Source organism: Micromonospora sp. WMMD1102, from assembly GCF_029626265.1.
Classification (GTDB): Bacteria; Actinomycetota; Actinomycetes; order Mycobacteriales; family Micromonosporaceae; genus Plantactinospora.
This window is the reverse complement of the sequence record NZ_JARUBN010000001.1, coordinates 4,749,191-4,806,861: the sequence shown is the minus strand read 5'-3', so window position 1 is coordinate 4,806,861 and position 57,671 is coordinate 4,749,191. Positions and strand designations below refer to the sequence as shown.

Annotated in this window: 51 protein-coding genes (2 of these 51 running past the window's edge); 36 read left to right on the top strand and 15 right to left on the bottom strand. The window is 71.5% G+C overall.

Annotated features, from left to right (window positions below):
• Positions 1-400 carry the 3' portion of an HAD-IIA family hydrolase gene (locus O7626_RS21485; protein WP_278062930.1) on the top strand. It extends 380 nt beyond the left edge of the window, so only the last 400 of its 780 coding nucleotides appear in the window; its start codon lies beyond the left edge, outside the window; its stop codon occupies positions 398-400.
• 68 nt (positions 401-468) lie between these two features.
• Here the strand turns inward: O7626_RS21485 and O7626_RS21480 are convergent, their stop codons facing one another.
• Both O7626_RS21480 and O7626_RS21475 read right to left on the bottom strand, forming a co-directional pair.
• Positions 469-1,899 carry a hypothetical protein gene (locus O7626_RS21480; protein ID WP_278062929.1) on the bottom strand — a complete coding sequence of 477 codons (1,431 nt, stop codon included), beginning with the start codon at positions 1,897-1,899 and terminating at the stop codon, positions 469-471.
• Positions 1,900-2,117: 218 nt separating this feature from the next.
• A complete protein-coding gene (locus tag O7626_RS21475; RefSeq protein WP_278062928.1) occupies positions 2,118-2,909 on the bottom strand; it encodes a hypothetical protein in 792 nt (263 codons plus the stop codon).
• A gap of 99 nt (positions 2,910-3,008) precedes the next feature.
• On the opposite strand from O7626_RS21475, the gene O7626_RS21470 reads away from it, so the two are divergent.
• On the top strand, positions 3,009-3,827 hold the full coding sequence (locus O7626_RS21470; RefSeq protein ID WP_278062927.1) for a DUF3097 domain-containing protein: 819 nt from the start codon (positions 3,009-3,011) through the stop codon (positions 3,825-3,827).
• A gap of 97 nt (positions 3,828-3,924) precedes the next feature.
• Here the strand turns inward: O7626_RS21470 and O7626_RS21465 are convergent, their stop codons facing one another.
• Entirely contained in the window at positions 3,925-5,292 is a 1,368-nt protein-coding gene (locus tag O7626_RS21465; protein ID WP_278062926.1) for a serine hydrolase domain-containing protein, read from the bottom strand.
• 262 nt (positions 5,293-5,554) lie between these two features.
• Between O7626_RS21465 and O7626_RS21460 the strand changes: the two genes are divergently transcribed.
• From O7626_RS21460 to O7626_RS21450, 3 genes are all read left to right on the top strand, one after another.
• Positions 5,555-6,043 carry an NfeD family protein gene (locus O7626_RS21460; protein ID WP_278062925.1) on the top strand — a complete coding sequence of 163 codons (489 nt, stop codon included), beginning with the start codon at positions 5,555-5,557 and terminating at the stop codon, positions 6,041-6,043.
• A 7-nt stretch (positions 6,044-6,050) separates the two neighbouring features.
• On the top strand, positions 6,051-7,163 hold the full coding sequence (locus O7626_RS21455) for an SPFH domain-containing protein (protein ID WP_278062924.1): 1,113 nt from the start codon (positions 6,051-6,053) through the stop codon (positions 7,161-7,163).
• A gap of 254 nt (positions 7,164-7,417) precedes the next feature.
• Positions 7,418-8,278 (top strand): hypothetical protein, encoded by an 861-nt coding sequence (locus tag O7626_RS21450; protein WP_278062923.1) that lies wholly within the window; start codon positions 7,418-7,420, stop codon positions 8,276-8,278.
• Between the two features lie 51 nt (positions 8,279-8,329).
• Here O7626_RS21450 and O7626_RS21445 read toward each other — a convergent pair whose 3' ends face one another.
• Positions 8,330-8,584, bottom strand: coding sequence for a flavin reductase (locus tag O7626_RS21445; RefSeq protein WP_278066248.1), 255 nt, complete (start codon positions 8,582-8,584; stop codon positions 8,330-8,332).
• 244 nt (positions 8,585-8,828) lie between these two features.
• Here O7626_RS21445 and O7626_RS21440 point away from each other — a divergent pair, with 244 nt between their 5' ends.
• From O7626_RS21440 to O7626_RS21410, 7 genes are all read left to right on the top strand, one after another.
• Entirely contained in the window at positions 8,829-9,629 is an 801-nt protein-coding gene (locus O7626_RS21440; RefSeq protein WP_278062922.1) for a helix-turn-helix transcriptional regulator, read from the top strand.
• Positions 9,620-9,808 carry a DUF397 domain-containing protein gene (locus O7626_RS21435; RefSeq protein WP_278062921.1) on the top strand — a complete coding sequence of 63 codons (189 nt, stop codon included), beginning with the start codon at positions 9,620-9,622 and terminating at the stop codon, positions 9,806-9,808. The genes O7626_RS21440 and O7626_RS21435 overlap by 10 nt, the downstream gene beginning before the upstream one ends.
• Before the next feature lie 93 nt (positions 9,809-9,901).
• Complete coding sequence (locus tag O7626_RS21430) at positions 9,902-10,183, top strand: hypothetical protein (protein WP_278062920.1); 282 nt, start codon at positions 9,902-9,904, stop codon at positions 10,181-10,183.
• Positions 10,180-10,536 (top strand): ribbon-helix-helix protein, CopG family, encoded by a 357-nt coding sequence (locus O7626_RS21425; RefSeq protein WP_278062919.1) that lies wholly within the window; start codon positions 10,180-10,182, stop codon positions 10,534-10,536. The genes O7626_RS21430 and O7626_RS21425 overlap by 4 nt, the downstream gene beginning before the upstream one ends.
• Positions 10,537-10,645: 109 nt before the next feature.
• Positions 10,646-11,476: an RNA methyltransferase gene (locus O7626_RS21420; RefSeq protein ID WP_278062918.1), complete on the top strand. Its 831-nt coding sequence runs from the start codon at positions 10,646-10,648 to the stop codon at positions 11,474-11,476.
• Between the two features lie 51 nt (positions 11,477-11,527).
• Positions 11,528-12,979: an argininosuccinate synthase gene (gene argG / locus O7626_RS21415; RefSeq protein ID WP_278062917.1), complete on the top strand. Its 1,452-nt coding sequence runs from the start codon at positions 11,528-11,530 to the stop codon at positions 12,977-12,979.
• Positions 12,980-13,082: 103 nt separating this feature from the next.
• Entirely contained in the window at positions 13,083-14,765 is a 1,683-nt protein-coding gene (locus O7626_RS21410) for a PucR family transcriptional regulator ligand-binding domain-containing protein (RefSeq protein ID WP_278062916.1), read from the top strand.
• Between the two features lie 86 nt (positions 14,766-14,851).
• Here the strand turns inward: O7626_RS21410 and O7626_RS21405 are convergent, their stop codons facing one another.
• Positions 14,852-16,201 (bottom strand): hypothetical protein, encoded by a 1,350-nt coding sequence (locus O7626_RS21405; protein ID WP_278066247.1) that lies wholly within the window; start codon positions 16,199-16,201, stop codon positions 14,852-14,854.
• Positions 16,202-16,273: 72 nt separating this feature from the next.
• Positions 16,274-17,626: an acyltransferase gene (locus O7626_RS21400; RefSeq protein WP_278062915.1), complete on the bottom strand. Its 1,353-nt coding sequence runs from the start codon at positions 17,624-17,626 to the stop codon at positions 16,274-16,276.
• 256 nt (positions 17,627-17,882) lie between these two features.
• Here O7626_RS21400 and ngcE (O7626_RS21395) point away from each other — a divergent pair, with 256 nt between their 5' ends.
• From ngcE (O7626_RS21395) to O7626_RS21380, 4 genes are all read left to right on the top strand, one after another.
• Positions 17,883-19,295, top strand: a complete 1,413-nt coding sequence (ngcE, locus tag O7626_RS21395) for an N-acetylglucosamine/diacetylchitobiose ABC transporter substrate-binding protein (RefSeq protein ID WP_278062914.1) — start codon at positions 17,883-17,885, stop codon at positions 19,293-19,295.
• A 100-nt stretch (positions 19,296-19,395) separates the two neighbouring features.
• Positions 19,396-20,304 (top strand): sugar ABC transporter permease, encoded by a 909-nt coding sequence (locus O7626_RS21390; protein ID WP_278062913.1) that lies wholly within the window; start codon positions 19,396-19,398, stop codon positions 20,302-20,304.
• Between the two features lie 92 nt (positions 20,305-20,396).
• Complete coding sequence (locus tag O7626_RS21385; RefSeq protein WP_278066246.1) at positions 20,397-21,215, top strand: carbohydrate ABC transporter permease; 819 nt, start codon at positions 20,397-20,399, stop codon at positions 21,213-21,215.
• Positions 21,216-21,488: 273 nt separating this feature from the next.
• Positions 21,489-22,694 carry an IS256 family transposase gene (locus O7626_RS21380; RefSeq protein WP_278066155.1) on the top strand — a complete coding sequence of 402 codons (1,206 nt, stop codon included), beginning with the start codon at positions 21,489-21,491 and terminating at the stop codon, positions 22,692-22,694.
• Positions 22,695-22,751: 57 nt separating this feature from the next.
• Here the strand turns inward: O7626_RS21380 and O7626_RS21375 are convergent, their stop codons facing one another.
• A complete protein-coding gene (locus tag O7626_RS21375) occupies positions 22,752-23,747 on the bottom strand; it encodes a BadF/BadG/BcrA/BcrD ATPase family protein (RefSeq protein ID WP_278062912.1) in 996 nt (331 codons plus the stop codon).
• Positions 23,748-23,979: 232 nt separating this feature from the next.
• Between O7626_RS21375 and O7626_RS21370 the strand changes: the two genes are divergently transcribed.
• The 9 genes from O7626_RS21370 to O7626_RS21330 all read left to right on the top strand — a co-directional run bounded on the left by O7626_RS21370 (position 23,980) and on the right by O7626_RS21330 (position 32,402).
• Positions 23,980-24,942 carry a MurR/RpiR family transcriptional regulator gene (locus O7626_RS21370; protein ID WP_278062911.1) on the top strand — a complete coding sequence of 321 codons (963 nt, stop codon included), beginning with the start codon at positions 23,980-23,982 and terminating at the stop codon, positions 24,940-24,942.
• 148 nt (positions 24,943-25,090) lie between these two features.
• The gene (gene ngcE / locus O7626_RS21365) at positions 25,091-26,593 is read left to right on the top strand and encodes an N-acetylglucosamine/diacetylchitobiose ABC transporter substrate-binding protein (protein WP_278062910.1); all 1,503 of its coding nucleotides are present in this window, start codon (positions 25,091-25,093) and stop codon (positions 26,591-26,593) included.
• Positions 26,594-26,612: 19 nt separating this feature from the next.
• Complete coding sequence (locus O7626_RS21360) at positions 26,613-27,521, top strand: sugar ABC transporter permease (RefSeq protein ID WP_278062909.1); 909 nt, start codon at positions 26,613-26,615, stop codon at positions 27,519-27,521.
• Between the two features lie 13 nt (positions 27,522-27,534).
• A complete protein-coding gene (locus O7626_RS21355) occupies positions 27,535-28,452 on the top strand; it encodes a carbohydrate ABC transporter permease (RefSeq protein WP_278062908.1) in 918 nt (305 codons plus the stop codon).
• 162 nt (positions 28,453-28,614) lie between these two features.
• The gene (locus O7626_RS21350; protein ID WP_278062907.1) at positions 28,615-29,121 is read left to right on the top strand and encodes a DUF2199 domain-containing protein; all 507 of its coding nucleotides are present in this window, start codon (positions 28,615-28,617) and stop codon (positions 29,119-29,121) included.
• 97 nt (positions 29,122-29,218) lie between these two features.
• Positions 29,219-29,929, top strand: coding sequence for a DNA alkylation repair protein (locus tag O7626_RS21345; protein WP_278062906.1), 711 nt, complete (start codon positions 29,219-29,221; stop codon positions 29,927-29,929).
• 104 nt (positions 29,930-30,033) lie between these two features.
• The gene (locus O7626_RS21340; protein WP_278062905.1) at positions 30,034-31,269 is read left to right on the top strand and encodes an NAD(P)/FAD-dependent oxidoreductase; all 1,236 of its coding nucleotides are present in this window, start codon (positions 30,034-30,036) and stop codon (positions 31,267-31,269) included.
• Positions 31,257-31,781, top strand: coding sequence for a MarR family winged helix-turn-helix transcriptional regulator (locus tag O7626_RS21335; RefSeq protein ID WP_278062904.1), 525 nt, complete (start codon positions 31,257-31,259; stop codon positions 31,779-31,781). Before O7626_RS21340 ends, O7626_RS21335 begins: the two co-directional genes overlap by 13 nt.
• Positions 31,782-31,823: 42 nt before the next feature.
• A complete protein-coding gene (locus O7626_RS21330) occupies positions 31,824-32,402 on the top strand; it encodes a GNAT family N-acetyltransferase (protein WP_347404868.1) in 579 nt (192 codons plus the stop codon).
• 31 nt (positions 32,403-32,433) lie between these two features.
• Here O7626_RS21330 and O7626_RS21325 read toward each other — a convergent pair whose 3' ends face one another.
• A complete protein-coding gene (locus O7626_RS21325) occupies positions 32,434-33,309 on the bottom strand; it encodes a hypothetical protein (protein ID WP_278062902.1) in 876 nt (291 codons plus the stop codon).
• 137 nt (positions 33,310-33,446) lie between these two features.
• On the opposite strand from O7626_RS21325, the gene O7626_RS21320 reads away from it, so the two are divergent.
• Entirely contained in the window at positions 33,447-35,204 is a 1,758-nt protein-coding gene (locus tag O7626_RS21320) for a bifunctional 3'-5' exonuclease/DNA polymerase (RefSeq protein ID WP_278062901.1), read from the top strand.
• A gap of 119 nt (positions 35,205-35,323) precedes the next feature.
• Positions 35,324-35,923, top strand: coding sequence for an NTP transferase domain-containing protein (locus O7626_RS21315; protein ID WP_278062900.1), 600 nt, complete (start codon positions 35,324-35,326; stop codon positions 35,921-35,923).
• Between the two features lie 78 nt (positions 35,924-36,001).
• Here O7626_RS21315 and O7626_RS21310 read toward each other — a convergent pair whose 3' ends face one another.
• The 4 genes from O7626_RS21310 to O7626_RS21295 all read right to left on the bottom strand — a co-directional run bounded on the left by O7626_RS21310 (position 36,002) and on the right by O7626_RS21295 (position 42,909).
• Positions 36,002-36,811 carry a metal-dependent hydrolase gene (locus O7626_RS21310; protein ID WP_278062899.1) on the bottom strand — a complete coding sequence of 270 codons (810 nt, stop codon included), beginning with the start codon at positions 36,809-36,811 and terminating at the stop codon, positions 36,002-36,004.
• Between the two features lie 284 nt (positions 36,812-37,095).
• On the bottom strand, positions 37,096-39,249 hold the full coding sequence (locus O7626_RS21305) for a protein kinase (protein WP_347404867.1): 2,154 nt from the start codon (positions 39,247-39,249) through the stop codon (positions 37,096-37,098).
• 236 nt (positions 39,250-39,485) lie between these two features.
• Positions 39,486-40,805 (bottom strand): glycosyltransferase family 4 protein, encoded by a 1,320-nt coding sequence (locus tag O7626_RS21300; protein WP_278062897.1) that lies wholly within the window; start codon positions 40,803-40,805, stop codon positions 39,486-39,488.
• 166 nt (positions 40,806-40,971) lie between these two features.
• Entirely contained in the window at positions 40,972-42,909 is a 1,938-nt protein-coding gene (locus O7626_RS21295) for an amylo-alpha-1,6-glucosidase (RefSeq protein WP_278062896.1), read from the bottom strand.
• Between the two features lie 188 nt (positions 42,910-43,097).
• Between O7626_RS21295 and O7626_RS21290 the strand changes: the two genes are divergently transcribed.
• On the top strand, positions 43,098-45,800 hold the full coding sequence (locus O7626_RS21290) for a glucosidase (protein WP_278062895.1): 2,703 nt from the start codon (positions 43,098-43,100) through the stop codon (positions 45,798-45,800).
• Between the two features lie 157 nt (positions 45,801-45,957).
• Positions 45,958-48,213, top strand: a complete 2,256-nt coding sequence (locus O7626_RS21285; protein WP_347404804.1) for a S8 family serine peptidase — start codon at positions 45,958-45,960, stop codon at positions 48,211-48,213.
• 166 nt (positions 48,214-48,379) lie between these two features.
• On the opposite strand, the gene O7626_RS21275 is transcribed toward O7626_RS21285, so the two are convergent.
• Entirely contained in the window at positions 48,380-49,030 is a 651-nt protein-coding gene (locus O7626_RS21275; RefSeq protein ID WP_278062894.1) for a hypothetical protein, read from the bottom strand.
• A 521-nt stretch (positions 49,031-49,551) separates the two neighbouring features.
• Between O7626_RS21275 and O7626_RS21270 the strand changes: the two genes are divergently transcribed.
• Genes O7626_RS21270 through O7626_RS21240 form a run of 7 tightly spaced genes read left to right on the top strand, consistent with a single transcriptional unit; the run spans position 49,552 to position 56,441 of the window.
• Complete coding sequence (locus O7626_RS21270) at positions 49,552-50,103, top strand: hypothetical protein (RefSeq protein ID WP_278062893.1); 552 nt, start codon at positions 49,552-49,554, stop codon at positions 50,101-50,103.
• Positions 50,104-50,119: 16 nt separating this feature from the next.
• The gene (locus O7626_RS21265; RefSeq protein ID WP_278062892.1) at positions 50,120-50,860 is read left to right on the top strand and encodes a TnsA-like heteromeric transposase endonuclease subunit; all 741 of its coding nucleotides are present in this window, start codon (positions 50,120-50,122) and stop codon (positions 50,858-50,860) included.
• A complete protein-coding gene (locus O7626_RS21260; RefSeq protein WP_278062891.1) occupies positions 50,857-52,866 on the top strand; it encodes a Mu transposase C-terminal domain-containing protein in 2,010 nt (669 codons plus the stop codon). The genes O7626_RS21265 and O7626_RS21260 overlap by 4 nt, the downstream gene beginning before the upstream one ends.
• Positions 52,863-53,936, top strand: coding sequence for an ATP-binding protein (locus tag O7626_RS21255; protein WP_278062890.1), 1,074 nt, complete (start codon positions 52,863-52,865; stop codon positions 53,934-53,936). Before O7626_RS21260 ends, O7626_RS21255 begins: the two co-directional genes overlap by 4 nt.
• Positions 53,936-55,225 (top strand): TniQ family protein, encoded by a 1,290-nt coding sequence (locus O7626_RS21250; protein ID WP_278062889.1) that lies wholly within the window; start codon positions 53,936-53,938, stop codon positions 55,223-55,225. Before O7626_RS21255 ends, O7626_RS21250 begins: the two co-directional genes overlap by 1 nt.
• A 33-nt stretch (positions 55,226-55,258) precedes the next feature.
• On the top strand, positions 55,259-55,912 hold the full coding sequence (locus O7626_RS21245; RefSeq protein ID WP_278062888.1) for an HAD family hydrolase: 654 nt from the start codon (positions 55,259-55,261) through the stop codon (positions 55,910-55,912).
• Between the two features lie 13 nt (positions 55,913-55,925).
• Positions 55,926-56,441 carry an ATP/GTP-binding protein gene (locus tag O7626_RS21240; protein ID WP_278062887.1) on the top strand — a complete coding sequence of 172 codons (516 nt, stop codon included), beginning with the start codon at positions 55,926-55,928 and terminating at the stop codon, positions 56,439-56,441.
• A gap of 203 nt (positions 56,442-56,644) precedes the next feature.
• Here O7626_RS21240 and O7626_RS21235 read toward each other — a convergent pair whose 3' ends face one another.
• Positions 56,645-57,055, bottom strand: coding sequence for a hypothetical protein (locus tag O7626_RS21235; protein WP_278062886.1), 411 nt, complete (start codon positions 57,053-57,055; stop codon positions 56,645-56,647).
• Positions 57,056-57,226: 171 nt separating this feature from the next.
• A protein-coding gene (locus O7626_RS21230) for a hypothetical protein (protein ID WP_278062885.1) crosses the window boundary here: on the bottom strand, positions 57,227-57,671 show its 3' portion. 104 nt of this gene lie beyond the right edge of the window; only the last 445 of its 549 coding nucleotides appear in the window; its start codon lies off the right edge, out of view — the gene reads right to left on this strand; it ends in the stop codon at positions 57,227-57,229.

Sequence of the window (57,671 nt, the reverse complement as noted above, 5' to 3'; positions counted from 1 at the left end):
CAGCTTCGAGGCGATCACCAAGGCGGTCCGGCTGATCGACGGCGGGGCCCGGTTCATCTGCACCAACCCGGACCCGACCGGCCCGTCCGCCGAGGGTGCCCTGCCGGCGGCCGGCTCGGTGGCCGCGATGATCTCGAAGGCGACCGGGGTCGAGCCGTACTTCGTCGGCAAGCCGAACCCGATGATGATGCGCTCGGCGTTGAACACCATCGACGCGCACTCCGAGACGACCGCGATGATCGGTGACCGGATGGACACCGACATCCTCTGCGGGCTGGAGGCGGGGTTGCAGACCGTGCTGGTGCTGACCGGGATCAGCACCCCGGCCGAGGCGGAACGCTATCCGTACCTGCCGTCCCGGATCGTCTCCTCGGTCGCCGACCTGATCGACGAGGTCTGAGCGGAACGCGGTCCGGGCGGAACGCGGTCCGGGCGGAACGCCGTCCGGGCGGTCTCGTGACCGCCCGTTCAGGCGGTGCTGGCCCGGCTCAGGTCGCGGTCGTTCGGGTTCGGGTCGGGGTCGGCCGGGGCAGCGCCGCGATCCTGGTCGTCCCGAGCGGCCGGAGCGTCGGAGTCGGCTCCGGGTGCCGGTCGGCCGGGGCGGTCCGGCCCGTCCGGCAGCGGTGACGGCGGCCGGTCCACGGGCCGGGTGGCCTCCTCGGCGCCGCTCCCGCCGCCGGACCACCGGGCCGGCAGCGCCGCGACGACGGCGTACCCGATGGCGGCGGCGACCAGGAACCACACCGGAAGCATCAGCCGCTCGTACTCCGAGTCAACAGGCTTCGCGGCCAGCAGCGCCAGCCCGCTCAGTCCGGTGCCCAGCCACAGGAAGGTGAGGTGCCTGGTGCGGGTGACGAAGATCAGCGTCGCCGCTATCACCGCGATCTGCGGCAGCGGGTTGACGTACCAGTGCTCGAACCTGGTCGGCCACCACAGGAGGTTCCGCTCCCAGAGCCAGGTGTACGGCTCGGGCGTGTCCGGCCGGATGAAGTGGGTGGTCACGTAGTCCTGGATGGCCTCGTTCAGCGACGGCAGCTTGAGCGCCGCGCTGACCGCGAACCAGCCGGCCAGGGTGGCCAGGCCGAGCCCGCCGGCGAGCAGCGCGCCGCGCCGGTTCGGGAACCGGGTCAGCAGCGCCAGGGCGCTCGCGGTCACCAGGACCAGGGCCATCGCCACCCCGTTCGCCGACTTGGTGGCGAAGGTCCAGGCGAAGCCCGCGAGCGCGATCGGCACCCCGCTGTACCTGTTGCGCCAGAGCAGCATCGCGCCGATCAGTACAGCGAGGCAGCCGGCCAGCATCGCACCGTCGGCAAGCATCCGGGTTATCCAGAACCCGGTCGGCAGCGCATAGATCAGCGCGGCGGCGATGACGCTGACCAGGCGCATTCCGAAGGCGAGCCAGACGGCCAGGTAGGTGAGCAGGCCGACGCCGACGGCGATGATCAGGGTCGCCACGGCCATGCCCTGCCAGACGCCGAGGATCTTCACGAAGGGCGCCGCGAACAGCGGGTATCCGGGCCGGCTGTCGAAAATTGCGATGTAGCGGGGAGAAACGCCCTGCTGGGGATACCCGTTGCGGCAGGCGCGGGGCATTCTCCGTTCTTTGGCCGAACGGTTGATGTCGCGGCACACCTGAAAGGATGAGCGGGCGGAGGCGGTCGCCAGATCGGTGCCGGCGAAGACCTGGGCCTGTCGCATGTACCAGTAGCTGTCGCCGGAGGAGGCGATCCGGCGCGGGTCCTCGTAGCGGGCCATCGAGAGTGCGCCGGCAATGGCGATCACCAGCAGCACCCAGGCCAGTTCGACGGTGCCGCGCCGGTTGAACCAGCGACGCCGGGACGCCGGGGCACTCGCGGAAGAGGAGTGCGCGAGATCGATCGAACTCGGGGTGCCGCCCATGGAACGAGGACCCTACCGCACCTTTGTAACCGGCGTCTTTCCCCGGCATCCGTCCGAGCGTCGAATGCCGGACGAATTCGTCGGCACGTTGGTCGACGCGGTTTGCCGGTCGGAACGATTATCGCGGCCAGAATAGCCGGCGGTATCGGCGCCACCAGGACCGACGACGGCTTTCGGCGGGCGACGGTGGGTGCCGTCGGTTCCGGTGCCGGGCGGCGTCAGGCCGAGAGCGGTGCGTTGCAGGCCGCCACGACGGCCCGGCGGCAGGCGGCGGTGAGCGGGCGCAGCGCGGCGTCACGCTGCTGGGCCTCGTGGCCGTTCACCGAACCGCCGGGCGCGGCGTGCTCGGCCAGCGCGAGCACCTGGTCCAGCACGCTGGCCCGGGCGAAGAGCCGCCGCGAGCGCGGGTCGAAGCCGGGTGGCAGCTCCATCCCGCTGTCCGGGCGGCGCAGTGCCGCGAGTGCGCCGGCCAGCTCCGGGCGCCACTGCGCGACGTCGAGCCGGGTCAGCGCCGCGGTCGCCTCGGCCAGGGTCACCGCCAGCTCGGCCTCGGCCTCGGCCGCGCCGGGACTGCCCAGCGAGGCGGCCGGGGCGCTCTCCGGCAGCGGGTACACCCGCCAGAGCACCGTCTCGAATGTCACTCCGGACCCGCTGGTGTGCGTGCGTACCTCGGGAATCACGCCCAGACCACGGGCCACCACCGCCTCGCCGGCCAGCAGTGCCGCCGAGGCGAACGGGCCGGGACCGGGCAACCCGCGGGGATCGCCGGGTGCGGGCAGCACCAGCCGGATCTCGTCCGGCGAGAGCTTGGAGAAGGCGGAGAGCGCGTCGCGTAGCGGGATGTCGGTCCAGGCGCCCGGGGCGTCCGCGACAAGGTGCTCCTCGCCACCGGCGATCTCGTCGGCGATCTCGTCGTACGGCACCAGCCCGGCACGCCAGGCGCGTACCCAGGCCACGAAACGGCTGGACCGGCGCGCCACGAGAGTCGCCGCGCCCGTTGCGGGGGACATGCGGCTAGGGTACGTGCTTCCCGTGTCGGCTGTCTCGACTGCCGGCCGGGCGGCGCGTCAACGCCGACCGACCGACCGGCACCGGCTACCGTCCCCGGGATGGGGAGGATGTACGGCGACGACGTGCTCGCCGGGGACTGGCGGCGGCGCAGGGTCACCCCCGAGGTGCCGGCCGAGGTCGACCTGGTGGTGGAGGACGCCGCCTCGGGGTTCTGTGGCGCGGTGGTGGGTTTCGAGTCCGGTGCGGTGGTGCTGGAGGACCGGCACGGGCGGCGGCGCAACTTCCCGCTGCTGCCGGCGGCGTTCCTGCTCGACGGCAAACCGGTGACACTGCGCCGCCCGGCACCGTCGACGGCACCGGCACCGCGCCGCCGGACCGCCTCCGGGTCGGTGGCGGTGGCCGGGGTACGCGCCCAGGTGGCCAAGGCGAGCCGGATCTGGGTGGAGGGTGTGCACGACGCCGCCCTGGTGGAGCGGATCTGGGGTGACGACCTGCGCATCGAGGGCGTGGTGGTGGAGCCGCTGGACGGCATCGACGAACTCGCCGCCCGGGTCCGCGAGTTCGGCCCCGGGCCGGGGCGGCGGTTGGGTGTCCTCGTCGACCACCTGGTGCCCGGCTCGAAGGAGAGCCGGATCGTGGCGGCGGTCAACTCGCCGGACGTACTCGTCACCGGCCATCCGTACGTCGACGTCTGGCAGGCGGTGAAGCCGTCGGCGCTCGGCATCCGGGCGTGGCCGGTGGTGCCGCCGGGACGGCCGTGGAAGGAGGGGGTCTGTGCCGCCCTCGGGGTCGCCGAGCCGGCCGAGATGTGGCGGCGCGTCCTCGCCCGGGTGGACAGCTTCCACGACGTGGAGACACCGCTGATCAACGCGGTCGAACGGCTCATCGACTTCGTCACGGTCCCGTCCGAGCCCTGAGCTGTCCCGTCCGAGTCCTGAGCCATCCCGTCCGAGACCTGAGCCACGCCTGGAGCATCCGCCCCTCGTCCGGGGCGGGGCAGGTGGCGACGCCGGTTCAGCCGAGCCGGTCGGGGTGGCGGGTGAAGACGAAAGTGGCGATGTCCAGGGCCGTGGCCGCACCGGTCGGGTCGCGGCGGACGGTCAGGATCTCCCCGTCGTTCATGCCGGAGCGGCCCCGCCAGCGCCCGTCGCCGTCCCGCCGGAACCGCCAGCGTGCTACGGCGCCCGGCGGCTGCGGGGTGACCACCAGCTCCTCGGCGCCGGGATCCCAGGCCACCTCGAACTCCCGCCCCATCCACCACCAGCGACCGGTCAACCCGGCGATCTCGCCGGCCGGCGGTGCGGCCACCGGGCGCCAGGGCCGTACCGGTGCGGGTTCGGCGTCGAGTACCAGGCCCAGCACCTGCCGGCCGAGCATCGGCAGCGAGCCGGTGCGCAGCCCGTACGAGTTGGCGAAGCCGACCACGCCGATGCCGGAGGGGCGGTGCACCGAGGCCGTGGCGACGTAGCCGGGCATCGAACCGCCGTGCCCGGCGTACACCCGGTCGCCGGCCCGGTGCAGCTCGACGCCGAGGCCGTAACCGGCGGTCCAGGCGTCGAGGTCGGCCATTGCCACCGGTACGCACATCTCGGCCAGGGTTTCCGGGGCGAGGATCTCCGGGTCCGGGGCGGCGAGGAATCCGGCCCAGCGGGCCAGGTCGGCCAGGCTCGCCCAGAGCTGGCCGGCGGGTGCCATCGCCCCGGTGTCGGTGCGCGGCTCCTCCCGCAGCGTCTCGTGCCAGGGGTGGACGACGTAGCCCCGGGCGTACGGCTCGGTCGGCTGGTAGGAGGTGCGGACCATCCCCAGTGGATCGAGCAGTCGGGACCGGACGAGCTTCCACCAGGACTCCCCGGTGACCCGTTCCAGTACGGCGCCGAGCAGCGCGTAGGCCAGGTTGGAGTAGTGGAAGGTGCGGTGCGCCGGGAAGGCCAGCTTCTGCTCGGTCAGCCCGGCCAGCAGGGTCGCCAGGTCGGTGCCGGCGGAGCGTTCCCACCAATCGCCGTCCGGTTCCCGTTGCAGGCCGGCGGCGTGGCCGAGGAGTTGCCGCAGCCGGACGGCGCCGAGCGGGTTGCCGGGCAGGTGCCGGTCCAGCGGGTCGTCCAGGTCGAGCAGCCCCTCGTCGCGCTGGCGCAGCAGCAGTACCGCGGTCATCGTCTTGGTGATCGAGCCGATCCGGTACTGGATGTCCGGATCCGGCATGGGGGTCTCACCGGCGGCGGCGACGTGCAGCAGCCCGCCGGCCGTCCCGGTGGCGACCGGGGCCCGCAGCACCCCGAGGATCAGCGAGGGTGCCCGGCCCGTGGCCTGGGCCTGGGCGACGAGCGCGTCGACCCGGCGGGTCGTCTCCGGCAGTAGGCCGGACTCCGGCGGCAGCGGGGCCACGGGCTCCTCCTCGAACTCGGGGTGCGGGGGACTCGGCGGTGGATACGGAAAGCCGGACCCGGGGGTTCGGAGTTCTCGGTCGGGTTCGGAGTTCGCGGTCGGTCGTGCGGGGACGGTAGGAGGATTATCCGACCAGACCGGGCGTAACCGCGGCGGGGCGGGGTTCGCCGAACCCGTGCCGGCCGCCGGACCTCGGCATACGAGATCTTATGCGTGTCGATCAGGATTCGCCGGTGCTGCGCATCCGTGACAGGATCGACGTGTGGAGCCGCTCCTGTGGATCGTATTGGGCGTCGTGTTGGTCGTCGCTGAGATCTTCACGACGACTCTCTTTCTGGTGATGTTCGGGGTCGGTGCGTTCGCCGCTGCCGGTGCTGCCGCCCTCGGCGCACCGCTGGCCATCCAGGCGGTGGTCTTCGCCGCCGTCTCGGCGCTGACCGTGGCCGTGGCCCGGCCGGTCATCCAGCGGCACCGCACGGCCGAGCTGACCGGCGAGGAACAGCCGTTCGGGGTGCGGGCGATCAGCGGGAGCAGCGCCCTGGTGCTGGAGCAGGTGGACGCCAACGGCGGCGTGGTCAAGATCGACGGGGAGATCTGGACCGCCCGCTCCTACGACGCGACCCAGGTGATCGAGACCGGGACCCGGGTACGGGTGATCGAGGTCAAAGGCGTGACCGCCCTGGTGTGGCGGGACGAGTTCACAATTGACGAGCAACCAGATAAAGACGCACAACCAGATAAAGAGGGGTGAGCGCGACGTGGATACTGTGATCGGTCTGCTGTTGGCCGCCGTGGCACTGATTACGGTGGTCACCCTGATCCGCGCGGTACGGATCGTGCCGCAGCAGCGGGAGGACGTGGTCGAGCGGCTCGGCCGGTACAAGCGCACCCTCAACCCCGGACTCAACCTGCTGGTCCCCTTCGTCGACGCGGTACGCACCAAAGTCGACATGCGGGAACAGGTGGTCAGCTTCCCGCCCCAGCCCGTGATCACCTCGGACAACCTGGTCGTCTCGATCGACACCGTGCTCTACTTCAAGGTCGTCGACTCGGTGAAGGCGACCTACGAGATCTCGAACTTCCTCCAGGCCATCGAACAGCTGACGGTCACCACCCTGCGGAACGTCATCGGCTCGCTCGACCTGGAGCGGGCGCTGACCAGCCGCGAGGAGATCAACCGGCACCTCTCCGGCGTACTCGACGAGACGACCGGACGCTGGGGCATCAAGGTGACCCGGGTGGAGATCAAGGCGATCGAGCCGCCGCCGAGCATCCGCGACTCGATGGAGAAGCAGATGCGCGCCGAGCGGGACCGCCGGGCGGCCATCCTGAACGCCGAGGGGCACAAGCAGTCGCAGATCCTCTCCGCCGAGGGCGAGAAGCAGGCCGCGGTGCTGCGCGCCGACGGTGACCGGCAGGCCCGGATCCTCCAGGCGGAGGGCCAGGCGAAGGCGATCCGTACCGTCTTCGACGCGATCCACACGGCGAACCCGAGCCAGAAGGTGCTGGCCTACCAGTACCTCCAGGCGTTGCCGCAGATCGCCAACGGGCAGGCGAACAAGGTCTGGATCGTGCCGGCCGAACTGACCAAGGCGCTCGAAGGGCTCGGCGGGGCACTCGGCGGGCTGAGCCAGGCCGCCGGGGACGAACCGCACGCCGAGGTCGACGCCGGTGCCGTCGAGCGCGAGGCGGCGGAGGCGGCCCGCGCCGCCGCCGAGGCGGCCCAGGAGGTCAACGCCGAGGTACGCGCCGCCGAGGCGCAGGTGTCGTCGCGACCGACCGGTCCGCAGGGCCTACCCGCCCCCGAGCCGGTCTCGCCGGACAGCCTCACCGGCGACTCCACCGTGGACAGGCAGCCCGAACGCGGCTGACGCCTCCTCCCGCCGGTCGGGCCGTCCGGCGGGGGCACGGCATATTTGACCAAAGCGTCCGCGCGGCGCCCCGGCACCTGACACGATCTGTCTAGCGACGGGTGGTGACCAGGAGCCGGGGCGTCGATTTGTGAGTACGCCGCGCCCGCCCGCGCAGCACGTGGAGCGAGGTGACGCGCGTGACCCACCCCTCGAAACCGGAAAACCACCCCTCAAACCCCAAGCGTGATCCCACGCCCGGTACCTCACCGGCGGTGCCCAACCGGGCGGCCGGCACCGTACCGGGCGTCGGCACACCGGCCGACCCGACCTCCGGCCGCTGGCCCTACGGCGGTCTCGGCTTCCTGCCGTTCGCGGTGGAGCGGGTGCGCAGCGAACCGGCCAGCGACGCGAGTTGGGCCTGGTCGCTGCGCCGGCTGGCCCGGTTCGCCGTCTGGTCACTGCCCGGTTATGCCATTGTGTACGGTTCGGTGACCCTGGTCGGCGCCGGGAACGCCCCGTTCCTCACCCAGCAGCGCCCGGCACACCTGCTCGGCTGGATCGGCGCGCTCTGGCTCGGCCTGCTGGCGCTGATGGCCCTGGCCAGCCTGCTGGTGAGCACCCGTACCCGGGGTGCCGGGATCGCCGGCCTGCTGGTCGCGGTCGCCGGCACGATGCTGGTACTCCCGTTCGGCGGGCTGCCGGATCCCACCGCGACGTTTGGCCGGGCGGGCCAGGTCATCGCGGTCAGCGGCGGGTTGCTCTACTCGCTCGGCTGGTGGCTGACCGGCCTGGCGCTGCACCGGTCCGGCGTGTTCAGCCAGTCCGACGGCGTACTGCTGATGATCGCGGCACCGCTGCTCGGCGTCGGCGGCATGCTGGCCTCGGCACTGCACGCCCTCGGCGCGGTCCTCGTGCTCGCCGCCGGGATCGGGATCGGCTGGCGGGCCCGGCGGCTGGTGCCGGCGGTCGGCCGGGCCGCGCTGGCCCGGCCCGGCACGGCCGGCGCGGTGGCGGCGCGGGTCTCCGCCGGAGCCCGGCAGGGCATCGCGGCCGCTGCCGGAGGGATCCCCGACCGGAAGGTCGTCCCGGACGGCGGGCTCGGCCCCGCGACCACCGGACCGACCCCGTCCTGACCGCACCGGAGCGATCGGTCCCGGCGAGCGCTCCGCTCCCTGGCGTACCGCTCACGGCTCGCCCCGCCTGGCCCAGGTGATGAAGCGTGCCGTGAGGTCGATCGGGCGGCCCGGGTTGAGCTGGTGGAGTTGCTCGCGGGCCTCCAGCAGTTGTCCGCCGAGGTAGACCAGCAGCGCGGTCACGTCGTCCTCGTACTCCCTGAGCAGGGCCAGCCGGGCCGGCTGGCAGGGCCACTCGGCGGCGCAGTTCCGGCAGCGCCAGAGCGGGCGCATCGGCTCGTGCGGAATGCTGCGGTGCAGCGTCATGGCCGGCAAACCCACACGGTACGCATGCCAACTCCTCTCGCCAGGTGTGGACGGGGGCCGCCCCGGTCGAGGTACGGGGAAGGATGGGACGGCCCCCTCGGCGGGAGCCCGCCCCGGCCCTTTCCGGCGCGGCACGAGCCCGCATAGCTGACAGTGTTGTGACGACGCCACTACTGTCGGAAGGCATTCGCGCTGCTCGGCCCGCAGGAGCAGCGGCTTCCTTCCGATGTGCAGAGGTGTGCAGATGGATCGACTGCCCATGTTGGAGCTGTTTGCCGGAGAGCTTCGCCGGCTGCGTACGGCGGCCGGCCTGTCCCAGGAGGCGCTGGGGGAACGGATCACGTATTCGGCCTCCCTGGTGGCCGGCGTCGAGCAGTGCCGGCGACCACCCCGGGAGGAGTTCACCCTCCGCTGCGACAACGCCCTGGGCGCGGACGGCCTGCTGCTCCGTATCCGCAGCGCCATCCTTCGGGAGAGTCTGATGCCCTGGTTCCGCGAGTGGGTGACCATCGAACAGGAGGCGACCGCGCTGTGCAGCTTCGAGCCGCTGGTCGTACCCGGTCTACTCCAGACCGAGCGATACGCGCGGGCCCTGCACGAGGGGGCGAGTCAGCTCGTTGGCGACGAGATGGAGCAGCAGGTGGCCGCGCGCCTGGCGCGCCAGGAGATCCTGCGTCGGGACTCGCCTCCGCAGCTCGTCGCGGTGCTCGACTACACCGCGCTGGAACGCCCGGTCGGCGGCCCCGACGTGATGCGGGAGCAACTCCGCCATCTGCTGGAGGTCGCCGCCCGTCCCCGGATCCATCTGCACGTGGTGCCGAAGGGCGTCGGGGCGTATCCCGGGCTGAACGGGGCCTTCGTGATCGCGACTCCTCCGGAGGGTGGCGACGTGGCATACCTCGACAACCAGTTGCAGGGCACGATCGTCGAGCGCACGGCGGACGTACACTCGATGCGGCAGACCTGGGAGTCTGTGCGGGCCGAGGCGATGCCCCGCGGGGCCACCCTCACGTTGATCTCGGAGGCGGCGAAGTCATGGACCTGAGCGGCGCGATCTGGCACAAGAGCACCCGCAGCAGTGGCAATTCTGGCAACTGCGTCGAGGTGGCGGACAACCTGCCGGGCGTCGTCGGCGTCCGGGACAGCAAGGATCGGCAGGGTCCGGCGCTCACCTTCGACCCGCGGGCGTGGCGGTCCTTCGTGATCTTCGCCAAGCAGCACTGATCCAGCCGCGCGCCCGCAGTCACGATCGAATCTCGAGCAGCAGGGTGCGCTGGCCGTCGATCCGGGCGTATTACGATGTGTTACGGTCGGTAGGTGCCGGAACGTGAGTACGTGTGGACCGACGAAGGTCTGGCCAATGCTCAACGCAACGGCGTCGGCGTGGACGAGGCAACCCAGGCGCTCTACGCCCCATCGGGCCTGCGCTACGAGCGCGTCCTCGGTGACCTGCTGCTCATCGTCATGGGTATGGCCGGCAGCGGTCGGATCATCGCGGTGCTGTGTGACCGCATCGGCACCACCCAGACCTACAAGATCATTGGGGTGCGTGCCTTACGTGGCGCAGACCTCGATGAGTGGAGGAGGCGAGTCCTGTGACCGAGCCGGAATTCGACCGGATGACCAAGGAGCAGGTCATCGCGTGGTTCCAGAACGCCGACAGCCTGGCACCGGTCATGAGATCCATGACCACAGCACCAGCGTCCGGCACCGCACCCGAGGTACCCATGATGCTGGTCAGCATCCGCCTGCCCGTCACTCTCGTCGAACAGTTGGACCACCTCGCCGGGCAGGCCGCAACCCGCCGGTCCGACGTCGTCCGCGATGCCCTGACCGGTTATGTGACCGCCCGGACCGCACCGGTCAGCCTGGATGAGGCCGAACACGCCCTCGACGTACTCAGCCGCATCGTCACCGCTCGCAGAAACGAAGGCCACGCCGACGCGGACTGACGGCCCGCAGACTGCCGCGAACAGGGATCGGAATTCTCCGGCCCCGCCGCGTCACCGGATTCGGCCCATCGGTTGATCGGGGCAGATCGCGACCGGGGAGAATCGGCCCGTGACCGACGTACCGACCGCTTCCGTTGCCGAGATCATCGACCCGGAGGATCCCCGGATCGCCGACTACCGGGCGCTCACCGACGTCGAGTTGCGCACCCGGTGGGAGCCGCCGAACGGGCTCTTCATCGCCGAGGGTGAACTCGTGCTCCGCCGGGCGTTCCGGGCCGGCTACCGGCCGCGCTCCTTCCTGGTCGACGCGAAACGCCTCGACCAACTCGGCGACCTGGCCACCGGCGAGGCGCCCGTCTACGCCGCCAGCCCGGCCGTACTGGAGCGGGCCACCGGCTTCCACGTGCACCGGGGCGTACTCGGGTCGTTCCACCGCCGCCCGCTGCCGGCCGTGCCGGAGGTGATCCGCGGCGCCCGCCGGGTCGTGGTGCTGGAGGACGTCAACAACCACACCAACCTCGGCGCGATCTTCCGGGGTGCCGCCGCGCTCGGAGTGGACGCCGTACTGCTCTCGCCGACCTGCGCCGACCCGCTCTACCGGCGCAGCGTCCGGGTCAGCATGGGCGAGGTCTTCGCGGTGCCGTACGCCACACTCGGCGAGTGGCCGGCCGGGCTGGCCGACCTCCGGGCGGCCGGCTTCGCCGTACTCGCTCTGACCCCGGCCCCGGAGGCGGTGCCGATCCAGCGGCTCACCCCGGCACAGCGGCACCGGGCCGCCCTGCTGCTCGGTGCCGAGGGTGCCGGCCTGACCCCGGCCGCCCAGGCCGCCAGCGACATCCGGGTGGTCATCCCGATGCGTCGCGGTGTCGACTCGCTGAACGTCGCCGCCGCCACCGCCGTCGCCCTCTGGGAACTGGCCCGCGACGACCCCGAGGTGTGAGGCCCGCGCGGCTGCTTGCATGGCCATGCGACCTAATGAATAATCATCCCTGTGTCCAAGGTTCTCACCTCCCTGCCCATCGGCGAACGAATCGGCATCGCCTTCTCCGGCGGTCTCGACACCTCGGTGGCGGTCGCGTGGATGCGCGACAAGGGCGCCGTTCCCTGCGCCTACACCGCAGACATCGGCCAGTACGACGAGCCCGACATCGCCTCGGTGCCCGGCCGCGCGCTCAGCTACGGCGCCGAGGTGGCCCGGCTGGTCGACTGTCGCACCGCCCTGGTCGAGGAGGGTCTGGCGGCGTTGACCTGCGGGGCCTTTCACATCCGCTCGGCTGGGCGGGCCTACTTCAACACCACCCCGCTGGGCCGGGCCGTGACCGGCACCCTGCTGGTCCGGGCGATGATCTCCGACGACGTCCAGATCTGGGGCGACGGCTCCACCTTCAAGGGCAACGACATCGAGCGCTTCTACCGGTACGGCCTGCTGGCCAACCCTCAACTGCGCATCTACAAGCCGTGGCTCGACACCGACTTCGTCACCGAGCTGGGTGGGCGGAGGGAGATGTCGGAGTGGCTGCTCGAACGCGGCCTGCCGTACCGGGACAGCACCGAGAAGGCATACTCCACCGACGCCAACATCTGGGGCGCGACGCACGAGGCGAAGACTCTCGAGCACCTCGACGCCGGCATCGAGACGGTCACCCCGATCATGGGAGTCCGGTTCTGGGACCCCTCGGTGGAGATCCCGACCGAGGACGTCACCATCGGTTTCGACCAGGGTCGCCCGGTGACGATCAACGGCAAGGAGTTCGGTAGCCCTGTCGACCTGGTGCTGGAGGCCAACGCCATCGGCGGCCGGCACGGCCTGGGCATGTCGGACCAGATCGAGAACCGGATCATCGAGGCCAAGAGCCGCGGCATCTACGAGGCGCCCGGCATGGCACTGCTGCACGCGGCGTACGAACGGCTGGTCAACGCCATCCACAACGAGGACACCCTGACGAACTACCACAACGAGGGCCGCAGGCTCGGCCGGCTGATGTACGAGGGGCGCTGGCTGGATCCACAGGCGCTGATGCTGCGCGAGTCGTTGCAGCGCTGGGTCGGCACCGCGGTCACCGGGGAGGTGACGTTGCGACTGCGCCGGGGCGAGGACTACTCGATCCTGGACACCACCGGCCCGGCGTTCAGCTACCACCCCGACAAGCTGTCGATGGAGCGTACCGAGGACTCTGCGTTCGGTCCGGCGGACCGGATCGGCCAACTCACCATGCGCAACCTGGACATCGCCGACTCGCGGGCGAAGCTGGAGCAGTATGCCACCCTCGGCATGGTCGGCGGCGCGGCCCCGCACCGGGTGGTCGGCGCCGCGCAGGCGGCCTCGACCGGGCTGATCGGCGCGATGCCGGAGGGCGGCGCGGAGGCGATCGCGTCCCGCGGCGTCTCCTCCGCCGACGACGAGGCGCTCGACCGGGCCGCGATGGAATTCGGCGTCGACTGACCGGAAGCCTGACGCTCCCCGCGTGGGTCCCGGCCGGTTCCCTCCGTGCCAGCCGGTTCCCTCCGTGCCAGCCGGTTCCCTCCGTGGCGGTAGCGTCGTGCGCGTGTTCCCCACCGTGCGCGAGGTGCTGGCCCTCGATTCGGTCCGGCACGGCGGCCCTCGGATGGTCGCCGGTGCGGCCGGGCTCGACCGGCTCGTCCGCTGGGTGCACGCCGCCGAGGTGCCGGACATCGCCGCCCTGCTCAGCGGCGGCGAACTGGTCCTCACCACCGGCATCGGCCTGCCCGGCGACGACGCCGGGCTGCGCGCCTTCATCGGCGAGCTGGCCGACGTCGGGGTCTCCGGGCTCCTGGTCGAGCTGGGCCGGCGCTATCCGGCGGCGGTACCCCGGGCGATGGTCGCGGCGGCCGAGCAGCGGAACCTGCCGCTCGTCGAACTGTGCCGGGTCACGCCGTTCGTCCGGATCACCGAGGCGGTGCATGCGCTGATCGTCGACGCGCAGCTGACCGAGCTGCGGGCGACCGAGGAGATCCACCAGCGCTTCACCGAACTCTCCGTCGAGGGTGCCGAGCCGGCCGAGGTGGTCCGGCAGGCCGCGCTGCTGGCCGGCTGCCCGGTGGTCCTGGAAAACCTCTCCCGGCAGGTGCTCGCGTACGACCCGGCGGGGGAGAGCGCCGAGCTGCTGTTGCGCGGCTGGGAGCAGCACTCCCGGCGGATCCGCCCGACCGGCCGGACCGGCTACGACCCGGACGCCGGCTGGCTCTACACCACTGTCGGCGCCCGGGGACAGGACTGGGGGCGGCTGCTGCTGCGCTGGCCGAGCGGCGAACTGCCGGCCCGGTCGACGCCGCCGACCCGGTTGACGATCCTGGTCGAACGGGCCGCCTCCACCCTGGCGCTGGGCCGGCTGATCCGGCGGGACGCCGAAGGGCTGGAGCGGCAGATCCACCGCACCCTGCTCACCGCGCTGCTCGACCACACCCGGCCGGTCGACGAGGTGGCGCTGCGGGCCCGCGCCCTCGGCGTACCGCTGGATCGCCGGCACCTGGTCGGGGTGGTGGTCCGGTATCGCGCCGACGACGCGGCGGGCCCGGCGGCCGGCAGTTCACCGGCCGGCCAGGCCCGGCTGCGGGACCTGGCCGAGGCGGTCGGCCAGGCGCTGCGGGACGCCGAGCTGAGCGGGCTGGCCAGCACCCTGGACGACCAGGCGGTCGGTGCGGTGCTGGCGCTGCGGGACGCCGGGGAGGAGGAGACCGCGCTGGCCGCCTTCGCGGCGGCCCTTCACCGGGTACGCCTGGACGTCGCCCCGACCCCCACCCGACCGTACGCCGGGCCGGGTGCGGTGATCGTGGCGGCCGGTTCGGGCGTCGGCACCGTGGCCGAGGCACGCCGCTCGCTGACCGAGGCCCGGCAGGTGGCCGACGCCGCCCGCCGGGGTCGACGGGACCTGCCGGTGTTCCGGCTGCCCCAGGTCGGGCTGGCCGGGCTGCTGCACCTGCTCCGGGACGAGCCGAGGTTGCAGACCTTCGTGGAACGCGAACTCGGCCCACTGCTGGCCCACGACGCCGAGCACCCGCGCGAGCAGTTGCTCGGCACGCTGCGCGGCTACCTGGAGAGCGGCCGGAACAAGTCGGCGGCGGCCACGGCGGCGCACCTGTCCCGGCCGGCCTTCTACGAGCGGCTGGCCCGGATCTCCCGGATCCTCCGGGTCGACCTGGACTCGGTGGACGACTGCCTGTCGCTGCACGTCGCCCTGCTCGCCCTGGACGCCGTCCGGGACGGCTGACCAAGGAAGGGCCCCCCATTATCGTTTTCTGTTGTAGCGGGGGCCCTTCCTTGCACCGGAGAGACCCCGGCCGGCGGGGGCTCCGGTCAGGAGATCGCGGTGAGTGCCTTGGCGTACGCCGGTGGGACGAAGTGCGGGCCGGCCGGGGTGAAGACGTCGGTGGCGTTCGCCGCGGTCCAGGCTTCGGCCGGAATGGCGTCGAGCAGGGTACGGAGCACTGCCGCGTCCCGCCAGTCCGGGTGCTCGGCGACCAGGCCGAGCGCCACCACCGACTCCTCGACCTCGCCGACGCACTCGAACGGCTTGTGCGCCGAGATGCCGAGCAGTTCGAGGTAGCCGGGTGCCTGGGCCGGGTCGGCCAGCAGGTCGGCGCCGAAGATCCGCACCAGTCGGGCCCGGGGCATGAACGGGGCCAGGGCCAGGAAGATGAACCGGCACTTGGGGCAGTTCGCGCACCACCTGTCGCTCGGGTCACTCAGCTTGAACGCGGCGTTGCAGCTCGTCACCACGTCGTCATACCGGTCGAATCCGGCGAAGAGCCGGGCGATGTGCAGCTCGGAGAGTTGCCGCAGCAGCGAGAAGTACGGCTCGACCAGCCCGGCGTGCCCGGCCAGCGCCGCCCGGAGCAGCCCCTCCGCCTCGACCCCCTTGGACCACTGGTGGTTGACCTCGACGCCGTGCCAGACCAGGTTCGGGTCGGAGGCGGAGCGCTCGTTCGACATCACCACCGGGCCGAGCCCGTGCAGCACGGCGGTGCCGACCGCGATCAGCGAGTTGATCGCGGTGACCGGGATGTGCCCGTTGCGCGCCCCGGCGGCGTTCAGGGCGATCAACGCCGGGTCGAGCCGGCGCCGGGCGGCCAGCGGGGTCAGCCCGGACGCCTCGTCGACGCTGACGATGATGTGGTTCGGGTTGACCGAGAACGGCACCGGGTCGAAGCCGGCCCGGCGCAGCGCCTCCAGGCTGACGATGGAGTCCTTGCCGCCGCCGACGGTGCTGAGCGGCCGGCGGTCCGAGTTGTCCCACTCGGCCGGCGGCTCGACCTTCCCCGGCGGCAGTTCGGGGGTCAGTTCCAGCACGTGCGGCAGGTCGTTGCGGTAGGCGTACTCGGCGAGGCCGGCGGTGTAGACGGCGGTGACCAGCGCGACGGCGTCGGCGCCCAGCGGCGCCGGCAGGACCAGCCGGGGCGGTGCGGCGGCCTTGTAGTAGCTCACCCCGGCGACCAGGTGCAGCAGCTCCAGCACCCGGCCGAAGGTGGCCAGCGTCTCCGCCGACGGCGGCGTCTCGGGCCGGGGGAAGGTGATCCGCTCGGTGAACCGCAGCTCGCCGTCCGGGCCGGTCAGCGCGTACTCGAGGGCGGCCTCCCCGGTCGCCGGGTCGAAGGAGCGGGCCGGGAAGGAGAAGGCGGCCATCCGCCGGAGCTGTCCGTTGGGCACACGCAATAGTAATCAACCCCTGGTCGACACCCCGGGCGATCTCCGCGCCTCGGCGGCGGAAGGGGCTCTTTCTCACTCTTCGCCGGTCGGCACCGAACGGAGCAGCCGGAGCAGGCCCGCGCCGCCGAGGTACGCCAGCAGCGCGCCGACGGGCAGCCCGAGCAGGTATTCGCCGCTCTTCGGGGCGACGCTGTTGGCGAAGAGCCCGGCCACGGTCGCGGCGAAGCCGAGCCCGACGAGCAGCAGTCGGGGTCGCGGGCGGGTGAGGGTTCGGCAGAGCGTGGCCGGCAGCGCCCGGGGCCGGGTGGCGGGGCGGCGGGAGCCGCGCAGCTCGATCCGGCCGAAGACGGCGACCAGGCCGGCGAGTACCACGGTCAGCATCAGCAGCCAGGGGATCCGCCAGAGCCACCAGGCGGCGGAGCCGACCGGTGGGCTGGGCAGCACACCGAGCGCGTCCAGGGCGCCGGCCAGCAGGATCACGCCGGTGAGGTGCCAGAGGAAGACGGTGAGCACCACCGAGTTGACCGCGACCACCAGCATCCAGGGGCGCCTGCGGTGCAGCCAGCGTTCGGCCGGGGCGCGGAGCAGCATGATCAGTCCGAGTTGTGCGGTGGCCAGCGCGAGCAGGGCCAGGCTGGGCGGGGACATGTTCTGGATCCGCTGGCCCGGCTGGTTGATCATGCTACTCGGGTACGGGCCGACGGTGGTGAGCAGCAGCAGCGCGGTCAGCCCGACCACCAGCAGTGGCCAGCCGACCCGGGGACGCATCGGCAGGGCGCCGGTCCGCCAGGCGTACCCGACCTGGTGCATGGCGAGCCAGCCGAAGAGGAAGTTGCCGTACCCGAGCCGGGGCTCGCCGAGCAGCCGGGCCAGGTCGCCCAGGGTGAGCAGCCCGAGCAGCACCACCGGCACGGCCAGGCCGTACCGCTGGTGCAGGGCGTACGTGACCGGGGCCAGCAGCACCACGCAGAGGTAGGCGGAGAGGAACCAGAGCGGCACCGTGGCGTACCAGACGACCTCGCGGACCTGTTGCGGGTCGGCGCCGAGCAGCCGGGCGGTCAGGGCGGCGAGGACGAGCAGCACCAGCAGCACGGTGGTGGGCCGGACCAGCCGCCCGCTGCGGTCGGCCAGCCAGCTGCCGGCGTCGCCGCCGCGACCCCGGTGACCGGTCAGCGAGGCGGCGTTGGCGTAGCCGCCGACCAGGAAGAACAGCGGCAGGACCTGGAAGAACCAGGTGCCGGGGCGGCCCCAGCCGATCTCCTCCAGGGCGTTGTGGCCACGCAGCCGGCCCGTGTCGTCGGGTTCGAGGACGGCGATCAGCCAGTGCCCGTACACGACCAGGACGATCGCCACCGCGCGGAGCAGGTCGACGTAGCGCTCCCGCCGGGCGGGCGTACGGCCGGCGATCTCCCGCAGGCGGCGCATGTGGCCAGGCTATCGACTACCCGGACCGGCTGGTGGAGTATGCGACAAGCCGGGGTCGATTGCCGGTCCGTAACGGTTCGGCCGCCGGGGCTTGCTGCCGGCATCCTCTTCCGTAAGAATCCTTCGGTAACTTTCCGTGAATTGAAGACAAGCACCACCTACCGGTGCCCGCTGAGCACCAGCACCTGCCCGCCCAGGGCTGCCACCTGCGAAACCGCACCACCCCGCACCAGCGGGCCGGATCCGAGGAGAAGCTATGAAGAGGCGTGACATCCTCCGCCGTACCGCCGCGGCCGGGCTGCTGGCCGTCCCCGCCACCGGCCTGCTGACCGGTTGCGCCCTCGGCGGCGGCGACGAGGACGGCGGCGGCGAGTCGCTCGAAGGCACGAAGAGTGAGCAGAACCCACTCGGCGTCAAGGAGGACGCGCCGCTCGAGGTGGTCATCTTCAACGGTGGTTTTGGTGAGGAGTATGCCAAAGCCCACCAGGCGATGTACACCGCGAAATATCCGCAGGCGACGATCAAGCACTCCGCCACGCAGGAGATCAACAAGACTCTGCAACCCCGGTTCGTCGACGGCACCCCGCCCGACGTGGTGAACAACTCCGGCAAAGGCCAGATCGACTTCAACGGCCTGGTCTCCCAGGACGCCCTGGCCGACCTCGGCGAACTGCTCGACGCGCCGAGCCTCGACATCGCCGGCAAGAAGGTCCGGGACACCCTGCTGCCCGGCGTGCTCGACGTCGGGTCGTACGACGGCAGGTTCCTGGTGCTCAACTACACGTACACCGCCTACGGCATCTGGTACTCGACGAAGCTCTTCGCCGACCGCGGCTGGCAGTACCCGAAGACCTGGGACGACCACATCGCGCTCTGCCGGCAGATCAAGGCCGCCGGCATCGCCCCCTGGACGTACGCCGGCAAGCACCCCCGCTACATGAGCTGGCCGGTGATCTCGACGGCGATCAAGTTCGGCGGCCCGGACGTGGCGAAGGCGATCGACAACCTGGAGCCGAACGCCTGGAAGTCCGATGCGATGAAGGCGGCGGCGGACGCCTGGTACCAGATCGTCAAGGACGGCTTCATCCTGCCCGGCAGCCCCGGCCTCGACCACGTCCAGTCGCAGACCGAGTGGTGCCGGGGCAAGGCCGCCTTCATCTCCTGCGGCTCCTGGCTGGAGAGCGAGCAGGCCAAGGTGACCCCGGCCGGCTTCAACATGTCCGTCGCGCCGACCCCGAGCCTCGGCACCGGCGACAAGCTGCCGTTCGAGGCGATGCGCGGCACCGCCGGTGAGCCGTTCATGGTGCCGGCCAAGGCCAAGAACCGGGCCGGCGGGCTGGAGTACCTGCGCACCATGCTCTCGCTCAAGGGCGCCCAGGACTTCACCCGGAAGGTCTCCAGCCTGACCGTGGTGGCCGGCGCCACCGAGGGCGTCGACCTGCCGTTCGGGCTGAACACCGTGGTCAAGGCGCTGGACGCCTCCGGTGCCAACGGCTTCAACTGGGTCTACAACAACTTCTACCGCAAGCTGGAACGGGAGCTGGTCGACGCGGCCTGCGGCGAGTTCTTCGGCGGCCGGGCCACCCCGGCGGAGTTCCTGGACCAGTGCCAGCGCGGCGCCGACCAGATCGCCGCCGACAGCAGCATCAAGAAGTACAAGCGCCAGTAGAGCCGGGTTACGCTGCGGGGCCGGCCGGCACCGGCCGGCCCGGTGGCGCGTTGTCGCGGGGACGAGTCTTCCCGCGTGGAGTGGGCAGGAAGTCGGTTCCGTGAAACATGGCAAGTACCCGCTGATCATCACCTTCCTGGTGCCGCCGCTGCTGCTGTACGGCTTCTTCGTGCTCTCGCCGTACCTCCAGGCGTTCCAGATCTCCACCACCAACTGGCTGGGCTACTCGGCCAGCGCCGACTATGTCGGGTTGGAGAACTTCGGCAACCTGCTGCGCGACGGCGCGCTGTGGAACGCGGTGCAGAACAACGCGATCCTGCTGTTGCTGTTGCCGGTGCTCACCATCGCGCTCGGGCTCTTCTTCGCCAGCATGCTCAACATGGGCGGCCGCCGCGGCACCGCCGGGGTGGTCGGGGTACGCGGCTCCGGCGCCTACAAGCTCATCTACTTCTTCCCGCAGGTGCTCTCGGTGGTGATCATCGCACTGCTCTGGAAGGAGGTGTACCACCCGAACAACGGGCTGCTGAACGCCACGCTGCGCGCGGTCGGGCTGCCCACGCCGGCCTGGCTCGGCGACCCGCGTACCGCCTTCTGGGCGGTGCTCGTCGTGATGGTCTGGGCCAACGTCGGCTTCTACGTGGTGCTCTTCGGCGCGGCGATGCAGGCCATCCCGAAGGACATCTACGAGGCGGTGATGCTCGACGGCGCCTCCCGGTTCACCACGCTGCGCCGGATCACCATCCCGCTGCTCTGGGACACCGTGCAGGTCGCCTGGATCTACCTGGCCATCGCCGCGCTGGACGGCTTCATCCTGATCCAGCAGATGACCGACGGCGGCCCGAACCACTCCTCCGACGTGATCGGCCTGCGGATGTACAACACCGCGTTCGGCACCGAGACCAAGTTCGGGTACGCCTCCGCGATCGGCGTGGTGATGTTCTTCCTGACCCTGTCGGTGGCGGTACTGGCGCTGCGCGTCAGCCGCCGGGACCGAATCGAGTACTCGTGACGACCGTCGACACCCCCGCGTCGGCCCCGCCCGCCGTCGACGCCGACGGCCGGTCCGGCACCGGCGACCGGGCACCCCGCCGCGAGTGGGGCGTGGTCAACGTCTTCTCGCACGGCTTCCTGCTGATCTGGGCGCTGCTGACCACCCTGCCGCTGCTCTGGGTCGTGGTCAGCTCCTTCAAGAGCGACGGCGAGATCCTCGCCGAGCCGTGGGGACTGCCCGGCGCGCTGCGCTTCGAGAACTGGGCGCGGGCCTGGACCGAGGCGCAGATCGGCCGGTACTTCCTGAACAGCGGGATCGTGGTGGCCGGTTCGCTGACCGTGACGATGGTCTTCGGCGCCGCCGCCGCGTACGTCTTCGCCCGCTTCGAGTTCCGGTCCCGGCAGTTCTTCTACTACCTGTTCGTCGGCGGCATGATGTTCCCGGTCTTCCTCGCCCTGGTGCCGCTCTTCTTCGTGGTCCGCAACGTCGGGCTCTTCAACTCCTGGACCGGGCTGATCCTGGTCTACGCCGCCTACTCGCTGCCGTTCACGGTCTTCTTCCTCTCCGCGTTCTTCCGGACCCTGCCGACCTCGGTCGCCGAGGCCGCGCTCATCGACGGCTGCGGCCACTTCCGGCTCTTCTTCCGGGTGATGCTGCCGATGGCCAAGCCGGGCCTGGTCAGCGTCGGCATTTTCAACTTCCTCAGCCAGTGGAACCAGTTCATCCTGCCGCAGGTGCTGATGCAGGGCGACGAGTCGAAATGGGTACTCGCGCAGGGGCTGGCGGCGCTGGCGGTCAGCCAGGGCTACCAGGGCGACTTCAGCGGGCTGTTCGCCGGGCTGACCCTCGGGATGCTGCCGGTGCTGGCGGTCTACGTGCTGTTCCAGCGCCAGATCCAGTCCGGGCTGACGGCCGGCCAGTTGAAATAGTGCCGACGGCGGCGTACCGGCGGACGCAGTAACGATCCGGGCCCACCCGGAACAGGTTCGGGCGGGTTGGTGCGGTAAATCCTCTCTGAACGCGGGTCACCCTTCGTCGCGTCCGCCCTGCCCCAATGCCGTCAACTTAGCGTGTCGGGACTGTACAAATAACGGCTGATCGACCGATCAAGGGAGAGACGCCAGATGACAACCGAGATCACCTCGGGGCAGGAGCCGGCCGCGAGGCCGGCGGATGCGGTCACGGATGAGCAGTTGATCGCGATGCTGGTCGATCGGGCTCGTGGTGACGGGCTGAAGCTGACCGGTGAGGGTGGGCTGTTGCAGCAGCTCACCAAGCGGGTCCTGGAGTCGGCGTTGGACGGTGAGATCACCGATCACGTCGGCTATGACAAGCACGACCCTGCTGGTCGTGGCAGTGGGAACACTCGTAACGGTAGCCGGACCAAGACCGTGCTCACCGACGTCGGGCCGGTCGAGGTCCGCGTTCCGCGAGACGCGGCGGGCACGTTCGAGCCGCAGATCGTGCGCAAACGGCAACGCCGCCTGACCGGCGTCGACGACATGGTCCTGTCGTTGTCGGCCAAGGGGTTGACCCACGGCGAAATTGCCGCGCACCTGGCCGAGGTTTACGGGGCTGAGGTGTCCAAGCAGACCATCTCCACCATCACCGACAAGGTCATGGACGGCATGGCCGAGTGGCAGAACCGGCCCCTCGACAGGGTCTACCCGGTCGTGTTCATCGACGCCATCAACGTCAAGATCCGCGATGGGCAGGGCGCGAACCGGCCGATCTACCTCGCGATGGCGGTCACCGTTGACGGACACCGCGACATCCTCGGTATCTGGGCCGGTGACGGCGGCGAGGGCGCCAAGCACTGGCTGCACGTGCTGACGGAGCTGAAGAACCGCGGCGTCGCCGACGTGCTGATGCTTGTCTGTGACGGGCTCGAGGGCCTGCCCGAGGCGGTGGAGACCGTGTGGCCGCGCACAATCGTGCAGACGTGCGTGGTGCATCTGCTGCGCAACTCGTTCCGCTACGCGGCGAGGCAGGACTGGGACAAGATCGCCAAAGCGCTCAAGCCCGTCTACACCGCGCCGACGGAGGACGCCGCGACCGAACGGTTCCTCGAGTTCGCCGAGGCGTGGGGCCGCAAGTATCCGGCGATCGTGAAGCTGTGGGAGAACGCCTGGGCCGAGTTCGTGCCCTTCCTCGCCTTCGACGTCGAGATCCGCAAGGTCATCTGCTCCACCAACGCGATCGAGTCGGTCAACGCCCGCATCCGCAAGGCCGTGCGAGCTCGCGGCCACTTCCCCAACGAGCAAGCCGCCTTGAAGTGTGTCTACATGGCCTTGATGAGCCTCGACCCGACCGGCACCGGGCGCCGGCGCTGGACCATGCGCTGGAAAGCACCCCTGAACGCCTTCCAGATCGCCTTCGAGGGCCGGCTCACCCCGGCCAACAACTGACCACCTCAACAACCAAGATCAGCCGTTAACTTGACACTCCCATCGACAGATCGACAATCAGCCGTGGACCGGGTCGAACAGCCGGCGGTGCAGTTCGGCCGGGTCGGTCAATTCGGGCAGGGGTCGGGCAGCCAGCCAGGCGGCGCCGAGCGCACAGTCGTCGGCGGCGTACCGCAGCGGTGCGTCCGGCCAGCGCGCCGCCAGGGCCGACCGTACGGCGTGCACCAGCGGCGAGTCGACGAAGAACAGCCCGCCGCCGAACACGATCGGCGTACCCGCGTCCGCCGGCCGGATCCGCTGCACGTTTGCGGCGAGCAGCCGGGCGGCCTCGTCGAGGATCGCGGTGGCGGCCGGGTCGCCGGCGATGCCGGCCCGGAGCACCAGCGGGGCGAGCGCGGCCAGTTCGACGGCGGGCCGCCGGGTCACCGTCTGCACCAGGGCGTCGACGGTGTCCCGGGGCCGGGCGGCCACCTCCGCCGAACCGAGCAGTTCGGTGAGCACGAGGGTGCCGAGCGGCCCGGGTGGCTGGTGCCGGTCGAGGTCGGCCAGCGCCTGCCGGACGGCCTCCCGGCCGAGCCAGAAGCCGCTGCCGGCGTCGCCGAGCAGCCAGCCGTGTCCGTCGGCGACCCGGTCCAGGGTCATGTCGCGCACCTCGGCGGCGATGGCGCCGGTGCCGGCGATCAGGATGGTGCCGTCCGGCTCGGCGGTGCCCGAGGCGTAGGCGACGAGGGCGTCACCGACGATCTCGTACTCGCAGCGCAGCCCGACCTCCTGCCAGACCCGGGCGAAGGCGAGCCGGCCGGCCGGATCGGCGAGCAGCCGGCCCGCTCCGGCCAGCCCGATGACGCCGGCCCAGACCAGACCCGGATCGACCTCGGCGAGGGCGTCGGTGAGCGCCACCCGGAGTTGCTCGGCGGCCTGCTCGGCGCCGTGGCTGGTCGGGTTGCCGCCGCCGGCCCGGCCGGTGCCGAGCCGTTCCCCGGACAGCGAGACCACCGTGGCCCGGGTCGAGGTGCCGCCGACGTCGAGTCCCACCACTATGCCGTCGGACATGACCGGCAACCACCTCCCTGTCGCGTGTATCCGCCCGCTCTCCGGCGTCGCGTCCGTCGATCGTCGATCCATGCTGCTCGGTGCGGCCCGGGAGGGCAAGCGGCGGTCGCCCCGGTATCGGGACGACCGAGGTAACGGTTGTGAAAACTTCACCCATCGTCTTGACAAGGAGGGGGCGTTAGTAAGAACTTTTACCACTAACAGTTAACTTCCTTTGCGGAAAGGCGTGCCCATGGTCGAGCAGGAGGCGGACGTCATCGCGGGGACCGCGGTGGTCGACGCCGAGCGCGACCGCCGGGCCGCCGCCGGGCTCTCACCAGCGGACAGCGTGCTGGTCCGGGTCCGGTCCCAGCTCACCGAGTTCACCGGTGCCCTGCAACGGGTCGCCGAGCAGGTGCTCAGCGACCCGGCCGCCGCCGCCCGGGCCACCATCGTCGAACTGGCGGAACGCAGCGGTACGTCCCCGGCCACCGTCACCCGGTTCTGCCGGGCGCTGGGCTTCGAGGGCTACGCCGACCTGCGACTCGGCATCGCCGCCGAGACCGGCCGGGCACACAGCGCCGGCTGGACCGTCGACATCGGCCGGGAGATCCAGCCGACCGACCCGCTGGAGCGGGTGCTCGGCCAGGTCATCGCGGCCGACACCCGGGCGATGCACGACACCGCCGCGCTGCTCGACCTGGCCGAGGTCGAACGGGCCGCCGAGGCGATCGCCGGAGCCGCCCGGGTGAACATCTTCGGCGCCAGCGGCAGCGGGCTGGTCGGCACCGAGATGCAGTTCAGCCTGCACCGCATCGGCGTGGCGGCGTGGGCCTGGAACGACGTACACGAAGGGTTGGCCGGCGCCGCGCTGCTCCGCTCCGGCGACGTGGCCCTGGGCATCTCGCACACCGGCCGGACCCGCGAGACCATCGAAACCCTCGCCGAGGCCGGCAGCCACGGTGCGACCACGGTGGCGCTGACCGGGTTCCCCCGGTCCCCGCTGGCCGAACTGGCCGACATCGTGCTGCTCACCGCCAGCCAGGCGACCACCTTCCGGCCGGACGCGCTCTCCGCCCGGCATCCGCAACTGGTCGTGCTCGACCTGCTCTACATCGCCGTCGCCCAACGCACCCACGACCGGGCCCACGCCGCCTTCCAGCGGACGGCCCGGGCGGTGGGCGGGCACAAGGCGACCAAGGAGGCACGGCCGTGACACGTACCGAGGTGTTGGGAAGGGGCCCTTCCTATACAGAAAGCGATAGCAGGGGGCCCTTCCTTGCACGTAACCGCACCGCTGGCAGGTCTGGGTCATCCGGCGTAGGCCGGTTGGCCGGGCCCGATTCTCAACCGAGGAGATGAAGATGTCCGCAACCTCCGACCCCACGTCGGACCGCGTTGTTCCGTCGGCCACTGCTGGGCCGGACCTGCCGGCGGCACTTGGCCCCAGCCGCCGTACCCTGCTGCGCCGGGCCGCCGCCGCCGGGCTGCTCACCATCCCGGCCGCCGGGCTGCTCGGCGCCTGCGCCACCGGCGGTGACGACGGCGGCGACACCGAGCAGGAGACCGGGGAGAAGAGCGCCACCAATCCGCTCGGCGTCAAGGAGGACGCCGCGCTGGAGGTGATCATCTTCAACGGTGGCTACGGCGAGAAGTACGCCACCGACGTGCACGAGAAGCTCTACCAGACCGCCTTCCCCAAGGCGCAGATCAAGCACCAGGCGACCCAGGCGGTCTCCACGGTGCTCCAGCCGCGGTTCACCGCCGGTGACCCGCCGGAGTTCGTCAACAACTCGGGCGAGAAGTTCCTCGACTTCGGTGCCCTGGTCAACGACAACCAGCTCCAGGACCTGACCGAGCTGTGGGACGCGCCCTCGGTCGACGACCCGAACAAGAAGGTCCGGGACACCATCATCCCCGGCGTGATCGAGCAGGGCATGTTCAACACCGCCGACGGCGGGCGCAAGCCGTACGTCCTCTACTACGTCTCCACCGTCTACGGCATCTGGTACTCCGGCAAGCTGTTCAAGGACAACGGCTGGACCGTGCCGACCACCTGGGAGCAGTTCACCGCGCTCTGCGAGCAGATCAAGACCAAGGGCATCACCCCGTTCGGGTACGCCGGGGCGAACGCGGCCTACTACATGTGGAACGTGATCCTGACCCAGGCCGCCAAGGTCGGCGGACCGGACGTGCTGAAGGCGATCGACAACCTGGAGCCGAACGCCTGGAAGGCCGACGCGGTGCTCCAGTCCGCGAAGGCGTGGGCGGAGATCGGCGCGAAGTTCAGCGACAAGAGCTTCGAGGGGCTCAAGCACACCGACGTGCAGCTGCGGCAGAACCAGTACAAGGTCGCCTTCTACCCCAGCGGTGACTGGCTGGAGAACGAGCAGAAGAAGGACACGCCGGCCGGCTTCGAGTACCAGCTCATGCCGGTGCCGAGCCTGACCGCCGGAGACAAGCTGCCGGCGGGTGCCATCCGGGCGGCCGGTGGCGAGGGATACTTCGTCTCGGCCAAGAGCAAGAACCCGCGCGGCGGCATGGAGTACATGCGGCAGATGCTCTCCAAGGCGGGCGCCCGGGGCTTCACCGAGACCGTCGGAGCGGCCACCGTGGTGCCGGCCGGCAGCGAGGGCTACTCGTTCCCGCCCGGCGTGGCCAGCTCGCAGGCGGCCCTGAAGGCGGCTGGGGCGAACGTGTTCAACATGATGTTCGACAACTGGTACAAGGAACTGGACACCGAGGCCCGTACGGCGACCAACGAGCTGATGTTCGGCCGCGCCAGCGCGGAGCAGTGGGCCGAGCGGATCCAGAAGCGCGCGGACGCGATCAAGGCCGACAGCAGCGTCGCCAAGTTCTCGCGCTGACGACCGGAGTGGAGTGATCATGCGGCAGGGCAAGTACCCGTTCGTGATCGGCTTTCTCTTCCTGCCGGTCACGCTCTACTCGGTCTTCGTGATCGCGCCGTACGCCCAGGCGTTCCAGCTCGCGATGACGAACTGGCGGGGCATCGGGGCGCCGGAGTGGATCGGGTTCGAGAACTTCCAGCGGTTGTTCAACGACGCGGCCTTCTGGAAGGCGGTCCAGCACCACGGGGTACTGCTGCTTGCCCTGCCGCTGATCACCATCGCCATCGCACTCTTCTTCGCCTTCCTGCTCAACGTCGGCGGCGGCAGCCGGGGCGGGCAGCGGGTCGGGGTCCGCGGCTCCGCCTTCTACCGGGTGGTGTTCTTCTTCCCGCAGGTGCTGGCGGTGGCGATCATCGCGGTGCTGTTCCAGATGGTCTACCGGCCGGACGAGTCCGGCCTGATCAACGGGGTGTTGACCAAGATCGGGCTCGATCCGGTCTTCTTCCTGATCAACCCGAACCTGGCGCTCTGGTCGATCATCGGGGTGCTGGTCTGGCAGGCGGTCGGCTTCTACGTGGTGCTCTTCTCCGCCGGCATGGCCTCCATCCCGACCGAGATCTACGAGGCCGCCGAGATCGACGGGGCCAGCAAGGTCACGCTCTTCTTCCGGGTCACCCTGCCGCTGCTCTGGGACACCCTCCAGGTCGCCTGGGTCTATCTCGGCATCGCCGCGTTCGACGCCTTCGCCATCGTCGCGGTGCTCTCCGTCGACAGCGGCGGCCCGGACGGCGCCACCACGGTGCTCGCGATGGAGATCTACCGCAACGCCTTCGTCTACGGCCGGGCCGGCTACGCCTCGGCGATGGGAGTGGCGCTGTTCTTCCTGACCATCACGTTCGCGGCGCTCGCGCTGCGGGTGTCCAAGCGGGAGAGCATCGAGTACTGAGATGGGACGCCAGATGACGACACAGACCGAGCGCCCGACGACCGGGCCGGCGCAACGCAAGCCGGCGCCGACCGGCAAGGGCGGCAGCCGCCGGGTCAGGTCGGAGGTACGACTGCTGTCCAACCTGGGTCACGTTGCCCTGGTGGTCTGGGCGGTGATCGTGATCGTCCCGATCCTCTGGACCTTCCTGGCCTCGTTCAAGAACACCACGGAGATCTTCAGCAGCCCGTGGACCCTCCCCGGCGAACTGCGCTGGGAGAACTGGGGTCGCGCCTGGACCCAGGCCCGGGTCGGCAGGTACTTCGTCAACAGCGTGATCGTGGTCGCCTTCGGCGTCTTCGGCACGATGCTGCTCGGCTCGATGGCCGCGTACGTGCTGGCCCGCTACAAGTTCTTCGGCAACCGGGCGATCTACTACCTCTTCGTCTCCGGTCTGGCCTTCCCGGTCTTCCTGGCCCTGGTGCCGCTCTTCTTCGTGGTGGACAACCTCGGCCTGCTCAACACGCACACCGGGCTGGTCCTGGTCTACATCGCGTACTCGCTGCCGTTCACGGTCTTCTTCCTGGCCGCGTTCTTCAAGACGCTGCCGACCTCGGTGGCCGAGGCGGGGATGATCGACGGCTGCTCGCACACCCGGCTCTTCTTCCAGGTGATGATGCCGATGGCCAAGCCCGGCCTGATCAGCGTCGGCATCTTCAACATCATCGGGCAGTGGTCGCAGTACCAGTTGCCGCTGGTGCTGCTCTCCAACGCCGAGGACAAGTGGGTGCTCACCCAGGGCATCGCCGACATCTCGGTGAACGCCGGCTACGAGGCGGACTGGTCCGGACTGTTCGCCGCGCTGAGCATGGCGATCCTGCCGATGATCCTGGTCTACGCGATCTTCCAGCGGCAGATCCAGTCCGGCCTCACCGCCGGCGCGATCAAGTAGCGCGGCCCGCCGAGCAGCCGCGACGGGGCACCCGAGGGACCGGCCGACGGCCGGGCCGCGCGTACCAGGCCGGGCCCCGATCTCTCACGAGGAGATCGGGGCCCGCTCGCCTGCCAATCTCGCACCACACCTCTGGACGACGGTTGGCTGTACTGTCACCCGGTGCATGATCAGCGCTACCAGTGCCGGTGCTGCGGGCAGCAGCACGAGGGTCTGCCCTTCTCATACGGGTCGGATGCGCCCGCCTACTGGCGCGACGATCTCGCCCAGGACGAGCAGAGCCTCCTTGACGACGAGCTGTGCATCATCCAGGCGCAGCACTTCTTCGTGCGGGCCCGGATCGTCATCCCCGTCCTGGACGCGACCGCCGAGTTCGACTGGACCGTCTGGGTGTCGTTGAGCAGAGCCAACTTCGAACGGATGACGGACCTCTGGACCACGCCGGGGCGGGAGCGGGAACCGTCGTACTTCGGCTGGTTGTCGAGCGAACTTCCGGGGTACGAACCGACGACGCTGAACCTCAAGACCCGGGTCCACACCAGGCCGGTCGGCGAGCGGCCGTCCGTCGAACTCGAACCCACCGACCACCCACTCGCGGTCGAGCAGCGAACCGGCATCACCCTGGATCGGGTCCAACGGTTCGCCGAAAATCTCCTGCACCCCAGCTGACCGCCCGGCTGCGCGCAGATTCGGGCGCTGCGATCGTGCGAGCGGGAAACCGGAAGCTCCCCCCGGGGAGCAGACGGGCACGGTAGATTGCCTGGCCGTGGCCACCAGTGCGGATGTCCGGCGTGAGCTGGCCAGCCTCGCCGACCCGCACCGGGCGGAGAAGCTGACCCGGTTCCTCCAGATGGTCCCGGGCGGGTACGGCGAGGGCGACCGGGCCATCGGCGTACCCGTGCCGGACCAGCGCCGGATCGCCGGCCGGTACTGGCGGGACCTCCCACTGTCGGCGACGGTGGAGCTGCTGACCAGTGACGTGCACGAGGAGCGGCTGACGGCGCTCTTCGTCCTGGTGCGCGGGTTCGACCGGGGGGACGAGGCGGAACGGGGCCGGATCGTCGACATCCTGCTGGCCAACACCGGGTACGTCGACAACTGGGACCTGGTCGACTCGTCCGCGCCGTACATCCTCGGCCCGTGGCTGCTGGACCGGGACCGCGGCGTGCTGGACCGGCTGGCCGGTTCGGATCGGTGGTGGGAGCGCCGGATCGCCGTGCTGGCTACCTTCGCCTTCGTCCGGGCCGGCGACTTCGAGTGGACCTTCCGGCTCGCCCGGCGGCTGCTGGGCGATCCGCACGACCTGGTGCACAAGGCGGTCGGCTGGATGCTGCGCGAGGTCGGCAACCGGGACCGGGCGGCGGCGGAGGAGTTCCTGACCCGGCACTACCGGGAGATGCCCCGGGTCATGCTGCGGTACGCCATCGAGAAGTTCGAGCCAGGGCGTCGACGGCAGTTCCTGTCCGGTGTGGTCTAGTCGCGGCGCCCGTCCGGTTGGCGGCGGCGACGAGTCCGATGCTTCCAGCGTGGGCGGGCAGCGAATACCTTGACTATCAGGTTCCTGATAGTGGGGGTGACGGGATGCGCGTGGTGATCGCCGGCGGCGGGATCGGCGGCCTGGCGTGTGCGCAGGGGCTGGTGCGGGCCGGACTCGACGTCACGGTGGTCGAGCCGGACCGCGAGCTGGGTGCGACGGGCGGTTACAAGCTCCACCTGGCACCGCCCGCGGTCCGGGCGCTGCGCGCGCTGCTGCCTCCGGTCGCGTTCGAGGACCTGCTCGGGGCGTCGGTCGCGACAAGGGGATTCGCGTTGATCCTGCGGGACCACCGTGGCCGCCGACTCCTGAGGGCAGCCGACAGGTCCGACGACCTCGCGTTGGACGTCGACCGGATCACCCTGCGCGAGGTGCTGGCCCGAGGGCTCGGGGACCACCTGCTCCTCGGCCGGAGCTGCACCGGATGGCGGGCAGAGGACGACCATGTGACGGCCGTACTCGACGACGGCGCGACGATCCGGGCCGACGTGCTGGTCATCGCCGACGGAGCCGGGTCACACCTGGCGGAGCAACTGGCCGGCCATCCGACCTCGTACCCGTGTGGTCTGGTCGGGGTGGCGGGCCGGACGCGGTGGCCCGACGTCCCCGCCGCCGCCCGCGCCCTGCTGGCGGACGAGCCGATGCTCGCGGTCGGGCCGGGCGGCACAGGGCTCTTCGCCACCGAGCACGACCCGGCCGGTCGTTCCGCTCTCCGGGCCGCGCGCTTCTCGGCCGCCACCACCGAGCCCGTCGCGATCTGGGGGCTGCTCGCCCTCGAGGAGGCGCTGCCCGAGCGCCCGTCGGGGCTCGACGCCGGTCAGCTTCGCGCCCGCGCGACCGAGCTGCTGGCGCGGCACCGCTGGGCCGGACCACTCGTCGGCCTCCTGGAGAACGCCGAGCTGAGCAGCGTCGGTGCGTTCCGGTTGAACGCCTCCGACCCGGACCGACTGGCGCCGTGGCGGGCGAGCCGGGTCACCGCCCTGGGCGACGCCGTGCACGCGATGCCGCCCACCGGCGGCCAGGGGGCGGCGACCGCCGTGCTCGATGCCCGAGACCTCGTGGCGGCGCTGTCCGGTGCGGCGCGGGGCGACGCGACCACCGTGGTCGCCGTACACGACTACGAGTCGCGACTGCGGGTCCGCGCCGCCGGGCCCGTCCGCGAGTCGCTGCGACCCGTGCGGTGGATCCGTGCGGCGGCCACCCCGGCCGGCCGCCTCGCCGTCCGCGCGGGCACGCCCCTGCTCGCCACCGCCGCGCGCCTGCTGACCGGATGGCGGCGGTGACCGCCCGCGCCGAGGGAGCGGGCATCGCGCCGGGGGACCCGCACACCGCTCCGCGCGACGCGGACTCCGGCGAGGAACTCCTGGTGCTCTGGGAACTGGTGCAGACCGCGCACGTCGCCTCGCGCGCCTTCCGCGCGACCTTCGCCGCAGCCGGCCTCGGCCCGACGCAGTTCGGCGTACTGGCCTGCCTGGCCGACGGCGACGACCTCACCAAGACCCAGCTCGCGCACGCGCTGATGGTGCGCCCACAGAGCATCGACCCCCTGGTGGAGAGTCTGATCAGGGCCGGCCTGGTCGCCCGGGACGGGCCGGCGCGGCGCGGCCAGGCAGCCGGCATCTCCATCACGCCGCTGGGCCTCGACCGACTGGCTGCGGCTCGCCCGCTGGTCAGCCGGTTGAACGCGCCGGAGCGACTCGGACTGGAGACCGGTGAGATCGCGCCGCTCGTCCGGCACCTGCGAGGGATCCGCGACCGGTTGACGCGGGACGGCGAGTTCGACGAAGGACTCTGACACCGGGATGTGGATGTTGTCGGCCATCATGAACGGGTGCCCATGCTGGTGCCGCCGGTCCTCCCGGCCGGCTCGCTGCGCGCCGTCCGCCAGCCCCGGCTCGGCGCGGACGGCGGGCTGACGCTGCGGCCGTGGCGGGTCGGCGACGCCGGCACCGTGCGGCGGGCCTTCGAGTGTCCGGAGATCCAGCGCTGGCACCTGCGCCGGATGGCGGACGAGGCCGAGGCGCGGGACTGGACGGCCCGGTGGCCGGCCCGCTGGGCGGCGGAGACGGACGCGAGCTGGGCCGTGCTGGCGGAGCGGACCGGCGAGCCGGTCGGCCAGGTGGGACTCCGCGAGATCCGGCTCGACCAGGCGTCCGCCGAGCTGTCGTACTGGGTGCTGCCGGCCGCGCGTGGCCGGGGCGTCGCGGTCGCGGCGGTACGGGTGGTGCAGGCGTGGGCCTTCGACCGCCTCGGACTGCACCGGCTGGACCTGCGGCACTCGACTGAGAACCGCGCCTCCTGCCGGATGGCGGACCGGCTCGGGTACCCGGTCGAGGGCACGCTGCGCCGGGCGTGGTGGCACGCGGACGGCTGGCACGACGTACACCTGCACGCCCGGCTGCGCGACGAGGGGTGACCGCGCGGCGACCTCGACGGTCTGGGCCCGGTCAGCGGGGTGGTGACACGAACAGCCCGGTCGAGCACCCCAGCTCACCCGGTTCCAACGAGATGCGGTCGTATCCGGGCGACACGATGGCGCCGGCGGGCGACCTGACCAGCAGCAGGCAGTCCCGCTCGGCGGGGACGCCCACCGCGGCGACGAGCCAGCCCTCGTGCCCGGCGACGTCGACGGAGACGTACTCCTCGGGGAAGGCCGACCGCACCGCGCTGTCCAGTGTGGCCGGTGTGGCCGTGCGCAGGGCCTTGGAGAGCCGGTCGTGCGCGTCGTCCGGCAGCCGCTGGATCGGCGAGCTGCCCGGCTCCGGCGGGACCGCTGCCGCCGGGCAGTCGACCTCGTCGTGGTCCGGGTAGCGGTACATCTGGAGGTGGTAACGGTAGCAGCGGGTGGCCTGGCCAGCCGAGTTGCCGCCGTTGTCGAAGCCGAAGGCCGGCTGGGCGTCCACCGTGACCACGATCCGTACGTCGATCGTGGCGCGCTCGCTGCCGCTGACCCGTCCGGACCATTCCACCGGCACGAGCTGGGCGGTCCAGCCATCGCCCTGGGCCCGCTCGGAGATCTCGGTCGCGGCGATGTGCTCGGCGCCTCGGACACGATTGCGGTAACCGAGGTTCTTGCCCAGCAGTTCCGCCTGCTCCTCGGCGATGACCCGCGCCAACGCGCTGCCGTGCGCCTCGCCGCCGCCGTGCCCTGCCGGTGCGAGCCGGCCGGGTGTCACACAGCCGGTCAGCGCCACCACGGCCGGGATCACCACCAGGCCCCGCCACATGCCGCCGTACCGGCTACGCCGTCGCCGTGATCCGCGACCGTTCCCGGCCGTCGGCGCGGGGACCGGAGGCGGGCGTTCGATCACCTGTACCGCCATTCTGATTCCTCCCCGTGTCGTTCCCGGGATTCTCGCGTCCCTGCCCGGGGGCGGCATCGGTATGCGTACTCATGGAAGTTCCCTCGGGGCCGGCGGTCGGTGTCCGGGCGGCGGGAGTTCGCTCGGAGCCGGCGGGGATGTCGGTCGGAGCGGGCAGAATCGTCGGCGTGCTGGTGGCGGTGGTCGGGGACGAGAGCGGTGACGGAGGTCTGCTCCAGCCGCTGCATCCGGACGGCCGCCCCGCCGGCCCCGTCGAGCGGGTCGCCGACCTCGGGGCGGCGGTCTCGGCCCGGGAGGCGGCGGGTCCGGGGGACCGGCCGCGCTGGCTCTGGGCCTCCACCGCCGCGAGCTATCCCGGCCTGCTGCGCCGGGGACACCGGGTGCGGCGCTGCCACGACGTCGAGTTGACCGAGGCGCTGCTACTCGGCCACGACGGCCGCTGGGGCGAGCCGCGCGGCCTGGCCGCCGCCTGGGCCCGGCTGACCGGCGCACCGGTGCCGGCCGATCCGCCGCCCCGGTCGGCCGCGCCGCCCGGCGACAACCAGGCCGCGCTCTTCGAGGTGGCCTCCGGGCCGCCGCCGCTCGGCATCGACGCGCTGGTCCGGGTCTACGCCGACCAGCTGGCCCGGATCGCCGCAACCCCGCACCCCGGGCGGTTCCGGTTGCTGGTGGCGGCCGAGTCGGCCGGGGCGCTGGTCGCCGCCGAGATGACCGCGACCGGGCTGCCCTGGCGGGCCGACGTGCACGACGCGCTCCTGGTCGACCTGCTCGGCGAGCCGTCGCCGGTGGGTGGGCCACCGCGCCGGCTGGCGGAGCTCTCCGCGCGGATCGCGGCCGCCTTCGGGGTGCGCCAGCTGCACACCGAGTCGCCCGCCGAGCTGCTCCGCGCCTTCGCCCGGGCCGGCCACGACCTGCCCAGCACCCGGGCCTTCGTGCTGCGCGGCGTCGACCACCCGGCCGTTCCGCTGCTGCTCGAATACAAGGAGCTCTACCGGATCTGGACAGCGCACGGTTGGGCCTGGCGGGACGCCTGGGTCCGGGACGGCCGGTTCCGTCCGGAGTACGTCCCGGCCGGGGTGGTCTCCGGTCGCTGGGCGAGCCGGGGCGGCGGCGCGTTGCAGATTCCGAAGGTGGTCCGCCGGGCGGTGCTGGCCGATCCGGGCTGGCGGTTCGTGGTGGCCGACGCCGGCCAGTTGGAGCCCCGGGTGCTGGCGGCGGTCTCCGGGGACGCCCGGCTCGCCGCCGCCGGTGGCGCCGGTGACCTCTACACCGCACTGGCCCGGGACAGTTTCGGTGGCGACCGGGCCCGAGCCAAGCTGGCCCTGCTCGGCGCGATGTACGGGCAGACCGGCGGCGAGGCGATCCCGGCGCTGGCGGTGCTCCGCCGCAGCTATCCGACCGCTTTCGAATACGTCGAGGCAGCCGCCCGGACCGGTGAGGGCGGCGGGCTGGTCCGGTCCTGGCTGGGGCGGACCTGTCCACCGGCCTCGGTGTCGTTGCGGGAGTCCGAGGAGGGGGAGGCACCGGTGGTGGAGTCGGCCGGGGCGGACCCGTTCGGGCCGCGTGCCCGGTCCGCCGCCCGGGCCCGGGGCCGGTTCACCCGCAACTTCGTCGTCCAGGCCACGGCGGCGGAGTGGGCGCTGACCCTGCTCGCCGGGCTGCGCAACGGGTTGGCCGCACTACCCGACGGCTCCGACGGTGGGGCGGGCCGCCCCGAGCTGGTCTTCTTCCAACACGACGAGGTGCTCGTGCACTGTCCGGCGGAGCAGGCCGAACAGGTGGTCGCGCTGGTGCACCGGGCGGCGGCGCAGGCCGGGCGGCTGCTGTTCGGAGAGACCCCGGTGCGTTTCCCGCTGGACGTCTCGGTGGTGGACTGTTACGCAAATGCGGCTTAGCTGAGATTTAGCCCGATTAGTGCCGATACCTGGGTGGCATCCGCTCGTTGGGACCGGTGTGCGCGCGGCAGGGCCGCGCGACCGGGCGGAAGGTGACGGCGCTGAGTCGGATCGCAGGAATGATCATCGCCGCGGGCGGGGGACGCCGGATCGGCGGCCCGGAGGCGTTGCTGCACCAGGGGGAGCGTCCCCTGGTCAACCAGGTACTCGACACGATGCGGGCGGCCGGCTGTGGCCAGCTCGTGGTGGTCCTCGGGGCCGCGGCCGAACAGGTACGCGCCACCGCCGACCTCTCCGGCGCGACGGTGGTGGTCAACCGCTCCTGGGGCACCGGGATCGGCTCCTCGATCCGGCTCGGGCTGGACGCCGTACCGGACCCACGGATCGAGGCGGTGGTGGTGGTTCCGGTGGACATGCCCGGGCTGACCGAGGCGGCGGTACGCCGGGTCGCGGCGCTGCCCTATCCGGAAGCCCTGGTCTGCGCCACCTACCAGGGGCTGCGCGGCTATCCGATGCTCTTCGGCCGTCGGCACTGGGCCGGGATCGCCGCGCTGGCCAACGCCGACGTCGGCGCCCGGCCCTACCTGATGGCGCACAAGGACGAGATCGTCGACATCGCCTGCGACACGGTGGCGGACGGCAGCCGGGCGAACACTCCGGAACTGCTCGCCGCCTGGGGCCTGACCGTCCCGGTCCCGGCCCAACGCGTCGCCGTCTGAACCGTAAGGAAGGGCCCCCGCTTATCGCTTTCCGTAGTAGAAGGGCCCCTTCCTAACGCCCCGCAGCGGCGTCGCCGCCTACACCTCGATGTCGAAGCGGCGCAGTACCGAGGGGGCCAGCAGGCCGGCCGCGGAGAGGATCGAGATCACCGTGAAGGCACCACGCAGTACGACCGTCTCCACCTTGCCGCCCACCTTGACGGCCATCTTGTTCGGGATGCCGATCATCATCCACATCCGCCGCTTGATCGGGATCGGCCAGAGGATCGGCACCCCGTTGCTGGTGATGATGTCGCCCATGATGTGCACGAAGCAGCCGACCCCGACCGCCAGGCCCAGCATCGGATAGCCCCGGTCACCGGGCAGGTGCAGGAAGGTGAAGTACGCCGCCGCCAGCGACACCAGGGTCACGATGACCCAACCGGCCCGCTTCGCCCACTCGTCGAAGAGCCCGCGCAACGCCAGGCCGATCATGAAGAAGAGGATGCCGATCACCGCCCACTTGCCGTACGCGGTGCAGAGCGCCGTGGTGCCCCAGCCGACCAGGAAGGTGAACGGCAGCGTGTGGGTGAGCGTCCGGTGCCCGTTGTTCCGGTGCGGATCCCTGCTCAGCTTCGTGGCGTGGTAGACGCCGAGCGAGATCTTCTCCATCACCTCGGCGAAGAAGAGCGACACCACGCCGAAGGTGCGGGCCACGGTCGCGCCGCCCCGGTTGCGGGTGACCTTGCCGGACATGTCGAGGTCGGGGAAGAGCGCCCCGCCCGCGCAGACCGCCGTACCGACCGCGATCGCCAGCGGCGACTGCTCGTAGCCGGCGAAGTAGTCCAAGCCCCAGGACCCGGCCAACCAGACCGCGGCACCGGACAGCGCATGGGATGGCCCCATCATCGTCGTGCATCCTCCCCCGGGTACATCCCACACGGCTGGCGACACTGTGCCAAACCGTTGATGCCGAGGCAATCACCGTTTGATCCACAGTGCTGTCGCCGTCGTCACGCCGTATTCCAGCGCATCCGTCGGATGTGGTCGAACGCGTACCCGATTCGGGTTGCCGGCCAGGTCACCCCGGGTCTACCGGGGCGCGCCACGGCACGCCGGGTGGCGCGGCGGCGTCGGCCGGGCCCGGCCGGCCGGCGGAACCCGGGCGTGTCGCCGGGGCGGGAAGCGACCGCTCAGTCGACCGGCCGGAAACTCGTCTGCACCATCCGCAGGTAGCTCTGGTTGACCGCCCAGTCGAACTCCCGGGTCAACCAGGAGACCGTGTACGCCCGGTCGGCCGAGGTGTTGATAAGCATCCGGGCGGTCTGCACCCGGTCGCCGCGCGCGTTGGTCCACCGGCACTCCCAGATCGCCCCGCCGGCCCGGATGTCCAGCGGCCCGATCCCGACCTGCTCGTACCCGGCCAGCAGGCCGGCCCCGGTCAGCCGCCGCTCCTCGGCGAGCCAGTACCGCTGGCCGTCCGAGGTCGGCGGGGTGCTCGGGTCGACGCTGAGCATCCGCCCGGTGCCGGCCACCGGCTCCCGGAAGCAGACCACCCGGCCGTCGGTGTACCGAAGCCAGCCGATCGGCACGGCGATCCGGAACCCGGACGGGTCGGTGTACCAGGTCCAGTTGTCGACCAGCCCGAAGCGCTCGTCCGGCGGTCGGGGAGCGACGGTCACCGGCACGGCCAACTCGGGCGGCGGCGCGCACGGGAACGCCCCGGCCACCGCGACCGCGGGCCGGTCGGCGGACCCGTCGGTCGGGTGCTCGCCGGACCCGTCGGTCGGGTGCTCGCCGGACCGGTCGGCCCGCAACGTCAACCCGGTGCCGAGCCCGGCCAGCAGGGCCAGGGCCAGTGCGCCCGCACCGACCCGCCAGCCCCGTCCGAGCGGACCGCGCCGCCGTCGGCTCTGGCCCGGCGTTCCTGGCCCGACGGGTCCGGGCGGCTCCGGCCCCGGCCGTCCGGGGCCTGGCTGCCGATCCGGCCCGTGCCGTGTGCCCCACCCCGGCTGCGACCGCCGCCTCCGCCACGGCCGCCATCCGGGTACCCCGGCACCGCCGTCTCCCGGCGGACCGCGCCGCACGACTCCGACCGGGCCGTGCCCGGCTTCCCCCGGCGGGTAGTGCCCGGCGTCCCCCGGCGGGTAGTGCCCGGCGTCCCCCTGCGGGTAGTGCCCGGCGTCCCCCTGCGGGTCGTGCCCGGCAGACCTCTGCGGGTCGTGCCGGGCGTCCCCCGGCGGGTCGTGCCCGGCGGCGGGACCAACCGTGCCCGGCGGGTCGTGCCCGGCGGCGGGACCAACCGTGCCCGGCGGGTCGGCGCGGCCGGTCGGACCGCCCGGCCGGTCAATTCCGCCGGGCTGGTCCGGCCGGTCCCGCCGGGGGGCCTGCGACCACCCGTCCGGACCGGCGCGCTGGTTGGGCTGGGGCCGACCGTCCGGTTGCGGGCGCTGGTTCGGCGGCCGGCGGCGGCTCGGCCGGGGCGGCTCGACCGGCGTCTCCGCCGGGACCGGCGGTCCGGCGACCGGCTGGCTCGGCGGCCGTCGGGCGAGGCTGCGGGCCAGGGCCAGCGGATGTCTTCCGGACCGGGGCGGCGGGTCGGCGATCCGGCGCAGCAGCCGTTCGACCTCCTCGGCGCCGAGCCGCTGCCGGGGATCGCGGCGGAGCAGCCCGGCCAGCACCGGACGGAGCGGCCCGGCCAGCCGGGTCGGGTCCGGCGGCGACACCGCCAGCGCGGTCAGGGTGGCCATCGTGGTCGGCCGGCGGTACGGCGACCGCCCCTCCACCGCCGCGTAGAGCGTGGCCCCCAGCGACCAGAGGTCCGACTCGACGGTGGACACACCGTCGGCGGCCCGCTCCGGCGAGACGTACTGCGGCGAGCCGAGCACCACGCCGTCCCGGGTCAGCCCGCCGTCCCCGCCGTCCACGGTGGCCAGCCCGAAGTCGGTGAGCACCACCCGGCCGTCCTCGGCGATCAGCACGTTGTGCGGCTTGACGTCCCGGTGCAGTACCCCGGAGGCGTGCGCGGCGCGCAGCGCGGCCAGTACCGCCAACCCGACCTCGGCGGTACGCAGCGGCGACAGCGGGCCGTCCGTCTCCAGGATCTGCTGCACCGAACGGGACGGGACGTACTCCATCACGATCCACGGGGAGTCGTCGTCGTGCACCACGTCGTAGACCCGGACCACGTTCGGGTGGTTGAGCCGGGCGGCGGTGCGGGCCTCCCGGAGGGTGCGGTAGCGCAGCTCGTCGCGCTCGTCCGGGGTCATCCAGGTCGGCGGCACCACCTGCTTGACCGCGACCGGGCGGTACAGCATCTCGTCCCGGGCCAGCCAGACCCGCCCCATCCCGCCGGTGCCGACGGTGTGCAGCAGCAGGTAGCGATCTGCGATCCGTCCCTGGTGCACCGGCGGTGTCCCTCTCTGCTACCCGCCGTACACGATATCGAGCGGACAGTGCCCACCGCATCAACTCCGGCGGCGTAGCCACTGCTCGGGCCGCTGATCGGAACAAATCTCAGCGAAGCGCCGGGGCGCCGGACCCCTCCCACGGTGCCGGGTCCGGCGGCCGGTGCGGCGCTGCGTCAGCAGGCGGCCCCGTCGAGGGCCAGCAGGTTCCTCCCCTCGGGTACGACGATCCGCCCCGCCCCGCTGCCCGCCCGGGTCCGCGGCGCCGGGCCGGCGTTCGCCGCGCTGGCGTAGACCGCGGCGGTCCGGGCGGCGATGCTCGTCCAGCCGTACCGCTCGGCGACCATGGTGCGGGCCTTCCGGGCCACCCGGCGGGCGAAGACCTCGTCGCCGAGGAGCGAGTCGACCGCCCCGGCCAGCGCGTCCGGATCGCTGTGCGGGAAGGTCACCCCGGTCACCCCGGACTCGACGATCTCGGCCAGTCCACCGGTGGCGGCGACCGCCAACGGCGCACCGGCGGCGGCCGCCTCCAGGGCCACCATCCCGAACGGCTCGTAGAGGCTCGGCACCACCGTGGCGTCGGTGGCGGCCAGGATCGCCGGCAACTGCCGCTCGGTCATGAACCCGGCGAAGCGTACGTTGCGCTCCAGTCCGAGCCGCCGCGCCTGCTCCTGCAACTCCGGCTTGTACGGCCCGTCCCCGGCGATCACCACCCGCAGCTCCGGATGCCGCTCCCGCAGCCTCGGTACGGCGTGCACCAGGTGCTGCACCCCCTTCTCGTAGACCAGCCGGCCGGCGAAGCCGACAAGCGGCCCGGCACCGGCGTACCGCTTGCGGGCGGCGGCCACCGCCCGGGGCTGCGCCGACCAGGCCCGGTCGTCGACCCCGTTCGGCACCACCTCGACGTGCCCGGCCGGCAGCCCGAAGAGCGCGTTCACCTGGTCCCGCATGTAGCCGGAGCAGGTGATCACCCGGTGTGACTCGGCGCTGAGCCAGTGCTCGACGGAGTGGATGGTCCGGTTCATCTCGTCCGGCAGCCAGCCCTGGTGCCGGCCCGCCTCGGTGGCGTGGATCGTGGTTACCAGCGGGATGTCCAGGTGGTCGGCGAGGTTGATCGCGGTGTGCGCGACCAGCCAGTCGTGCGCGTGGATCACGTCGAAGTCGCCGGTCCGGGCGGCCCGCAGCGCGGTCCGGGTGAGCGTGTGGTTGAACGCCATCGTCCAGGCCAGCAGGCTCGGGGTGGCCAGCGGGAAGCCGACCGGGTCCTCGGGGGCGCGCAGCACGTGCACCCCGTCGGCGTACGCCTCGACCGGGGCGCCCTCGCCGTGCCGGGTGACCACGGTCACCTGGTGCCCGGCGGCGGCGAGCGAGGTGGCCAGCGCGTGCACATGCCGGCCGAGCCCGCCGACCAGCACCGGCGGGTATTCCCAGGAGAGGATGAGCACCTTCAGCGGGCGGGCCGAAGGGAAGTTGATGACCTCGGCGTTCGGTGACATGGCCCAGCCCCCTTTGAGTTGATTCCAACGCAGCCGCGTAGAGGCACCTGTTACGGGTGCCTACGCGTCATTGGGTTGCCGCCAATACTGCCGGTGGCGAGAAAACCGGCGAAGACGTGGCCGTTGCGGGCATGTAACGCCGCTCGGTCAGTTCGTCGGCAGCGGGTCAGCCGACCCGGCGTACCCGCAGAAGTTCCGCGACCGACCAGGCCTGGAACGGCGCCCCGGTGGCGCCGTGCGGGGCCGCGGCGTCGGCGGTCTCGCTCACCGAGCCGAGCCCGTACTCCGACAGGTGCGCCACCAGCCCGGCGAAGAGTTCGTCGACCGGCAGCCCGGCCCGGCGGCAGGCGTCGGCGTACGGGCCGATCAGCCACGGCCAGACGGTGCCCTGGTGGTAGCCGGAGTCCCGCTCGGCGGGGCCGCCCCGGTGCCGGGGCAGGTAGCCGGGGGAGTCCGGGGCGAGACTGCGCGGGCCGAGCGGGGTGAGCAGGGCGGCCCCGATCCGGCGCAGCACCGCCGGATCCGGGTCCAGCGGCGCGTGCGGCAGCGACCAGGCGAGCAGCTGGTTCGGCCGGAGCAGGTCGTCGTCGTGCCGGTCGGCGGCGCCGCGCGGATAGGCCGGTGCCGGGGCGTCGACCACGTCGTGCAGCCAGCCGCTCGGGGCCGGGAAGCGGCGCCGGAACGCGGCTCGGGCCCTGCGGTGCGCGGCCGGTGCCGCCCCGGCGTCCGCGCCGAGCCGCCCGGCCAGCTCGCCGATCGCGGCCAGCCCGTTGACCCAGAGCGCGTTGACCTCGACCGGCTTGCCGGCCCGCTGGGTCACCGGCTCGCCGTCCACCCGGGCGTCCATCCAGGTCAGCGCCTCTCCGGGGGCGCCCTGCGTGAGCAGGCCGTCGGCCGGATCGGCGACGATGCCGTACCGGGTGCCGCGCAGGTGCGCCTCGACCACCGCGCGCAGCCCCGGCAGCAGTTCGGCGGCGAGGTCGGTGTCCCCGGTCACCGTGACGTGCCGGTGCACCGCGTGCAGGAACCACAGCGTCCCGTCCACGGTGTTGTACTCCACCCGCCCCGTGTCGGCGGTGTTCGCCAGCATCCCCTCCGACAGCGTCGACCCGTACGCCCGGAGCAGCTCGCGCCCCTCGTCGGCCCGCCCGGTGCCGAGGAACAGCCCCTCGTACGCGATCATCGTGTCCCGGGACCAGGCGCCGAACCACGGATAGCCGGCCACCACGTCCGGCCCGGTGGTGGTGCCGACCACGAAGGCGTCGGCGGCCAGGGTCAGCGTCGCCGCCACCGCGTCGGCGGGTTTCCCGGCCGCCACCACCCGGCGGTTGCGCCGCCGGGCCGCCTCGATCAGCTCGTCGGCCGGCGGCGGCTGTCCGGCCAGGTCGCCGGCCCAGGCCAGCACCGAGACGCTGTCCCCGGGCCGGTCCAGCGGCCCGCCGAACCGGCCGGCACACCAGAGGTCCTCGTCCGGGGTGAGCCCCCGGGCCGCCTCCTCCCGGTGGTGCACCCCGTGCCACCACCGACCCTGCGCCACCCACTCCGGCCCGGCCAGCCGGAACGCGTCCTCGACGACGGCGCCGCCGGCCACCGGCTCCACCTTCGGGGCCGGCCCGTCCGCGCGCCGCTCGCCGTGCCCGTCCCGCCAGGTCACCACCGCGGCCAGGCCGAGCCGGGCCGGACCGCCGGCGAGCAGCCGGTGCCGGACCGCCAGGCAGGAGCGGCCGTACGCCATCGCCAGCTCCCGCTCCAGCACGAGGTCGCCGATCCGCCACCGCCAGCGCGGCAGCCCGTCGACCAGCTCGAAGCGTTCCAGCAGCGCGAAGCCGTCCGGGTCGACGTCGCCGGAGCGCCACTCGTGCGCGCCGAGCCGGACCGTCGCGCCGGACGGCAGCACCAGCTCCGGATCGAGGCTGACCAGCCCGAGCCGGCGGGCCGCCGGAGTTTCCCCGGCCACCATGAGCAGGCCGTGGTAGCGCCGGGTGCGCAGCCCGCTGACGGTGCCCATGGCGAACCCGCCCAGGCCGTCCGGTACCAGCCATTCCCGGTCGACACCGGCCCCCAGGTGACCGCAGACCCGCGGCCCGAACTCGATCGGCAGCATGGCGCCCATGATGCCCGCTCCGGTGACCCGACACACACAGCCCGTCCTGGTGCGGCCCGGTTCCGTGATCCGGCACACACGGTCGGTGGTTGCGGTCGTCGCGATCCTTGGCCGGGTAAGCCGGGACCGCTCACAATGATCGGAAGGATGACCGGCGCTACGGCGGTCGGATGACGGGCGGGAGTCGAATGGACGACGTGCGGGACGCGGGGCGCACCGGGCCGGGCCCGGAGCGGGGCGGGTCGGATCCGGGGCAGGTCCAGCCGGATCCGGAGCGTCTCCGGCTGGCCGCGGCCGACGCGGGTGAGGAGCCGTGGCGGGCCTGGGGCCCCTACCTCGCCGAGCGGGCCTGGGGCACCGTCCGGGAGGACTACAGCGAGCACGGCACCGCCTGGGACTACTTCCCGCACGACCACGCCCGGTCCCGGACCTACCGGTGGAACGAGGACGGGATGGCCGGGATCTGCGACGAGTGGCAGACCTTCTGCTTCGGTCTGGCGCTGTGGAACGGCGTGGACCCGATCCTCAAGGAGCGGATGTTCGGGCTCGGCGGGGACGGCGGCAACCACGGCGAAGACGTCAAGGACTACTGGTGGTACCTCGACTCCACCCCGACGCACTCCTTCATGCGCTGGCGCTACCACTATCCGCAGTCCGCCTTCCCGTACGACGAACTCGTCGGGGTCAACGCCGCCCGGAGCCGGGAGGAGCCGGAGTACGAGCTGGTCGACACCGGCATCTTCGACGACGACCGGTACTGGGCGGTGACGGTCGACTACGCCAAGGCGTCCCCGACCGACATGTGCATCTCGATCACCGCCGCCAACCGGAGTGCCGAGCCGGCCACCCTGCACGTGCTGCCCACCCTCTGGTTCCGCAACACCTGGTCCTGGGGGCTGCCCGGCCGCGACCAGGTGCCCAAGCTGGTCGGCACCCCGGGCCGGCTGGTCGGCGAGCACTGGGTGCTCGGCCAGCTGGTGCTGGAGGGCGACGGCGGGCCGGCCGCGCTGGTCTGCGACAACGAGACCAACACCGAACGGCTCTGGGGACTGCCGGGACGCAGCGCCTACCCGAAGGACGGCATCAACGACCACGTGGTGAACGGCGCCGACACGGTCAACCCGGCCGGCGAGGGCACCAAGGGTGCGCTGCACTACGTACTGGAGGTGCCGGCCGGCGGCGAGACGACGATCAAACTGCGGCTGACCCGTACCGCGCCGCCGCCGGCCAGCGAGCCGGCCCCGCCACTCGACCTCGGTGCCGAGCACGAGGCCGTACTGGCGACCCGGCGGGCCGAGGCGGACGAGTTCTTCGCCCGGCTGATCCCGGACGGCGCGTCGCAGCAGGAGGCGCTGGTGGCCCGGCAGGCGATCGCCGGGCTGATGTGGGGCAAGCAGTTCTACCACTTCGACGTGCAACAGTGGCTGACCGGTGACCCGGCCGCCGCCGCGCCGCCGGACGGGCACCGGTACGGCCGGAACAGCTCCTGGCGGCACATGAACAGCTTCGACGTGATCTCGATGCCGGACCCCTGGGAGTACCCCTGGTACGCCGCCTGGGACCTGGCCTTCCACTGCGTCACAATCGCCCGGGTCGACCCCGGGTTCGCCAAGGCGCAACTGCTGTTGCTGCTCCGCGAGTGGTACCTGCACCCGAACGGGCAGATCCCGGCGTACGAGTGGGCGTTCGGTGACGTGAACCCGCCGGTGCACGCCTGGGCGGCGCTGAAGGTCTTCGAGATCGACGGCGGCCGGGACTTCGACTTCCTGGCCCGGATGATGCACAAGCTGCTGCTGAACTTCACCTGGTGGGTCAACCGCAAGGACGTCGGCGGCAACAACGTCTTCGAGGGCGGCTTCCTCGGACTGGACAACGTCGGCCCGTTCGACCGCTCGGCCGCGCTGCCGGTGGCCGGGGTGCTGGAGCAGTCCGACGGCACCGGCTGGATGGCCATGTACGCGCTGAACCTGCTCGACATGGCACTGATCCTGGCGGTGCACGACCCGACGTACTCGGACATCGCGACGAAGTTCTTCGAGCACTTCGCGTACATCGCCGCCGCCGCGCACGAGCAGGGGCTCTGGGACGAGGAGGACTGCTTCTTCTACGACCAGCTGCGGTTGCCGGACGGCAGCAGCCGGCCACTGAAGGTGCGCTCGGTGGTCGGCCTGCTGCCGCTGGCCGCGATCACCCGGCTGACCACCGTGACCCTGAACCGGCTGCCCGAGCTGACCGCCCGGCTGCGCTGGTTCCTGGCCAACAAGCCGGAGTACGCCCGGGTGATCGGCGGCCGGCGGCTCGGCGGTGACGGCCGGCAGCAGCGGCTGCTCTCCATGGTCGGCCCGGACCAGCTGGTCCGACTGCTCGCCCGGATGCTCGACGAGGAGGAGTTCCTCTCCCCGTACGGCCTGCGTACGCTCTCCAAACGGCACCTGGAGAAGCCGTTCGCGGTGGAGCTGGGCGGGCAGGAGTTCACCGTCGGCTACGAGCCGGCCGAGTCGACCTCCGGGCTCTTCGGCGGCAACTCCAACTGGCGCGGCCCGATCTGGATGCCGACGAACTTCATGCTGATCTCGGCGCTCCGCGACCACGCGGCGTTCTTCGGCGACGACCTGCTGGTCGAATATCCGACCCGGTCCGGCAGCAAGCACACGCTCACCGAGATCGCCGACGACCTCTCCGCCCGGCTGATCGCGCTCTTCCTGCCGGACGAGTGGGGGCGCCGGCCGATCTACGGCATCGCCGAGCTGTTCCAGACCCACCCGGACTGGAAGGACCTGCTCGCCTTCCCCGAGTACTTCCACGGGGACAACGGCGCCGGGCTGGGTGCCTGGCACCAGACCGGCTGGACCGCCCTGGTGGTCGACCTGATCCTGACCCTGCGCAGGTGACGGCCAACGCCGGTCCAGATACCGACTGACCTGCTGTCGGTTACTGTCCGCCAGTATTCAAATACCCCTCGTAGTGTCCCGTTAGCCGTGTCCCGGGGCGGCGTCGCGGCACCGTCGCGCGGGCTCCGGCCACCGGCAGGAGGGGAGAAGAACGGCGATGAGAATTGCCAGCACCTCAGGACAGCGGTGGGCGGGGAGGCCGGTCGTCGCGCTGGTCGCCGCGGTCACCGTCGGACTGCTCGGCACCGCGGCACCGGCGGCCGCCGCACCGGCCGGCGGCACCATCCGGCACGCGGGCGGCCCGACCGCCGTCGCGGACAGCTATCTCGTGGTACTCGACGAGGCGTCGGTCCGCGCCGACGCGGTGACCGCGCGGGCCGACGTACTCGCGTCCCGGGCCGGCGGGAAGGTGGCCCGCACCTACCGGCACGCCCTGCGCGGCTTCGAGTTCACCGGTCCCGCCGCCGCGGCCCGGCGACTCGCCGCCGACCCGGCGGTGGCGTACGTCGAACAGAACCACCGGGTGCGGCTCACCGGCACGCAGACCCCGACCCCCTCCTGGGGCCTCGACCGGATCGACCAGCGCCCGCTGGCCCTGGACAACAGCTACACCTACCCGAGCACCGGCGACGGAGTGCGGGTCTACGTCGTCGACACCGGCATCCGGTTGAGCCACCGCACCTTCGGCGGCCGGGCGGTCTCCGGCTTCGACGCGGTTGACGGCGGACCCGCCGACGACTGCCAGGGCCACGGCACGCACGTCGCCGGCACCGTCGGCGGCACCGAGTACGGCGTCGCCAAGGGCGTCACCCTGGTCGCGGTACGGGTGCTGGACTGCGGCGGCAACGGCAGCTACGCCCAGGTGATCGCCGGGGTGGACTGGGTCACCGGCGACCACGACCCCGGCGAGCGGGCGGTGGCGAACATGAGCCTCGGCGGTCCGGCGAACAGCGCCGCCAACGCGGCGGTGGCGAACTCGATCGCCGACGGCGTCAGCTACGCCGTCGCGGCCGGCAACTCCAGCGTCGACGCCTGCCTCGGCTCCCCGGCGAGCGTCCCCGCCGCGATCACCGTGGCGGCCACCGGCGGCTTCCCGGGCGGCCCCGGCCGCACCGACGCGCGGGCCGCCTTCTCGAACTACGGCAACTGCGTGGACATCTTCGCCCCCGGGGTGGCGATCGTCTCGTCGACGATCGACAGCGACACCGCCAGCGGACCGGGGGACGGCACCTCGATGGCCTCCCCGCACGTGGCCGGCGCGGCGGCGCTGGTGTTGGCGCAGCATCCGTCGTACACCCCGGCGCAGGTCCGGGACACCCTGGTCGGCGCCGGTACCACCGGTCTGGTCACCGATCCCGGACCCGGCTCGCCGAACGTGCTGCTCTACGTCGGCGACATCCGGCCGCCCGCGCACGACTTCGCCCTGACGGTCGCCCCGGTCAGAGGCTCGGCCGCCCCCGGCGGTGCGGTCACCGCGACGGTGAGCACCCGGCTCACCGGCGGTGCGGCCCAGACCGTCAGGCTGAGCGCCACCGGGCTGCCCAGGGGCGTCACCGCCAGCTTCACCCCGCCCACCGTCGTCACCGGCCGGTCGTCCGTGTTGACCCTCCGGGTCGGCTCGGCGGCGGTGCCCGGCAGCTATCCGGTGACGGTCACCGGCACCGGACCGCACGCCACCCGGACCGCCCGGTACACCCTGACGGTCACCAACCCGGGCGGCTGCACCGGCACGAACAACACCGACGTCGCCATCCCGGACCTGTCCACGGTGGAGAGTGCGGTGACCGTCGCCGGCTGTCCGGGCCGGGCGTCGGCCTCCAGTACCGTCCGGGTGCGCATCCTGCACACGTTCCGGGCCGACCTGGTGGTGACACTGCTGGCGCCGGACGGCAGCGGGTACGTGCTGCACAACCGGACCGGCGGCGCCGAGGACAACATCGAGCAGACCTTCCGGGTCAACCTCGCCGCCGAGACGGCGAACGGCCGGTGGCGGCTCCGGGTGCAGGACGCGGCCGGCGCCGACGTGGGCAGCATCGACATCTGGACGCTGAACCTGACCGCCGGTACGCCGACCGCCTGCGCCGGCAGCAGCAGCGGTGCCGTCGCCATCCCGGACCTCGGTACGGTGCAGAGCCCGATCGTCCTCGCCGGCTGCTCGGGCAACGCCTCGACGACAAGCGCGGTCGCGGTACGGATCACGCACGGCCGGGTCGGCGACCTGGTGATCCGGCTGGTCGCCCCGGACGGCAGCTCCTATCTGCTGCGCAACCGGGTGCCCGGCGGTTCACCGATCGACCAGGTCTTCCTGGTGAACCTCTCCGCCGAACCCCGCAACGGCACCTGGCGCCTCCGCGTCCAGGACGCCGCGTCCCCCTACACCGGCCACCTGAACACCTGGTCCCTCACCGTCTGAGGGTGCCGGGTGCGGTGATCGCGCTCTATCCGGGAAAGAGTGGCCTCCAGCCGTATGGAGGCCACTCTTTCCCCGAAGTATTGCGATCATCGGGTTCCGTACGCGCGGCGGAGGGAGCACTCTTCGGGAAGTAGCGCGCACCTCCTGCCTGCCGCTGGTGGGTCGGTCAGGCGGCGGTGGACCAGATGGCGGTGAAGGCGGCGGCCTCACCGGCGAGCCAGCGTTCCACCTGGTCGGGGCGGACGGCGGGATCGCGGTGGTGGGTGATGCCCCGGCGGATGTCGACGAGTATCGGCTCCGCGCCGGGAAGCACCTGGTCCATCTGCCGGCCCATCAGGTGCAGGGTGGCCAGCAGTGCCTCCTGGCTCGGCGGCTGCTCGTCGAAGTGCAGCCGGACGGCCTCCCGCCGGCCGTCGTCGTAACGCAGGCCGAGGTGCGGGTTGACCTTCACCGGCAGCTCGCCGACCATCCCGAGCGCGTCGTGGGTCTGGGCGAGTTCGACAGTCGACAGGTCGCCGAGGGAGTGCAGATAGCTCACCGCACCCGGGACCAGCGCCTCGTAGAGCGGGCGCCAGCGCGGCTTGACCAGCCCGGCGATCTCGGCCAGGTGCCGGCCACCGGTCCGGAAGGCGATGTCGGTCTTGAGTGCCTTGACGAGCTGGCCGTGCGGGTTGAAGCCGGAGCGGCTGGCGCGTTGCTTGCGCAGGCCGCCGACGAACGTCGCCTTGGCCGGGCCGGTGCGGTCGACATAGCGGGTGAAGGCGAGCAGGGTGGCGTAGGGGAGGGGAGCGGGAGCGGTGGCGACGGACTCTGGCACGGCTAGTCCTCCCAGTTCAGCAGCCGTTTTAGTACACAGATTCTAATTGATTCTCGCCGCTCCGCCCAGCCCGTAAGGGACATATCGGGTGTCGCGTCCGTGTGAACCTTGTGGAGTCCGGATCTATGTTGTGGATGATCTTGTGGAGTCCGGATTTACCTTGTGGGGCGGACAAGAGTAGGCATCGACGATGGTGCAGAATCGCTCGGCGTGAGTGTCGATCTTCCGGGCAGGTCGCCGGCGGTGCCGGCTCGTAATCGGGTACGGGTGCCGGCTGGGCGGTCGTACAGCGCTGCCCGTGGTGGTGTTGAGACGTCGGCGACCGGTCCGAGCCGGGCGGAGCTGGCGCGGGTGCAGCGGGATCTGTTCGCCGCCCGCACGGCGCTGGTCTGTGCCGCCGATGCGCTCGAGGTTGGGCGGGCTCCGTCGAGCGGGGGTGACGTCGCGGCTTGCGCTGCGGTGGTGGCGCGGCTGGACGCGGTGGCCGAGCGGCTGCACGGGCTCCTTCGACGGGTTGCAGCGTGATCCCGAGGGTCCGGCCGCGTGGCGCGGACGTGCGCGAGGTGCTGCGGTATTTGCTGGGGCCCGGTGAGTACGGCGAGCACCGAGATCAGCGGTTGGTGGCAGCGTGGGCGGCGGCTGCGGTCGGCGGGGTGGCAGGTCTGCCGTCGGCGTCGTCCCCCGGCGCGGCGGGCCGGCTGGCTGGTCTGCTGGAACAGCCGGTTTTTGCCGGGGTCAACCCACCGGCCAAGCCGGTGTGGCACTGCTCGGTGCACAACCACTCGGACGATCCGGTGCTGTCCGACGAGCAGTGGGCGCAGGTCGCGGCCGCGTTCCTTGACGGGGTCGGGTTGGCCCCCGTCGGGGATCTGGCCGCGGTGCGGTGGGTGGCGGTGCGTCACGGCGAGGACCACGTTCACCTGGTCGCCACGCTGGTGCGCCAGGACGGGCGCACCGTGTGGCCGCGCAACGATTACCGCCGCTGCCAGAGCGTGGCCCGGGAGATCGAGGAACGCCTCGGGCTGCGCCCGGGTATCCGGACGCCGGCCGCGGCTGGGGTCGGGCATGGGTGAGGCGACGCTGCGGCCGGTGCCGGGCGGCGTGAGCGGTGACCCGCTGGGCGGGTTCGAGGTCGGCTACGTCGGCCTCGACGGCATCGAGCACCGCATTCCGTTGGCTGACGCGTGGTCGGTGCGATTCGAGCGGTGCCGCCCGGCGCGGCGGTTTCCCCAGTACAAGGGGCAGAAGCATTTCCCCGGTCGGTGGTGGACGGCGACGATGGGCCATCACGTCGGCTACGAGTCGTGGCTGGAACGCGACCACCTGATGCTGCTGGACTTCGACCAGGCCGTGGTCGCAGTGGCATCCCAACCGTTCTGGCTGTTCTGGGCCAACGAGCAGGGCAAGATCCGCTCACACGCCCCGGACTACTTCGCCCGACTGGCCGACGGCGGCGCCCGTGTGGTCGACTGCCGCCCGCTCCAGCGGATCAAACCGAAGGACGCCGTGAAGTTCGCCCGGACTCGGACGGCCTGCGAGCAGCTGGGCTGGGACTACCGTGTGGTGGGCGCACTGGATGCGATCCTCGTCCGCAACGTGCGTTGGCTGGCCGGCTATCGCCATCCGCGTCACGACCTGCCAGCGGTAGTGGTCGCGCTGCGGCAGGTGTTCGCCGAGCCTGGCGGGCTGTTGGCCGGCGCGGAGGCGGCCGGTGATCCGATCGCGGTGCTTCCGGTGCTGTTCCACCTGCTTTGGCGCCACGTCCTGCACGCGGACCTGTCCACGCCGCTGCATCCGGACGCCGTCGTCAGCTCGGCGGTGGCCGGGTGACGCCGCGGTCGGTGCTGCGCCCAGGTGACTGGGTGCACTTCGACGGTGGTGAGCACCAGGTGGTGGGGCTGGCCGGGGCGTCGGTGCGGCTGCGCTCGGAGGCCGGCGGCGCCGACCAGGTGGTGCTGGCCGGGCACCTGATGGCGTCGCCCGACTTCGCGGTCGTCGAGGGGTGCCCGGCACCGGACGTGGGGCCGTTCGGGTTGCTCGACGCGTTGCCCGAGGACGTGCTCGCGGCGGCCAAGCAGTGGGAACGTCACATCGTGGAGGTCGAGACCGGGCTGCCGCCGCACGCACCGCTCGAAGCGACGCCGAGTCCCGAGTACGACCCGGCGAAGCACAGCCTGGCCGGGCGGCAGCGGGCCAAGGGCGCCGAGCTGGGCGTCAGCTACCGCACGGTCGAAAACCGGCGGCTGCGCTACGCCGCCCAGGGGCTGTGGGGGCTGGTCGATCAGCGGGCGGTGCGGACGTGGGAGGTCGCCGGCCGGGCCGACGCTCGGCTGGTCGAGGTTGTTCGGGAGGTCATCGCGGCGCAGACCGAGGCCTCGACCGGCACCCGCTCCCGCTTGATCCGCCAGGTCGTCAAACGGGTAGCGGAGATCCACGGGCCCGGGGTGGTGCCGCTGCCCGGTCGCAGCGCCTTCTACGAGCTGGTCGACCGGCTCGCCGCTGGCAAGCACACCTTCGGCTCGGCGGTCACGCGCCGGCAGATGGCCAACCGGCCGGGCGGCGTGTTCACTCCGACGTTCGCCTCCCGCCCGGGTGAGCAGGTGCAGATCGACTCCACCCCGATCGACGTCATGGTGGTGCTCGACGACGGCCTGCCGGTCCGGGCCGACCTGACCATCGCCGTTGACATCGCCACCCGCACGATCTGCGCTGCCGTGTTGCGCCCGGTCGGCACGAAGGCGGTCGACGCGGCGCTGCTGCTGGCCAAGATGCTGGTCCCGGAGCCGATGCGCCCGGGCTGGGCAAACGCGCTGCGACTGTCGGCGTCGCGGATGCCGCATGCCCGGCTGGTCGACATCGACACCCGCATGCGGGAAGCCGCAGCGCGGCCGGTCATCGTCCCGGACCAGATCGTCATCGACCACGGCCGGGTGTTCGTCTCGGAAACCTTCGAGCGAGCCTGCAACCGACTCGGCATCTCCGTCCAGCCGGCCCGCAAGGGCACCCCGACCGACAAGGGCGTGGTCGAGGCCACCAACGACGCGGTCAAGACCCTGTTCGCGCAGCACGTCGCCGGCTACACCGGCGGCAACCCGACGATGCGCGGTCGCGACGTCACCGGCGAGTGGACCATCGGCGAGTTGCAGGACCTGTTCGATGAATGGCTCATCGTCGGCTGGCAGCACCGCCCGCACGACGAATTGCGTGACCCACACCAGCCTCGCCGGGTGCTCACCCCGAACGAGAAGTACGCCGCGCTGGTCGCCGCCGCCGGCTACCTCCCGCTGACCCTGTCCGGCGAGGACTACCTGGAGTTGCTGCCGGTCAAGTGGAGGCGGATCACCGACGAGGGCATCCAGATCGACAACCGCACCTACAACGCTGCCGCTCTCGGCCCCTACCGGCACCAGCGGTCCGGAATGGTTGCCAAGCGTGACCGGTGGGAGGTGCACTACGACCCCTACGACGTCTCCCAAGTCCACCTACGCACCCCGGACGGCTGGATCACCGTCCCGTGGACGCACCTGCCGATGGTGTCCGCGCCGTTCGCCGACTTCACCTGGCGGCACGCCCGCCGTCTCGCCGGAAGGGGAGCCACCGAAACCCAGATCGCCCGGGTTCTCGACGACCTGCTCACCCGCGCCGAGCACGGACCGGACAAGGCGAGCGCCCGCATCACCGCCCGCACCCGCGCCGGTCAAGCCACCCACCGACCTCAACTGCCCGAGCCTGCCCCACCCTTGGCCGTCAACGAATCCACCGCGCCGGACGCTGAGGTCATCCCGTTCGGGATCTTCGACGCCGACGCCGACGCCGAAGCAGAAAAGTGGATATGAACACCGTCGCCGACGACGATGTGATCACGCCGGAGGAACCGCCGACCACCAAGGAAGGCTGGCGCCGGTTCGTGGACTACCAGCCCGAACCACCGGCCACGCCCAGCGCCGAGCAACTCCTCGCGCTGACCCGGTCGCAGCGGGCCGCGCACGACGAAGCCCGCCGCGACTACCACGCCGAACTGCCGCTGGTGAACACACCGATCATCCGACAGATGCTCGGCACCGGCCGACTACTGGTCCAGCTCAACCGGCGGCAAGTCTCCGCCCGGCGCGGCCTGATCCTGTCCGGCGCCTCCGGCACCGGCAAAACCACCGCGCTCACCCAGCTTGGCCGCACCCACGAACGTGCCGTACGCAAACGGCACCCCGACAGCCGCCACCGGCTCCCGGTTGCCTACGTCACCGTCCCACCGGCCGCGACAGCCAAAATGCTCGCCGTCGAGTTCGCCCGCTTCTACGGTCTGGAGTTCTCCGCCCGGGCCAACATGCCCGACATCGTGAACGCGGTCTGCGCCACCGCCGCCGACACCGGCATCGAACTGGTTCTGGTCGACGAGATCCACAACCTCAACCTCGCCACCCGAGCCGGCGCCGAGGTGTCCGACCAGCTCAAATACTTCGCCGAAAGGCTGCCGGCCACCTTCGTCTACGCCGGCATCGGCGTCGAGGCCGAAGGGCTGTTCGCCGGCGTCCGCGGACGCCAGATCGCCGGCCGGTTCACCCTCATCGCGTCCACCCCGTTCGCCTACGGCACCACCGAGCAGCGCACCGCCTGGCGGTCACTAATCGCCACTCTCGAAGCCATGCTGCGGCTGCACCAACACACCCCCGGAACCCTCGTCGGCCTCGATGAACACCTCTACCGCCGCACCTCCGGCATGATCGGCAGCCTCTCCCAGCTCATCCGCGGCGCCGCGATCCTGGCCATCGAGGACGGCACTGAACAGATCACCCGCGACCTGCTCGACCTCGTCCCGGTCGACTTCGCCGCCGAGAAAGCCACCCGAACATCCCCGCCACGTCCGCGCACCCGCCGGTCCGCCGGGACCGCCGCCGCGAGCGCCTGATGCACTCCCGCCTGCCCATCGCGGTCGCGCCCGCCCACCACGAAACCGCCGCCTCCTACGTCACCAGGCTCGCCAACCTGCACGGCATCCCATTCCCCGAGCTCTGGCAACAGGTCAGCCGGCCCCGCGCCACAAGCGGCGCCGCGCGACACATCGCCGCTGACCAACTCGCCGCCGTCACCGGCATACCCGAAACTCGGCTGGCCCGCGCCGTCATCGAGATCCGCCAACCCGAACCCGACTGGCAAGCCTTCCGCCACGAACCACAACACGGATGCCCCCGCTGCACCACCCGGCACCCCGGCGGCCCAGTCCGGCAACTCTTCCCGCACCACCGCTACGTCTGCACCCGGCACCGCATCTGGATCGGCCCGCCGGACATCATCGACCAGCCCTATCCCACCCTCGACGAACTGCCCGAGATTGTCGCCGCGCAGCGCGCGCACCTGCGGCTCCTGCACCGCCTTGGCCCGGCCGCTACCTACGACGCCGTACTCACCGGCTTCCTCATCTGCGGCCACCGGTGGGACCAAGACGCACACCACCCCGACGACGCCCTCCTCTGGGGCGAACGAGCCGCCGAACTCATCCCGCACGGCACCGAGGAAACCACCTTCAGCACCTCCCGGCTGTTCGCCGCGACCTACCCCGAAGCCGTCAAGATCGCCGCGCTCGTCGGCTCGCTGCACTGGCGCCGCCTCGCCGCGAGCGACCCGGTCGGGCAACACCGCTTCGCCTCCGAGATCGGCCGTCGACTCGGCCAGCCCGACTACCGGCCGAAGGTCGCCAAGGACCCGATCGCCCACTGGATCGACGACGACTGCTGGCGACCACCCAGCCTGCCCCGAACCACCTACCGCACCCAGCGCGGCTTCGGCGGCCACACCATCCCCAAGGCCAACCAGCACAGCATCGACCGGCACCGACGCAGCGCCCGCTGGTTCGCACGCAACCGCCGCGGCGGCCGCGGCATCCTCTACCACCGCCACGTCGGGCCCGTCCTCGCCCGCGACTGGTCACGTCGTATGGAACTGTTCATCGGCACCGTCGACGCGAGCGCCGAAGCAGCCGCCTTCCCCGACCCCGACACCCCGGCCACCAACGTCGGTGACACCACCGCGCCCGTCATCGCCGACTACAAAAGACCAACTGCGGTGCAGTCCGACTACCTCGACACCGCCATCAACCCCGCCCCCTGGCCGACCCGCGACTCGCCACCAGAACCACGCGGAGGACGACCGCTGCTCGGACACGAACGCAAGGTCTTCCTCACCGCGCCCGGACACTGACCTCGGCGTCCAACCGCAGCCTACGATCTCGACATGCAGCGGCTGGCGCTCTTCGACCTGGACAACACGCTCGTCAACCGCAGCGCGGCCTTCCGCACATGGGCCCACGAGTTCGTAGCCGACCACCACCTCGACGACGCCGCATTGACCTGGCTCCTGGAAACCGACGCCCGAACCTCCGGCACGAAAGGCCCCTTCTTCCACGCCGTCCGGGAGGCTTTCCGCCTCGATCAAGCTGCCGACGAACTCTGGCAGCAATACCGTCAGCGCATGCCGGAACTGGTTGCCTGCCGCTCACACGATCTGGAAGCGCTACGCCTGCTGCGCGCCACTGGCTGGCGGATCGGGATCGTCACCAACGGCATGACCGACAACCAACACGGCAAGATCCACCGCGCTGGCCTCAACACACTGGTCGACGGCTGGTGCATCTCCGACGAAGTCGGCATCCGCAAACCCGAACCGGCGATCTTCAGCCTCACCGCGCAGCGCTGCGGCACATCGCACGGCGGCTGGATGATCGGCGACGACCCGATCCTCGACGTCGTCGGCGGACGACGCGCTGGATTGCGCACCATCTGGCTGCAAACCGGGTCGACGTCGCGGCCCGAGGACCAACCAGGACCCGACAACACCGTCGCCACCGTCGCAGACGCCGTCGAAGTCCTCTTCTACGGGGCGGGATGACACTATGCCCGCCATGATTCTCTGGATCAACGGCGCCTTCGGCGCAGGCAAGACGACGACAGCCAGCCTCGTGACGAGACGGCTGGACGGCGCCAAGGTCTTCGACCCCGAGTACGTCGGCTACATGTTGATGCCATTCGTCGAGTCCCCGACCGGTGACTTCCAGGACCTCCCGCTCTGGCGTCACCTCGTCATCCAGACGATGACGGGCCTTGCCCAGCAGCATCCCCACACCTGGGTCGTCCCGATGAGCCTGATCAACGTGGCCTACCGCATCGAGATCTTCGACGGCATCCGGGCCGCCGGCGTCGACCTCCGCGAGGTCATCCTCCGCGTTTCGGAGCAGCAGCTACGCAACCGCATTGACGATGACCAAGTGGAAGCGAAGGCCCGCCAGTGGCGACAAGACCATGTCACCCAAGCGTTGACGACATTCGCCTCGCTGACCGACGCTCACTTCATCGACGCGTCTCAACCGCCAGAACAGGTCGCCGAGGCCGTGGTATCACACGTTCAGCGACAACCCTAACCGAAAAACCACAAGGTAGTTCCGGACGATCGCATCGCGCACCGTCCGGAACTACCTTGTGAGTCACTGGTCAGCGCCTTGATCATCCGCAATCCTCAACCGGACGCGACAGCCGCCAAGTGTCCGGTCCGCAGCAAAGTGGCACCGTCCGGAACGGGTTGGCACCGGCGTGGCACCGCCGCAGTGCACACCGCCTGCTAACGTCACCCAGGTGAATCCGTGGTGGAGAACAAGCGTTCTACCGCGACAGCAACACCGGGCAACAACGGCGACACCAGGATGCTTCCAAGGCCCTGAACATCCCGGGTACCATCACGCAGCATCCGGGTGACGGTCGATTGCTCGACGCCAACATTCCACACTTCAGGCGCGTAACGATGCCAAGCACGCACCATGAACTCAATCTTAGGGCCAACAGTCTCGGCGATCACAACAACAACGAAGGGTGAATCGCCAGATCCCTGCCGAGCCTGCACGTCGATCTCGCAGTACGCCGCAGAGTCCTCGTCGAACCAGTACTGTGTCCTCTTCTCACTCACGTTTAGCGACGGCGACACCTGCGCTCGCAGAGTATCGCGCAGACGCTCGACTGGTTGCTGTTCCCAAAGGACCATGCCGGGAACATAGATCAAGACCGGCTGACCCGCACCCACATTGCGCCTCGCCGTCAACCCCGGCCGATGGACGTGCCGAGGCCACAGCCCGGCACCGGCCCCAGGAGGTGTCCCGTCTCCGGCAAGGTTGCACGGTCCAGGGAGCGTTGGCACGCGGTTGGCACCGTCCGGTTAGGACAGCCCAAGGATGTGGTGGTAGTTCCGCCTGTATCGCTCGACGAACGGCTCCTGCAGTCCTCGTACCGCGACCGGCCGGCCGACCTTCCCGACGACCGCGCCTTCGAGGTTCTCCCAGACCACTTCCGACTCGTCGTTGTAGTAGTCGATCACGTAGTTCGCGACTATCTTCGGCTCGCCGTCGACGTCCATCGCCCAGTACTGATGCTGGTAACCGAGGGCGGTGAGGTCGTCGGCTCCGCCGACGTAACCGGCGAAGCACGTGCCCAGCCCGGCTGTCTCGTATTCCGCGACCAGGATCAGCGGACGGCGTTGTGGGGTCTCCGCCCTCGCCGCGATCTCGGCGAGTTCCTCGGACGGCAGACCGGGCGGTCGCATGAACGGGGACGTCATGGTCGTGCCCGGCGGGGCGTGCATGAAGCTCTCCGACCAGGCGATC

Coding starts and splice junctions, on each gene's coding strand:
- O7626_RS21480 (WP_278062929.1), bottom strand. CDS start 1,899: ATGGGCGGCACCCCGAGTTCGATCGATCTCGCGCACTCCTCTTCCGCG.
- O7626_RS21475 (WP_278062928.1), bottom strand. CDS start 2,909: ATGTCCCCCGCAACGGGCGCGGCGACTCTCGTGGCGCGCCGGTCCAGC.
- O7626_RS21470 (WP_278062927.1), top strand. CDS start 3,009: ATGGGGAGGATGTACGGCGACGACGTGCTCGCCGGGGACTGGCGGCGG.
- O7626_RS21445 (WP_278066248.1), bottom strand. CDS start 8,584: ATGACGCTGCACCGCAGCATTCCGCACGAGCCGATGCGCCCGCTCTGG.
- O7626_RS21440 (WP_278062922.1), top strand. CDS start 8,829: ATGGATCGACTGCCCATGTTGGAGCTGTTTGCCGGAGAGCTTCGCCGG.
- O7626_RS21435 (WP_278062921.1), top strand. CDS start 9,620: ATGGACCTGAGCGGCGCGATCTGGCACAAGAGCACCCGCAGCAGTGGC.
- O7626_RS21400 (WP_278062915.1), bottom strand. CDS start 17,626: ATGCGCCGCCTGCGGGAGATCGCCGGCCGTACGCCCGCCCGGCGGGAG.
- ngcE (WP_278062914.1), top strand. CDS start 17,883: ATGAAGAGGCGTGACATCCTCCGCCGTACCGCCGCGGCCGGGCTGCTG.
- O7626_RS21380 (WP_278066155.1), top strand. CDS start 21,489: ATGCTGGTCGATCGGGCTCGTGGTGACGGGCTGAAGCTGACCGGTGAG.
- O7626_RS21375 (WP_278062912.1), bottom strand. CDS start 23,747: ATGTCCGACGGCATAGTGGTGGGACTCGACGTCGGCGGCACCTCGACC.
- O7626_RS21370 (WP_278062911.1), top strand. CDS start 23,980: ATGGTCGAGCAGGAGGCGGACGTCATCGCGGGGACCGCGGTGGTCGAC.
- ngcE (WP_278062910.1), top strand. CDS start 25,091: ATGTCCGCAACCTCCGACCCCACGTCGGACCGCGTTGTTCCGTCGGCC.
- O7626_RS21360 (WP_278062909.1), top strand. CDS start 26,613: ATGCGGCAGGGCAAGTACCCGTTCGTGATCGGCTTTCTCTTCCTGCCG.
- O7626_RS21355 (WP_278062908.1), top strand. CDS start 27,535: ATGACGACACAGACCGAGCGCCCGACGACCGGGCCGGCGCAACGCAAG.
- O7626_RS21340 (WP_278062905.1), top strand. CDS start 30,034: ATGCGCGTGGTGATCGCCGGCGGCGGGATCGGCGGCCTGGCGTGTGCG.
- O7626_RS21335 (WP_278062904.1), top strand. CDS start 31,257: ATGGCGGCGGTGACCGCCCGCGCCGAGGGAGCGGGCATCGCGCCGGGG.
- O7626_RS21330 (WP_347404868.1), top strand. CDS start 31,824: ATGCTGGTGCCGCCGGTCCTCCCGGCCGGCTCGCTGCGCGCCGTCCGC.
- O7626_RS21325 (WP_278062902.1), bottom strand. CDS start 33,309: ATGGCGGTACAGGTGATCGAACGCCCGCCTCCGGTCCCCGCGCCGACG.
- O7626_RS21320 (WP_278062901.1), top strand. CDS start 33,447: ATGTCGGTCGGAGCGGGCAGAATCGTCGGCGTGCTGGTGGCGGTGGTC.
- O7626_RS21315 (WP_278062900.1), top strand. CDS start 35,324: ATGATCATCGCCGCGGGCGGGGGACGCCGGATCGGCGGCCCGGAGGCG.
- O7626_RS21310 (WP_278062899.1), bottom strand. CDS start 36,811: ATGATGGGGCCATCCCATGCGCTGTCCGGTGCCGCGGTCTGGTTGGCC.
- O7626_RS21305 (WP_347404867.1), bottom strand. CDS start 39,249: ATGGGGCGGGTCTGGCTGGCCCGGGACGAGATGCTGTACCGCCCGGTC.
- O7626_RS21300 (WP_278062897.1), bottom strand. CDS start 40,805: ATGTCACCGAACGCCGAGGTCATCAACTTCCCTTCGGCCCGCCCGCTG.
- O7626_RS21295 (WP_278062896.1), bottom strand. CDS start 42,909: ATGCTGCCGATCGAGTTCGGGCCGCGGGTCTGCGGTCACCTGGGGGCC.
- O7626_RS21290 (WP_278062895.1), top strand. CDS start 43,098: ATGGACGACGTGCGGGACGCGGGGCGCACCGGGCCGGGCCCGGAGCGG.
- O7626_RS21285 (WP_347404804.1), top strand. CDS start 45,958: ATGAGAATTGCCAGCACCTCAGGACAGCGGTGGGCGGGGAGGCCGGTC.
- O7626_RS21255 (WP_278062890.1), top strand. CDS start 52,863: ATGAACACCGTCGCCGACGACGATGTGATCACGCCGGAGGAACCGCCG.
- O7626_RS21250 (WP_278062889.1), top strand. CDS start 53,936: ATGCACTCCCGCCTGCCCATCGCGGTCGCGCCCGCCCACCACGAAACC.
- O7626_RS21245 (WP_278062888.1), top strand. CDS start 55,259: ATGCAGCGGCTGGCGCTCTTCGACCTGGACAACACGCTCGTCAACCGC.
- O7626_RS21240 (WP_278062887.1), top strand. CDS start 55,926: ATGATTCTCTGGATCAACGGCGCCTTCGGCGCAGGCAAGACGACGACA.
- O7626_RS21235 (WP_278062886.1), bottom strand. CDS start 57,055: ATGGTCCTTTGGGAACAGCAACCAGTCGAGCGTCTGCGCGATACTCTG.